The following is a 57,671-nucleotide window of genomic DNA, read 5'->3' on the forward strand; positions in this document are numbered from 1 at the left end:
TTTAGCGACACTGTATTCTTTGGAGACCACACCCATCGACTTCTTCTCATCTAAGACAGATAACACCACTTTCAACCTTTCATCTAACTTATGATTAGTAACTCGTTTAGACATAAAAATGCCCCCCTTCAGAGTAGTAGAGAATTTTTATTATTTCTCTGTCTACTTTGAAGGGAGCATATCACAGTCGTTTGGCTTTTTCGATTTTGATAGTATCATTCTATTTCCTGTTTATCTTCCTCTGCCTGAACAGTTCAAGCAAAAGAATGATAAATGATATAGCTGTTACAGCACTTCCTTCTAGGAGATAAGGCGTGCGATATTGGAGTTCTACCTCATGATTTCCTTTTTCAAGTGGAACACCGATAAAGGCATGTTGTGTCTCGATCATATCGGCTTTTTCTCCGTTTATCTTAAGTGACCAGCCCTCATGATAAGGAATTGGGAGAAATAAAAGCCCTTTTTGATCAGCTTCAATCTTTCCAGAAAATGATCGATCCGAATATGAGATGTCTTCCATGCTGTTATTCAGCTTATTTTGAATCGTCTCTTCATAAAATTGATAGGAGTGGTGATATATTTTTAAATCCTGAATTTCATATTCACCTGGAGAAAGTTTGAATCTGAATTTATCAACGAGTTGATCGTTATTGACCTTAAATACAAATTGTTCTTTAGGATAGGCATATTTGTAATCATTTGGACGTTTATTTAATGTTTTTCCATTTATGTTCAGACTAAAAGATTCACCCGTCAAACTGGTAATCGTCAGCTCGACTAAAAGTTCTCCATCGTCTTTCGGAGGAGGCATTAGTATTTCAAATGCGGCATTATCCGCTGCAATATAACGTCCGTTTTTTACTTCAATATTATAGAAATCTACATTTTGATCCATTCCTTCATGAAGTACTTCAGATCGATAGATGTCCGGATCCGCCTGAGTCATACCGGATATATACTCCAGATCATCTTCAGCGATAATCGCGGTTGACAGAAAGGCCTGATCTTTTTGGGCAGGATTTAATGAATTGAATTCTTCAGTCGTCATGTATTTTTGATGCATATACCCTGCCGGCAGGGCAAATTGATTTTCATATACCGAGTAGCCTTCATACTCCATTATTTTTGTGTATCCGTATGGCACATATACATGTGTATCAGGAATGACATAATAACGATTTCCAAGTGCAGTTTCCGGAAACTGCCTGTTATCAAAGCCATGATAAAGACTTGGTGAATCAAATTGAAGAATATTTAAGTCTTCTTTAAAGAGCTGATGAAGATTTTCCGGGATCAGACTATGGTAAGCACTGAATCCTTTATGTCCATAATACATAGGTGTGTTGTATTCAAGTTCATTTTGAAATGACGTCCGGTAAAATTCATCGTCGGCTTCCTGAATTTTTTTAATTAACTCTTTCTCGATTTCTTTCTCATAACCAGCCGAAGTGAAATAGGTGCTATTCAGATCTTTTTGATCAGCAGCGCTTCCAAGATTCATTGTATAGAAATGAGCATTAACATAACTGATATTAATAACCGTGAGGGTGATTAATAATGTTGAGAAAATTCTTCTATTTATACGATTAATAAAGAGAAACAGGACCCCGGTTAAAGCAAAAATGAATGTAATCATTAGGTCTTCTGATCTGAAGAATGAATTATAAAACAATGGTTTACATATTAGGGATATTCCCCAAACACTGAAGGAAACAATCAGTATCTTTTTGTTTAATATTTTTTCATATCGGAGATGATCCCACCAGATATCAATCACTTTTGAAAGTACAAGAGAGAAAGTGAATAAAAGCAGATACAACCATCTTGGCTGCATAGCAGACAGTCCGTTAAACAGGGAGTAGGAAAACGGAAGAACGTAAAGCAATAACATAAATGCTAAAAAATACAGATGAATTCTTGCACTCTTACATAATTTGAAAAGCGTAACAGAGCCGATCAGCAGTACAAAAACAATGACTGGAACAGAGAGGTGCAGCAAAGTCATCGATTCAGATGGATAAAACATGTTATAAAAAGCTGTAGAGTAGTATTGGAAATTAAATATCAGGGGAACATGATATTCCTGATAAAAACGGTCTGCGCCAAGAAAAGCATAGACTGCAGGCAGAAACGCAAACGCGGCAAGACCGAATGCTAAGACATAATAATAAATGAGTTTACAATGGTTACGAACCAGGTCGGAGATTGAAAAACGCAATTCTTTATTAAGTAAATAAAAAAATACAGCATAAATATTGATAAAAACACTGGTAATGAAAGCGAAGTAGAAGTTTGAAGCAATAACAATAACCATTGCCACAACGAACAAAAGGATCTTCTTTTCCTTCATTAACCGCTCGTAACCTAAAATCAATAAGGGCAGCCACATAAATGCTTCTGCCATATAATCGACTCTTAAAAGGTAAAGACCTACAAAGACTGAACCGCCATAAATGAGTGATCCGATGATACTTGATGTAGAGGATCGCTTTAAATACCGAAGCAGCATATACATAAAGATCAAACCGGACCAAAGACGAAGAATACTGAACAATAACTGATAATCAAGAACATCAATCAGGCTGGTGACAGGAAATAAAAGAAGCAGCCAGAAAAATGGAGACGCACTATAGTAATAATTAAATTGACCCCATAAGTCGCCACCAAGTCCGTATTGCCAGGACCAGAAAAAATTGCCACTTGTAAATTGCTCTGAAAGAAAATATTTAAAAAATAAAAATTGTTTACTTGCATCCGCTCCTCGCGGGGTAAACCAGCTGTCTGACACAAAAAAATAAAGATGTAACAGGCATGCTGATACGAGTAAAACGGCTATAGAAAGTAAAAATTTTTTCAGGCTATCCACCTTCAATCTGAAAACCTCCATCAAATGATTAGCCCCGGTCAGCGGCTAAACTTACAACCGTAACCGGAGCCAATCTTTTATCCATCAATTCGTCTGTTCTTTTGTTAAAATAATCTTTGAAATTAAAAAAGTGAATGGTATAGCGATTCCTGATGCCAAAAGAGGGGAGATGGTTTCGCTAAGTTTCATCACTTCAACCAGTAAAAAAATTGCTGACGTTGTAACAGTGATATTCACGACATAAGTTAAAGGAAACTGAAGGAATTTTTTTAAAGTTGGTTTGGTACGGTAGGTGAAATATGAATTTAAATAAAAAGAGCCAACCATACTGATTACAAACCCGCCAAGGTGGGCGATCAAATAATTTAAATCGGCCACATGAATAAAAAATAAGTATAAAATGTAGTAATTAAAAGTATTAATAAACCCAACGATTACAAATCGCCAAAATTCTTTTGAAAATAAGAAATTCATTGTTTAACTTTTTCCTTTTCAGGTGATAAATGATGAATGTTCGTATCCTGCACAATAAAATGAGGACGTCTTTTTGTCTCATAATAAATTCTGCCAATATACTCTCCCATGACACCCATAAAAATGAGCTGAATACCGCCAAATAGTAATATAGCTGATATAATCGTGAAGTAACCCGGCTCTTCGATTCCGTTTATTAAAATCGATACTAAAGAATAGATGATATAGACTAGGCCGATAAGTGTAATACTTAATCCAAGGTAGATCGATAATCTTAAAGGTTTATTATTGAATGAAATGATGCCGTCTATTCCATAATTAAGCAACTTAGAAAAAGACCATTTACTTTCACCATTTGTTCTTAGAACATTTTCATATTCGACGATTTTTTCGTCAAATCCAATCCATGAAAATAACCCTTTAGAGAATCGGTTATATTCACTTAAGGAGAGTAAAGCATTAACTGCAGGCCTGCTTAATAATCTGAAGTCTCCCACTCCGTCATGAAAAGTAACATCAACTGCATTATTCATCATTTTATAGTAAAGAGATGATAGTAAAGATCGGGGAACAGACTCGCCTGTTCGATTCCGTTTTGCAATTACCTGTCCATAGCCTTCATTGTAACCTCTCAGCAATTCTTTAATTAATTGAGGAGGGTGCTGCAGGTCTGCATCCATAATAATTACTGCATCCCCATCCGAATAAGTCAGTCCTGCAAGCATGGCTGACTCTTTACCGAAATTTCTGCTGAATGATATATATTGTACGCGCTGATCCTGTTCAGAGAGGCTTTTGATTTTTCTTAACGTCAAATCGGAGCTGCCGTCATCAGAAAAAATTAATTGAAAATCCACATCCAGATGAAGCAAAACTGAAACGATTTCATCATAAAAATCTTCAATGTTCTGCTCTTCGTTAAAACAGGGTACGACGATTGATAGTTTCACTGTTTTCACCTATTTCTTTGCATATAATAACCAACTTCAAGCATAAAGGAATCTGTAAAGAATTTCAACACGATGTAAGAAAGATCTATTAAACCGATCAGGCGATGTACTAGTTTATTCATAAAGAAAAACCACCGGTCTTGATTGCCCGGTGGTTTTTGGTAACTATCATTTGTTATTCAGCTACAATTCTGCCTTCTACTTCAGGGATTGGCTGACCGGAAGCAATGGCATCAATCAAAATAGCACTTAGTAGTTCACCACTATTGAATTCAATGAGATCCTCAGAGAACATGGAGTAACCGTCACCGCCAATAGCTGTAAAATCATTTGTTGCAGCTGTGTACTCTTTTGTAATATCAAGAGGTTCCCCACCTACAAGGACTTCCGTAACACGTGATCCGGCAGGCTGAGAAGCATCGTACTTAAATGACATACCTGAGATATGAAGGAATCCACCATTTTGCTCAGGAGCCAATCTGACTGAATGTTCAAGTGCCGCTTTAATCTGTTCACCTGTAACCGTCATTTGAACCAGTGTATTAATAAATGGAAGAACTTCTTCAACATCTCCTCTAGTTACCTCACCGGCATCAATACTTGCACGGATTCCTCCACCGTTTGTAAAGGCTACATCTGTTCCGAGTGTACTTCTCATTGAATCAGCAATCAGGTTGCCGAGGTTTGTTTCCTGCGTACGGACACTTGCGCGTGCTCCATCCAAAGCTACTGGTGTTTCACCAATCACTTCTCCCAACAGCTCATCAACTGCTTCCTGATAAGGAGTCAGTATTGAAGCAACTTCTTCGTTCTCTGCAAGGTCTTCTTTATCACGATAAAGGAAACCATTAACCCCAACAAGCTGGTCATCAGCAAAAACCAGATTTGTGTGTCCAACTGCTTTTCCATATTCAAAAGCCTGTGTTACATATGCATTTTCATACTTCTTAGGTGATTCCAATGTGTCGTGACTATGTCCGCCAAGAATCAGGTCAACACCTTCTACTTCATCAGCAATCACTTCATCTGTTTCTAGTCCGGAATGAGAAAGCAAAATGATGTGGTCTACTTCATCTTCGATCTGATCCACGATTTCCTGTGTCCGTGTTACTTCATCTTGAAATTCAATGCCAACGATGTTTTTAGGGCTGGTTTTTACTGCAGTGTCGGTTGCAGTCATACCAATCAAACCGAAAGTTTTTCCATCACGTTCAATGATTGTGTAATCGTCAAGGAAGTCTTCACCGTCTTTAAGAATATTTCCTGAAATAACAGGGAAGTTCATCATGCCTGCTGCTTCAAGTAAATATTCATTTCCGAAATTAAAATCATGATTTCCCGGTACCATTGCATCGTATTCCATTTGATTCATCATTTCGATGGCAGGGGCACCGTTAAAGTTATTTACAACGGCTGTTCCGTGAAGCGTATCTCCCATATCAAATAGGAATGCATCAGGATTCTCGCTACGTACATCATTTACAAGGGTAGAAACCTTGGCTAATCCAAGTTCTCCGTTTTCAGCATTATAAGCAATGCGCCCGTGTAAATCGTTTGTGTGAATAATTGGAAGGAAGTCGATTTCTTCTTCAAGATTATCAAACATTTCTTCCGCAGTTCTTGTATCTACCTTTTTATTCGGTTTTAAAGTGCGGCCATTATCTTCAATGACCAGATCCAGTGCTGCTGCCGCTGATACATATGGCAGGTTTTCAGCTGAAATTGCACGATAATCACGGAATTTAATAACATGTTTTTTATGATAGTCACTGCTCAGGTTCAACGATCGTACAAGAAGGGTATAAGCGTCTTCTCTTGTAATACGTTCATTTGGATTAAATGTAAAATCTTCAGAGTCGTCAATAATCCCAACTCGTTGTGCAGTTTGTAAATAAGGAAGTACATCTTCAGAAACATTTTCAAATGTAATATCTTCTGAGCTTTGAACATCAATACCTAATTCATTTACCAACTCAACAACAAAATCTGTCTGGGTTAGGAAGCGGTTAGGTGTTTCCTGAGCCCCGGTTGCATTTAAGGGGAACGCTAAAGACGATGACAATAAAACTGCAGCTAACATTTTAGACTGAACTTTCAAGTGAAACCCTCCTGTAGTATGTAGTCACTTACCGTTCAATCATAGCGAGGTTATGAATAGACATTCAATAAACTTTTTGTAAATTTTAAAAAACATTACTTATTACCTATTAATATTGGTATCAGATTACCAAAATAAGAAATTCGAATTATATTTTTCGGAAATAATAAATAATTACATTTTAGATCAATATTTTCCTGTTTTTGCCGATAAATATATTAGCACAATTCGGGAGGGACAACATGAGGAAAATAGCAATCAGTACGATCATGTCATTGTTGATCGTAAGCCTTTTATCGGCACCGGGGCATGCAGCAGAGAAACCAAGAGTGGCTGTTCAGTGGGACAGGGGTTTACTTGTTGAGGGACAGATTGGCAGGGTTTATATGGATAAGAACGCTGTGCTTTTTAGATTAGAGAATAATGAAATGATCAAAACCAACGAGCTTCGTAAAGCTGGGGATTCATTTCGTATCTATTCGTTCAAGTACATAGGAAAAGAATTATTCTTAGGAGTTGGAGGCGGGTATTTTTTTCATGACACGACAGCAACCACTTACAATACTCCTTCAGCAGTTAAGAAAAAGCAGTTAAAAGACAGGGTAGTCCTGAAGGATGCCTTATTTCCAATCGCTAAAAATCAGTATCGACCTTTTACGGATTCATGGGGGGCTCCAAGATCTTATGGTGGCAGCCGACCTCATGAAGGTACAGACATTCTGGCGAAAAAAGGTATCCCTGTTTATTCTGCGACAGATGGGGTTATTGAAAATCGGAGCTGGAACAGACTCGGTGGATGGACTTACTCGATTGGGTATGAAGGGTATTCACTTTACTATGCACATCTAAGTAAATACGAAGGGAATCTGACTGAAGGTACAATTGTAAAGCGCGGCCAGCTGCTCGGATACATTGGAGACAGTGGTTACGGTGATGAAGGTACAACCGGGAAATTTGTGAATCACCTGCATTTCGGAATATACGATGAAAGTAACATAGCAATTAATCCTTATCCACATTTAAAATACTGGGAGACTTACAATGACTAAACAAACTTTTTCAGCTCGTTTACAAATGAAAAAAATGATATTTTCGTTATTAACAATTATTCTGGCCGTTCATGTCATTTCTACACCGGAAAAAGCAGAAGGGTCTTATAAAGTACCCTATGTATCTTTTGAAAATGCTCAGCTTTTGCCTGGACAAGTAGGAATGGTTCATATTAAGAAGCCTATTAATTTATGGAAAAAAGAAAATGGAAAGCTCGTGAAATTGCGTATTCTGAATCCAGGTGAAAAATACCGAGTCTACCAGTTCAGTAAAGAGTTTGGAGGACAGTACGGTTTAGGAGGGAATGCATTTATAACAAAGATGGATGGATTTATTGAATATAAAACGCCCTCTAAGCATAAATTACGCCTAGTAAATCCGCACTTATATGGGACGAAATTGTCTGCAGGGCCAGTAATTGAAGAGACAGAAAAGGTACTGGCTGCCGGAGTTACACAAAAGACGATGAAAGTTAGTGGAAGTAGTGGTCCTCAGAGTCTATACGTCATGTCAATCGCTAAAAATGTTCAGACTGCGGCAGTTGAAACGAGTCTAGCCAATAATCAAATATTTGGTTTTGAACGTTTAAGCAGTCAGGCGGCTAAAGCCGAAGACGGGCAGGGGATCATAATCGGCGGAATCAACGGAGACTATTTTGATGGAAGTGGTGCACCAACTGATCTCATGATCCATGATGGAGAAGTCATTTTAACAAATTCAACAGCTAAAAATGAACGTACAATTTTTGGTATTGATAAAAATTTTTCTCCAATGATCGGAAATCCGGATCTGCACATAAATGTTTCTTTAAATGGGGCTGAATCCTATCCGATAAACTCAATTAACAAACGACGTTCCGCGCAACATTTAGTGATTTATACACCTCATTTTGGCGCGACAACGCGTACAAATGCCCTCGGTACTGAAGTGGTTGTTGAAAGAATAGCAGGGAAATTAAATGGTGGTGAAACGGTAACGGGTCGTGTGAAAGAGGTGCAACAGGGGATCGGTAATGCAAAGCTTTCTGCTAATGAATTTGTCTTATCTGGACATGCCAGCGCAAGCAATTATTTAAAAAGCTTTAAAAAAGGTGATCAAATTACTATCAACTTAAACTACGATGATCTGAACTGGAACTTTGCACAGCAGGCAATTGGCGGCAGATATATGCTTGTAAAGGACGGAATTCCTCAAAAATCATCCGTACTCGGAGTCAATCCGAGATCCGCGGTGGGAATTAAGGCTGACGGAACGGTGATGACAGTTGTAGTTGATGGAAGGAACCCGCAACACAGCAGAGGTATGACGATTGCTGAGTTAGGTGTTTTAATGAAAGACCTCGGTGCAATTCATGCTATGACCTTTGATGGAGGAGGTTCATCAGCGATGGTTGTCAAAGGTAATGATGGAAAACATCAGGTGATTAATAAACCATCTGACGGATGGGAAAGATCAGTTGCTAATGCATTGCTGATAAAAACGTTCAAACAGCCTGGGAAAGTTGCTTCGATAAAACCAAATGTGGATGTGATCAATTTGGAAGCCGGGCAAACTCTTACTCATTTTCCGATATATTTCGAAGTATATGATCAAGCAGGGATTCGTATCAAGAACCCGGCTATAAAGCTGAGCACAACGATTGGCTCCTTTGATGGAAATGGACAGTGGACGGTACCTCAGGAAGTTTCTGATACCGGAATATTGAGAGCTGAGGTAGAGGGAGTGTCCGTTGAAATTGCTGTTATTGTTAAAAAACAAGTAGATTCCATTGATAGTGTTCAGGATCTGACAGTCACCTCAAAGGATCCGGTTAATCTTTTGATTAAAGGAATGGGTAATGGCAAGGTTACTTTAGACAAACCTTCAGTGTTTAAATATGCTGTAACAGGAGGTATCGGCACCGTTAAGGATGGAATTTTCTATCCGTCAGGTCAATCAGGAACAGGAGAAATTACGATCTCATACGGTTTAATCGAAAAAACCATTAGAGTTTACAGTATTTTTGACGGATCTGTTACGATTGAACCTTTTGAAAATCACTTTGCTACTTGGAAAGTGAGTGGCAGGAATTATGAAACTATTTTAATTGCACAGGAGAAAAATTATAAATACACAGGAAACTCATCAATAAAATTAAATTATAATTTTATTGATCAGAAAGGACCTTCCTCAGTAATTGCTGATAAAGGAACTCCATTAGTAATACCGGGGAAACCAGTCAGCTTGAGCATGATGGTATTTGGGGACGCAAAAGGTCATTCCCTCAGTGCGGAATTGATGGATGCTGCCGGAAACATTTATCCAATAATTTATACTGAAAACCTTGACTGGACAGGATGGAAAGAGGTTACCACTAAAATTCCTGAAAGCGTGATTTATCCTGTTTCCCTGGTTGTTCCGGTTATTTATTCACAGCAGGATGATACGAAAAAGAACAGAGGACAAATTTTCGTGGATGACCTTAAGTCAAATTATAAATAATCTGATGTGAATTTTAAAAGGCGGGGGCTCATTCATTGAGACTCGTCTTTTAAGTGTTTAAAAACATGATTTTTGTCATATTTTCCTGAAAAATAAATGATAATAAATAGTTAGTTTGAAGAGACAATAGTGTAATATAAAACTAAGCGCATAACTAGAAAAACCGGACGGGGGAAAGCTTATGAAAAAAACTTTAGCAGTTGCTCTATCATTATTTATTTTTCTCTCTTATTCACCTGCCCAGGGTTCAGCAGCAGATTGTGGAAACATTTCGTCGGACACCATTATCTGGTGGGATGGCGTTGAGCTGAAAGTAGGGCAAATTGGAAGACTAACTGTAATAAGCGATACACCGTTATACGTGCCCAGAGATGGAAGAAAATCTTTTTCTAGAATGTTAAAATCCGGGGAAAAATATAGGATCTATAATTTTGCACCTGGTATGCTTGGGCTGGGTGGAGGATACTTTGTGGACCGCGATGAGCGGGTAACTTATGAAACGCCATCATCTGCCAAGAAAGCTCAAATCGCATGTAAGGTCGAAGCGCAGGCACGTGTTAACCAGTCAGTAAAGATTGGTGAGTCTGTGACAATTGCAGAAGGGAAACTTCCTGACAGACAATCAGTTACACATAACGACTATGGACTTTCCTGGTTTACTTATCACAATAATTATCATCGCTTTTATATGATTTCTTATCAAAACAATAAAGTTGCCGGATTATATACAATAGATAAGGATTTTCGTATTAATGGAGTCAAAGTAGGGGATGCACCGGAAACAGTAAGAGTAGCCCTGGGTTCTCCGCGCGAAGCATCATTTCCTGGAAAACAGGCTGGTTATGAGACTTTTTCCAGTGGCGGGAATATCATCACTGTCTTTTACGATCAGTTAAATAAACAAAAAGTCACCGCATTTCTGGTCACCAATGAAATATTGGAAAACAGCCGTTCGAAATATTATGCTGATCCCTCCCCACAATTAGCGGGTGGATTTGAAAAACAACTATTTGACCTCGTAAACGCCAAGCGTGTAAGAGAAGGTTTTAAGGCTTTGAAACCTCATGACAAGATTGCAGCAACTGCCAGAAAGCATAGTGCTGACATGGCTGTGAATAACTACTTTGCTCACAACAATCTTAAAGGAGAAACACCATTTGATCGAATGAGAAAAGATGGAATCGTATACCGGGTTGCAGGAGAGAATCTGGCAAAAGGCTACCGTAACAGTATTTTTGCACATGAGGCGCTGATGAACTCTTCCGGACATCGTCCAAACGTTTTGAGTGATTCTTACACGCATTTAGGCGTTGGAGTAGCTTTCTCTACTGCATTTGTAGGTGAACCCTATTACACCGAGAATTATATCCTTCCATGGAATTAATAAAGCACTATTTTTAAAGAGAAAATGCCTACCAATACACTATCTTTTTTCTCATTCGTTGAACTCGAAATTTATTTATGCTACCATTTCAAGGATACTTGTGCCAGCGAACCGCGGTAGGAATGGATGGAGGGTGACACAATGAGTAAAAAGGATCAAGCACTTTTAATAGATCAATTGAAAAGTCAATCTGCAAAAATCATTGGAAACTATAAAAGACAGGCATGGGCTGTAAAAGCCTTGGATAAAAGCAGCAATCCATCTGTTGAAGAAGAGAGTGGAGGGAAATACCTGGCTAAGGCAGTGCTGAAAGCAAATAACGGCACTTATTACCCCGCTTTTCTAACATTAAGCAGCAAGGAACGCGGGACGGTTACAGGTGTTTATTTTATGGTTGAGGATCAGGAATCCTTTCAGCTAATTCCATTCGAAATTGCTAAAGAGATTATGAAAATAGATGAATCAGAGCTTCTTCCTTTCCAATATAGAACACTTGAAAAGGTGCCTAAGGACGAAAAACAGAAAAACTGGCCTGATTTTACGTAAAATGACAAAAGACCTTCGAATTGAAGGTCTTTTGTCATTTTAGTGTAATATTAAGTCTCTTTTTTAATCATATTGAAATATTGTTACAGCGATTTATGTATTAGAATAGGAAACAGGTCAGAAAAAAACTGAAAATTGTATCAGTCATATTTCGGGGAGGAAAGCATGATTTCTACATTAAAAAAGATTTTAGTCGCGTTATTGGTAATCGTCACTTTTAGTTCAACGGCAGTTTTTCAACCTCAAGCTTCGGCATCTTCAGTTGCAGGTTCATTAACAGAGTATTCTAAGAAATTTTTGGGAACACCTTATAAATGGGGTGGAACAACGCCAAGTGGGTTTGATTGTTCAGGATTTCTTACATACGTATTCAGAGAATACAATATTACGCTGCCAAGAACGAGTGCTGACCAATTTGCTTCAGGAACAGCCGTGAGCCGTTCAAATCTGCAGCAGGGCGATCTGGTCTTTTTTACTACATATAAAGCTGGTGCCTCTCATTCTGGTATCTATTTAGGTTCAAACAAGTTTATACACGCTTCTGATAAGGGAGTAATTATCTCGGACCTTGATCAGACATATTACAGAGACCGTTATGTAGGTGCACGCAGATATATTTCACAGCCTCAGGTTGCAGCGACAACATCTACAGCAAAGATTGTTGACATCGTTAAGCCTATCAATCTATGGAAACGTAATGCCGATAACTCATTAACACTGGCGAGAATCTTATACCCTGGTGAAACGTATCGCGTATACGGCTACGATGGCCTATACGGCGGGCAGTTCAGTGTTGGCGGTGGTTATTATATCACTAACATGCCTGCTCATATCTCACTACGCTAATATATGATATAGTTATTTCATACCCTGAAAGAGAAAAGCTAAACAGCTTTTCTCTTTTTTTTTTGCTAAAATCAGATTAAAAAACATGGCTATTTTCCTCTTTGGTTTTTTGAAATGTGTGTAAACTCATTTCGGTTTAAATGCAGAAAGTGAACAGAAGAACAATAAAAAGACAATGTTGTTAAAATAACAACATTGTCTTTCTGCAGGTTAATTTAGTTTTCTGCCGCTTTCACTACCCATCTGCTCAAATCAGGTTGGTTTTTCTGCACAAGATCTTTTGGGAAGATAAACGTCCATGGCTTGCTTGTATTATTCTTTACGATAAAATTGTTTAATTTAAAAGATCCTTTTGCAACCAAATCGTTTTGTGCATCATACACTGCAAGAGGCAATGATGAAATGGTAAGATCTTTAGCATGTCCGTTCCGTAATAGAATGGTTACCTGAAGATTTTGATTGGAATCGAATTGCTGAGATATTCCCATCAGATTAAATTCACCTGGCTTTAATTCAGGCAATCCTTTTACGAGAATTTCCAGCTTTTCCGTCTGGTCACGACTAACAGAGTCGGCCCATGTTTTTTCCAGATCGAGTTTGTGTTCCTGTGAGGGCCCTTGTTTAATTTCGAATGCGATTCTCCAGTTAACCTGACTGTTATCCGGAGTGAATGCTTTCACTACGTCTTCTTTCTGGAAGAAAAAACGCCATGGTCTCGCTGTATTCGATTCAAGCGTGCCCGCACGCTCAAGGCTGAAGTTCTTTCGGGCAAAGACTTCATTCGTTTCATCCAACAGAATGAGATCTACTTCTTCGATTTTTATACCTCTTTGTACAGAACTTCGTAAAAAAGCCTCGACTACAAATCCTTCATCGTGCGGAAGAATTTTGAAACCATGGATTGATAGCTGATTGATTTTAAGTGGTTCTAATTGCTTTAGATTGAATTTATATACATATTTCTCCTGCGGTGTTACATTCCATTCAGGATGAAACGATAATTTGGTTTCATAAGTCTTTTCGGAATCAGATGCAACTTCATCAACAGATGTCGAGGATTCTTCTGTAATCTCTTCATCCTGATTCTTTTTTCGGCTAAAAATACTCATTCCTCATTTCCCCCGCTTTCCTTATTTTCTTTAACTTCCTTGATAAATGTAATTAATAGAAGAACTGAGTCTCTTTTTATTCTGAACATCAGATTTTCAAATAGCTCCAGTGCTTCATTTTGGAATTGTCTGTACGGATCTTCCTGGCTATAGCTTCTCAAGAGGATCCCGTCTTTAATTGCATTTATCTTTTCAAGATTACGAATCCAGTGCGCGTCCATTGTCTTAAGAAGGAATTCGCTATATAGGGTCATATGTTCTTCGAGTCTCTCATGGTCCTCAGATGAAACCCATTGAATAAAATCTTCTTTAAGTAAAACTAGAGTCTTCTTAATATCAGTATCTTCATTAAATACAGGTAGTTCCATACTAAATGAAGTATCTGAAATAAAGCTCTTAAGCTGATTCATCCTGTGAGAATTAAATTCATCCTCTTTTTCAGGTAGCAACGTCTTCACAGTATCTGAATAATAATCATTCAATAGCTCAAAACGCTGGTGCACATCGGATTCCAGAAGATAGTCTCTTAAACCGTAAATGACCTTACTTTGCTGATCTATAACGGAATCGAGTTTTAAAAGATGAGCACGGCCTGCCTGCTGGAGGGATTCGATTGTTTTTTGTACTGTATCAATAAACTTGATTGGATCCGGTGATGTAATCTGTCCGTCACGTTCTTCTTTAATTTTCTTTTTGTATTTCAGTAGCTGCTCTTCATCAAACAGTGTAAATAAATCATCTTCAAGAGAAATGATGAATTGTGATGAACCGGGATCTCCCTGCCTGCCTGCTCTTCCTCTTAACTGCATATCGATTCGGTTACTTTCGTGACGTTCAGTTCCAATAATGTATAAACCGCCTAATTCTTTTATGCCTTCTCCAAGAAGAATATCTGTCCCACGTCCTGCCATATTTGTTGCAATCGTAATCTGATGTTTCTGTCCAGCAAGAGAAATTAATCGGGCTTCATCTTCCGCGGTTTTAGCATTCAAAACCCGGTGTTTAATGTTCTCACGCGACAGCAGGGAAGATAATTCTTCTGACTGTTGAATCGTAACCGTACCGATTAAAATGGGTTGACCTGAAACAGAAATTTCAGAAACACGTCTAATAATGGCATTCATTTTTTCTTTTTTAGTTCTGTAGAACAGGTCATCATGATCCTCTCTGATGAGTGGACGGTTTGTAGGAATCACCTCTGTTTGTAAATTGTATGTTTCTAAAAATTCTTCTTTTGACGGTGTGGCACTCCCTGTCATGCCGCACAGTGTATTGTACATTCTGAAATAGTTTTGAATGGTAATTGTAGCCTGCAGCGTATTCTCCTCGGTGATTGGAACATTCTCTTTTGCTTCAATTGCCTGGTGAAGTCCATCACTGAATGTTCGGCCTTCCATGACTCTTCCCGTATATTTATCAATGATGTGAACCTTTTGGTCTCTGATCATGTAATCACGGTCGCGAATCATCATTTCTTTAGCGCGCAATGACTGCATAATGTGATGTAGCAGCTCCTGGTGCTCTTCGTCAAAAGAATTCTCCACGTCAAATAATTCCTCGATCATATCAATCCCGTCGTCTGTGAGATTTAACTGTTTTGTATCAGATTTATATATGTAGTGAGTATCCCTTTTTAAATCTTCAGCAATTTTGCTGGTGATACGGAATAGATCGGCACCGAGTGATACTTTGTCAGCAATGATGAGAGGTGTTCTTGCTTCATCAATGAGAACAGAATCTATTTCATCAACAATTGCAGTATTGAGCTCTTTCTGAACTTTTTCTTCAGGGTTTCTCGATAAGTTATCTCTCAAATAATCGAATCCAAACTCTGTTCCTGTTCCATAGACAATATCGCACTGATAGGCTGTACGCTTTTCCTCAGCTGAACTGGTCGAAATATTTAAACCTACTGAGACATCAAGCAGGTCATAGATTTTTTTCATTAGTTCGTAATCACGTTGTGCAAGGTATTCGTTGGCAGTAATTAAATGAACACCTTTCTGTTCAAGTGACATAAGATAGGCTGCGGTAGTGGAAGCGAGGGTTTTACCTTCCCCTGTATTCATCTCAGCGATTTTACCCTGCGAAAGAACAGCACCACCGATTAACTGCACATCATAATGACGTAAACCGATTGTTCTTTCAGCAGCTTCACGGACAAGCGCGAAGGCCTCTGGTAAAAGTTTTTCCAGTGACTCCTTTTGAACCCTTGAACGAAGCTCTGCTGTTTTCAAAGGGAATTCTTTGTCACTGAGAAGTGAACATGATTCAGTATACTTATTTATTTCCTTGATTAACCTCTGATATTTCTTTCCGATGACTGGTTGAAGGTTATCAGTTTTCTTAAAACTAAAGATATTCATGTTAACGACAAGCCCTTCTCTGATGAAATGTAATCTTTTATCAGTATATCATAATTGACAAATTGTTTACGATTCGCTTAAAAGAGGAAAGTATATTTTAAAATGTAGTAACCTAATGGATGGTCATGCGTCTAATCTAGTAAGATTGTTCATGTAATTTTTAATTGATAATGCAATAGAATCTGTTATGATAATGAGGATATGCAAGATAATTTCCTAAAAAAAGGTGATCTTTATGATAATGAATGCAATGATTGCAGGTATAGTGGCTTTAGTGACGGTTCTAATACTGACACCACTGGTCATGAAACTTGCAGTAAAAATTGGGGCTGTTGATCAGCCAAACGCCAGAAAAGTTCATGAGAAGGTCATGCCGCGACTTGGTGGTCTCGCTATTTTTGGTGGTGTGATTGCCGGGTTTTATGCAGGGGGCCTTCATAATGAAAAAGTAACGGCCATCTCTGTCGGGGCTATTTTAATCGTTATCGTGGGAATTCTTGATGATAAATACCAGCTTTCCGCCAAAACAAAACTTCTGGGTCAGCTTGTTGTAGCTGGACTGATTATTTATAGCGGTCTGACAATAGACTTTATTACAATCCCATATGTTGGAGAGTTTGAACTGGGCTTTTGGCAGTATCCGATCACTTTATTCTGGATCGTCGCCATTACAAATGCTATCAACCTGATTGATGGTCTCGACGGTCTATCAGCCGGGATTTCCGGCATTGGAATCGCTACAATCGCTGTTATGGCAGGGATGTCAGGGAAAGTCCTGATTTTTACGCTGTCTATTATTCTGCTCGGCAGTATTTTAGGCTTTCTATTCTATAACTTTCATCCGGCAAAAATCTTTATGGGAGATACGGGAGCGCTTTTTCTTGGTTACGCAATAGCAGTACTGTCTCTCCTCGGATTATATAAAAGTGTGACCCTGTTCAGCTTTCTGATTCCTATCATTATTTTAGGTGTTCCTATTTTCGACACGACTTTTGCGATTATTAGGAGAATTGCCAATAAGCAGCCTATTTCGGCACCTGATAAATCTCACCTTCATCACCGTCTTTTATTCATGGGGTTATCACACCGAAACACGGTTCTTGCCATCTATGGAATGGGGATCATCTTTAGCCTGACAGCCATTGTCTTAACTGAATCAACCCTCTGGGGATCGTTTTTCATTGTCCTCGGACTGCTGATCGTGTTTGAAATTGTGGCAGAGATTATCGGCCTCGTAAATGAACGATATCGCCCATTTCTATTCCTATATAAAAAACTCGTACGCAATCGGTAATACAAACAACACTAAAATGTAAAAAAACTTTATAAGTGTTGATTTTGTAAGTGTGATAAAATATGATCTGATAATATGAAGTAATTATGTATAAAATGTTGGAGGTCTTCATAAATGAATGTCCCTATGTTGGATTTAAGTGAACAGTATCAAACGCTAAAACCTAAGATGATGGAAGTATTAGATGACGTAATGAGTTCATCACGCTTCATTCTTGGGGATTATGTGAAAAACCTCGAAGCTGATGTAGCAAAGTACAGCAACGTCGCTCATGGTATCGGTTGCGGTAACGGAAGTGACGCAATTCATATCGCTCTTCAAGCCGGCGGAATCGGCGAAGGAGACGAAGTCATTACAACAGCCTTTACATTCTTTGCAACCGGTGGAGCGGTGGCGCGTGCAGGAGCGACTCCAGTATATGTCGATATTGATCCGGTAACATTTAATATTGATCCTTCTAAAATTGAAGAAGCAATTACAGAGAAGACGAAAGCAATCATCCCAGTTCATTTGTATGGTCAAATGGCTGATATGAATGCAATTAAAGAGATTGCTGATAAGCATAATTTAATGGTTGTTGAAGATGCAGCACAGGCCATTGGTGCAAAACACAATGGTAAATCAGTAGGTGAACTTGGAACGGCTGCGACTTACAGCTTTTTCCCTACAAAGAACCTTGGTGCTTATGGTGACGGTGGAATGATCGTGACGAATCATGACGACATCGCTGAAAAATCAAAAGTAATCCGTGTGCACGGAAGCAAGCCTAAGTATTATCATCATGTCCTTGGTTATAACAGCCGCCTTGATGAACTTCAGGCTGCAGTATTAAGTGTTAAGTTCCCACTGCTTGATCAGTTTAGTGAAGCACGTAGAGAGAGAGCAGCTTTTTACACTGAAAAGTTAAATGAAGTTGTTGGGGATCATGTCACAACTCCTGTCGAAAAAGACGGTAATTATCATGTGTTCCATCAATATACTCTTCGCGTTGAAAAACGTGATGAGCTTCAAGCATTCTTAAAAGAAAATGGCGTTGCTACAATGGTTTACTATCCGATGCCACTTCATATCCAGCCAGTTTTTAAAGAGCTTGGATATAAAGAAGGGGACCTGCCATTAACAGAAAAAGCAGCGAAAGAAGCGATCTCACTGCCAATGTTCCCAGAATTAAAAGAAGAGCAGCAGCTATATGTAGTAGAAAAAATTGCGGAGTTTTATTCGAAATAAACAACAGAAAACGTCGCCGCTATGGGGGCGTTTTCTTTTCTGCATAAAAATGGAGTGTGAACAGTGGAAAATTCAACAAAGGAAAAATACGTTTTATATCAATACCTGAGATTTTTCTGGCAGAAGAAGCTTTATTTTATTTTTGTACCGGTGCTTGTGGCTGCGGTGGCTGCAGTGACTGCTTATGCCTTAATGAGTGCGGAAGAAAAATATGAAGCGAAGGCTTTAGTCTATGTAGGAGATTTAAGAGAAGATTCTTTAACCTCACCGGCAAATATTCAAAAGTTGATAAATAATGAAGAAGTACAAGTCCGAGTTCCAAGGAATGGACAAGTCGAGCTGAGTGCATTAGGTGACAATAAAACACATGTCGAGAATCAGGTTGGAAAAGCATTAAATGTTTATCTTCCTGCTTTAGAAGAGGAAGCCCAGGAGATTATTAACGTTACTCAAGCTCAAGTTAATGTTATGGATGAAAGCGAAAAGGTTTACGAAAATTCAATTAAGTTGTATCAGGAAAGAATTTCAAGTAATGATTTATTGGAGTCGGAAGTAAGTGATCTAAGGCTTTTAATAGCGGATGCGCAATCACGACTTTCAAATGCACAAGAGGTTTCACACAGAATGAGCAGTGACCTGGTTTTATTTGATGAACCTGAGTTATTAAACCAAACAGTTGAAGAAACCGATTCGTTTGTCCTCGAAGGTGCAGCCATCGGCTTTATCATCGGGATTATCCTGACAATTCTGTTACTAATGCTTATGTTATACATTAATAATGCCAGAAGGAGTCTGAACAATGATTAATTTTGCAGTAGTCGGTATTGGACATATTTCAGCAAAGCATATCCAGGCCATTCAAAATGCGGATGGTGCAAATTTATATGCAATTTGTGATACAAATGAAGACCGATTAAAATCGGTTGAAATTGATAACATCGTAAAACATACAGACCTTGAAAAGCTCCTAACTGAACACCCTGAGATTGATGTCGTGAATATTTGTGTACCTTCAGGGCTTCATAAGACGCTTGCAGAAATTGCGGCGAAACATAAGAAACACATTGTACTTGAAAAGCCAATGGCACTAACAGCCGCTGAATCCAGAGAAGTCATGGAAGCAGCTGATCAAAACGGTGTAAAACTTGCTGTAGTCCATCCAAACCGTTTCCGTCCGGCTATTCGTACATTGCGTGAGAAATTTGATAAAGGTTCATTTGGTAAGGTTAGTCATGCGAATGCAACGGTACGCTGGAACCGAAATCAGGAATATTATGATCAGGCTCCATGGAGAGGAACAAAAAAGTATGACGGTGGCGTGCTGATGAATCAGGCCATCCATAATCTTGATCTTCTTTTATGGTTCATGGGTCCAGTTGAAAGTGTTAAAGGAATGGCAGCAACAAGATTAAGAAAGATTGAGACAGAGGATGTAGCAGGGGCACTCGTTACATTCGAAAGTGGTGCTGTTGCTATTATTGAAGCAGCGACAACAATCTATCCCTCAAACCTTGAAGAATCATTGTCAATTTTTGGGGAAACAGGTACTGCTAAAATCAGTGGAAGAAATGCGCTTCACATTGATACGTGGGATTTTGCTGATAGCGACGAGAATGAAAAACAACGTTTATCAGACGAAATTAATGAGAATCCTATGGGCAAGCCTGGACATGACTGGATTATACAGGACATGGTTGAAGCCATTAATGAAAACAGAGAACCAATTGTTAACGGGCAGGATGGACTTGCACCTGTAGAATTAATTGAAGCTATTTTGCAGTCAGCAGAAACTGGAAAAGAAATCTTTCTATCAAAGGAGAAACAATCATGAGTCATTTTGACACGTTATTAAATAAAATTGCATCAAAAGAAGCCGTAATCGGTGTTGTAGGACTAGGATATGTAGGCCTTCCACTGGCAGTTGAAAAAGCAAAAGCAGGATATAAAGTAATTGGTTTTGACGTTCAGCAGTCAAGAGTTGATCAGGTAAACGACGGAGTGAATTACATTGGAGACGTTTTAGATGAGGACCTGAAGGAAATCATTGATAACGGACAATTTCAGGCTACAGCAGACTATGCACGAATTGCGGAAGTAGACGCAGTTGCAATTTGTGTTCCGACACCACTTGATATTTATCAGCAGCCTGATACTTCATATGTGGAAAGCTCATCTTCTGAAATTGCCAAGCATGCCACAGCAGGAACATTAGTTGTTCTGGAATCAACGACTTATCCAGGAACGACTGAAGAGATTATTAAACCTGCTCTTGAAGACAAAGGATTTACTGCAGGAGAATCAATCTTTATCGCGTATTCTCCAGAGCGAATTGATCCAGGTAATAAGCAGTTTAAAACAAAAAATACACCTAAAGTAATTGGTGGTGTCACTGAAAATTGTACAAAAGTGGCCGCTTCACTTTACCGTAATGTTCTTGAAGGGGATGTACATGAAGTGTCTTCACCTGCAGTAGCAGAAATGGAGAAAATCTTTGAAAATACGTTCCGTAATATTAACATAGCGCTATCAAATGAAATGGCGATCCTTTGTGAAAAAATGGGTATTGACGTATGGGAAGTAATCGACGCAGCAAAAACAAAACCATACGGCTTTATGGCATTCTATCCAGGTCCTGGTCTTGGAGGTCACTGTATTCCGATCGATCCATTTTATCTTACTTGGAAAGCACGAGAATACAATTACCACACGCGTCTCATTGAAGTAGCTGGTGAAATCAACAACAGCATGCCTGAATACGTGATTACGCGTTCTATGCAGGCGCTTAACGAGCATGGCAAACCGCTGAAAGGCTCTAAAGTGATTCTGCTTGGGGCAGCTTACAAAAAAGATATTGATGACGTGCGTGAATCTCCAGTACTTGAGCTCGTTGAACTTCTTGACAAACACGGAGCTGATTATCAGGTAGTGGATCCACATGTGCGTTCATTTAAAGCGGCAGGAAAAGTGATTGAAACTGTCGAAATGAGTAAGGAACTTTTAAATCAGGCGGATCTTGTCATGATTACAACGGATCACTCAGAATTCGACTATCCTATGATCGCTCAGGAAAGCACTGTAATCTTTGACACAAGAAATGCCCTTAAAGACGTAGCTGAGATTAAAGCTCAGTATATCAAACTGTAATTCTGTCAGTAGTTTTAAGTAAAAGAGCGGCTCAGCAGAATATTGTCGGTTTTTGCTGAGCCGTTTATCTTATTCGGGGGTGTTACACATGAATTTTATCGCTGAAAGTGCTTTTGTTGATTCGACCTCTTCTGTTGGACATTTTTCTGTTATAGAGGATCATGTAAAAATCGGACCCAACGTACAGATTGGGAATAGAGTGACGATTCACGAGGGAACTGAAATTGGAGAAGGAACGGTTGTTTTTGACGGAGCGGTAATTGGGAAAGCTCCTAAAGCTGGGAAAACAAGTACAGTAAAAGCTCAGAGTGATCTGAAGCCTTTAACAATCGGAAAAGACTGCACGATTGGTGCAAATGCTGTCTTGTACAGTGGCAGTTCAATCGGAGATTCTACATTAATTGCTGACCTTGCGAGCGTCCGTGAAAATGTAACGATCGGAGATCTGGTTATTGTAGGAAGAGGCGTTACTGTTGAAAACTTTGTAACCATTGGTACAAAAACGAAGATTCAGTCAAATTCTTATATTACAGCTTATTCAACTCTTGAAGAGCAGGTGTTTATTGCACCATGTGTAACAACAACGAATGATAACTACATGGGAAGAACCGAAGAGCGCTTTGATAAAATTAAGGGTGCAATTGTTAAAAAGGGTGCCCGTGTCGGAGGAGCTTCAATCATCCTTCCTGGAATCACCATTGAAGAAGAAACATTTGTTGCTGCAGGCGCGCTTGTAACAAAGGATACGGAACCGAAAACCGTTATCAAAGGCCTTCCTGCCAAAGTGCTTCGACCGGTTGAGGAGCGGGAGTTGTTAAAATAGTGATCAATCAATTAAAGCGTATAGGAGCGGATTCGCTCCTATACGCATTTATGAATGTAGGCACTAAACTGATTGCGTTTATTATGCTGCCGATCTATACGATGTATTTAACACCTGCAGAGTATGGAGCGCTGGACTTAATTGACCGCATGACGTCTATGCTGACGTTCCTTATTATTTTTGGAACGGATTCAGCACTTGCTTATTATTATTTTGAAACCAAGGATGCTAAAAAGAGACTCGAGCACGTCCGAAATGTCTTATATTTCAGGCTGAGTGTTGTCGTTGTCTTATTTTTGCTTGTCGTTTTATTTGACCAGGCAATCGCCGGTTTTCTGTTTGAAGACATGGTGTATCTGCCTATGCTTTATCTGGCAATGACTGTGCTGTTACTTGATAGTCTCGTCGTTGTGATCCTGATGGTCATGCGATTTGATTTTAAGACTAAAAGAGTTGTGATATTTACCGTTGCGAAAATGTTTTTAATCGCACTGATTTCCTACTTGTTTTTAGTTTATGTAGCACAGGATCCAGAGGTTGTATTATATGGAAGAATCATTAGTGTGGCAATTGTACTGGTCATGCTTTTATTTATGAGCTATCAGTATCTGGTGCCAAAAATCAACTGGTCATCGATGAAAGAGATGCTTAAGTATGCCACGCCTCTTGTTCCGGCTTCTATCGCCTTTTGGGTAATCGCGAGTTCAAGCTCGTTGTTTATTCAATACTTTGGAACGCAGAGTGAAGTAGGGATTTATGGTGCGGCTACAAAGCTTGCAACCATTATTACGTTAGTGACAAGTGGTGTTCAGCTGGCATGGCGTCCTTATTCTATGTCGATTAAAGATAAACCGGATAGTCCCGTACTTTTTTCAAAAGTTTATTATATTTTACTATTGATTGGGACATTTGGTTTGCTGGTCATTGCGACAATCATGCCATGGCTGATCGGTATACTCGGTGAGGAATATGAGTCAGCTTATCAATATGTAGCCCTCGTATCAGCTGCGACTTTCCTGAATTTCTTTTATCTGATTATTTCAGTCGGATTGTTTTTCAAAAAGAAAACAGGTGTTATTTCAGCAACCTTTGGCATTGTAGCCTTGGTTAATCTGGCTTTAAATTTCGCACTGATTCCTCCATTCGGTATATGGGGAGCAGTTATTTCATATTTAGCGAGTTACATGGCGGCGATTACATTTATTTTTTCAAAGAGTCAGAAGTATTACCATGTTCCGGTATCTTATATAAAAATGGTCATCATATTTTTGACAACCATTGCAGGTATTGTCTGGATTTTATTGATCCAGACAGGAGATATGCCGGCTGTTAATATGCTGCTTGCATGGGCAGCTTGGATTGTTGTGTTATTGTTAACAAGAATGGATAAAGCGATATTAAGATCATGATGGAGGAAAACTTGACCATGAATATTCTTACAATTTTAGGTGCAAGACCACAGTTTATTAAAGCAGCACCTGTTTCACGTGCATTACGTCAACATCACAATGAAAAAATTGTGCATACTGGCCAGCACTATGATGCTAACATGTCTGATATTTTCTTCGAAGAGCTTGAAATTCCGAAGCCTGATTATCATCTCGGTATTGGCTCAGCCAGTCACGGAAAACAGACAGGGGATATGATGACAAAAATTGAGGAGATCGTTCTTGAAGATAGACCGGATGCGATCCTCGTTTATGGAGATACTAATTCAACGCTTGCAGGAGCTTTAGTCGGAGCCAAACTTCACATTCCTGTACTGCATATCGAAGCAGGCTTAAGAAGCTTTAATAAAAAGATGCCTGAGGAAATTAACCGCATCATGACGGATCATGTTTCTGCTTTGTTATTTGCTCCTACAGAAACAGCCATTAACAACCTCAAAGACGAAAACATAACGAAAGGTGTTAGCAACGTTGGCGATGTCATGTATGATGCAGTCCTTTATAATCGTGAGCTGGCAGAAAAGAAATCTTCCATTCTTCAGGATTTATCACTCGAGGGAGAGGATTTTCTGTTAATTACTGTCCATCGTGCTGAAAATACAGATGACCGTGAAAAAATGGCTGCGATCCTTTCTGCATTTAACCAGGTTGATACGCTGAAGGTATGGCCGATGCACCCAAGAACAAAGCATAAGATTGAAGAGTATGGTTTCAATTTGTCTGATGTTAAGAACCTGAAAATAATTGAGCCTGTTGGCTATCTTGACATGATTCAGCTGGAAGTCGGTGCTGAAAAAATCGTTACTGATTCAGGAGGCGTACAAAAAGAAGCTTATTTCTTCGAAACACCGTGTGTGACAATGCGTGAACAGACTGAATGGGTTGAAACGCTTGAAGGTGAAGCAAATATTCTGGTCGGCACTGACGAAGAGAAAATTGTTCAGGCGATAAACAAAACGGTTTCTCCACAGTATAAAGAGCTGTTTGGAAATGGCCAGGCTGCTGAAAAGATCGTAGAGGAACTAGAAAAGCTCTAAGGCGGTAATCATATGATACACATTCTGGCGTGGCTAATCGTACTTGGTTTAGCCACCTATCTTTTTAAAAAAGCTTCTGGAACCCTGTCCATTTTCAAGCCGAATATGGTTAATATTGTTTTTTATTATTCCATGCTCGTCTCATCTTTTATCGGACCGCTTTTTATTGTTTTGGAAATAGATGACTACTATATGATTAATCGAATGCTGAATGATGAATACCGTTATATTGGGTTCTATCTGATTCTATTTGTCATGCTTTTCCTCCCACTAGTGATGTTTATTGTCACTAAGCTGTCAGGAATTCAAGCAGAGGCTGCACTTAATCAGTACCTGAAATCCAGCATTACGGTACCAAAAGACGATCGTCTTGACTTCTTCATCATCGGAAGCCTTTCGTTTATATCTCTTGTAGCGATTTTATATACATTATGGAAATCACCATACATTCCGATTCTAAATCTGTTGATGAATAATACGGACCTGTCAGCTGGTCAGCTTAGAATAGAGGCCTCAAGGAACTTTCAGGGAAATGTATTAATACGAAATATATTCGCGATTGCCATTCCGCCTCTCTTAACACTTATTACGTTTGGTTATGCAAGTGCTACAAAAGGCTTGAAATGGCGTCTTTTATTCGTTGTTATGTTTAGTGCAACAGTATTTATGAATATTTATGATCTGGCAAAATCCCCGATCTTCTTTTTCGGGATCATGTTCTTGCTTATGCTTCTATACACAGGCAGATTTAAGTTAAATGTAAAAAAAGTCTCAGTCTTGCTTGTTATGGGTACGGGTCTACTTGTGACGATGTATGTGGTGATCCAGGGAGTTACAAACATCAATTCCTTTTTATCTTATAATTCAGGTCCGGTTGGGCGCTTAATCCTCGCCCAGATTTCACCGTTTTTCCTGCATCTTGATCTGTTTGGAGACCGTGTTCCATTTTTGTATGGACAGAGTCTTCCAGGGACATTAACTGGTCTTTTCGATCAGCCGCATGTCCGTTCGGCAAGGGTGGTTATGGAGGAGATTTTTCCTGAAAGGATTGCTGACGGGACAGGTGGTGTATTAAACACGTTATATGCAGCGGAAGCGTACGCGAATTTTGGATATTTAGGAGTGGTAGTGAGTACAATATACATTGCTGCACTTATCCAATGTGTATACCTGCTGTTTTTAAAAATGAAAAAGACACCTGTCTTTATGGCTTTGTTCGTCTACTTTTCAATTAATTTTCCACGAACGGTTGTAGGAGGCTTTGCAGACTTTTTGTTTAACCCGATCTGGATGATGATTGTGACCATCTCAATGACAATTATCATTATTTCGAAAAATAGCCACTTACTTCCTAAGTTACGTATTAAAAAGAAGTTTGGAGGAACCTTGTCATGAATAAGGTTTTAATCTACTATCCATTTACATTATCTAAAAATGCCAATAGCGGTTCGAAGTTGAGACCGATTAAAATGCTTCAGGCTTTTCAGGAGTGGGGTCTTAAGAACAATAGTGAAATTCTATTGATTTCAGGAACCTCAAAAGAAAGAGAGCGGCTGATCAAATCCATCAGTGAAGAGGAATGGAAGGACATTTCTTTTTGTTATATGGAAAATCAGACCATACCTTTCTGGTTGACGGATCCGAACCATATACCACAATCTCCCTTTGTTGACTTGAAGTTGATGAGGCAATTAAAAAAGCATTCAATTCCAACAGGCGTTTTTTATAGAGATGTATACTGGAAATTCGATGATCTTTATCCGTTAAAGGGATATAAAAGATGGATCATGAGAAAAATTTATCGTTTAGAAGAATTGTTTTACTCTAAGTACATGAAAGTTTTATTTGTACCGAGTGATGCAATGGCCTCATTCGTGGATGTTAAATCATCTAAAGTTGCTCTTCCGCCTGGAGGCAGTCATAACAATCTTCCGGAACGCAGGAAAGAAGAATCAAGGTTGCCAAGAGGTTTATATGTCGGAGGAATTAATAACCCTGATTATGGACTTCCTTCACTCGTAAAAGCCGCTGAAATGGTAAATAAGGATGAAGTGAAGTTTCAACTTACCATTGTCTGCAGAAAAGAAGAGTTTGAACATATCAGTGAGGAACTCAAGAGGAAAATTGAATCCTTATCCATCACTGTGAAACATATATCCGGACAGGAATTAAATGAATTATATTCAGAATCTGACTTTGCTTTTATTCCGAGAAAAAGAACCATGTATCATGATTTTTCCGTCCCTGTAAAGCTGGTGGAGTATTTATCAAATCATTTGCCTGTATTAGCTACAAACTGTTCAGCTCAGGAGGTTATGGTTCAACAGTTTGGTCCTTTTGGAATCGTTTCGGGAGATCAGCCTGAAGAAATCCATGAGGGAATTATTAAAATGATTGAGCAGCATGGTGAAATAAAAGAAACAATAAAAGATCAGTTTCTCAAGCATCATAGCTGGCTCGAACGGGTAAATAAAGTTGAAACTGTATTGCTGGAGGATGTAAAGAGATGAAGATTCTGTTACTAGCACCTGGACGTTCCATTCATACTCATAAATGGGCAATGTACTATAAAGAGCGTGGATACGACGTGAAAGTTGCTTCTTTTGAACAACATTATTCAGAAGAAAATGCAAAAGAAATCGACACAATTTCTTTGAAACAGTCATTTCCCGGGAAATTGTCCTATTTTGGCTGTGTACCGCAAATAAAAAAGATCCTAAAAGAATTTAAACCGGATATCTTTCATGCTCATTATGTATCCAGTTATGGCCTGGTCGGGGCATTATGCCATTATGCGCCCTTTTATGTCTCTGTATGGGGACGTGATATATTTACCTTCCCTCAACAGGGGAAAGTGAATAAAGCAATGGCTACTTATACATTGAAAAAAGCTGATGTAATTTGTTCTACCAGTCATGTCATGGCCAAAGAAACAAACAAATATACGAATAAAAAAGTATTTGTAACGCCATTTGGCGTAGACATGTCACATTTCAGACCGATTGAAGATGTCTCCAAACCAGAGGGTTTCACAGTGGGAACCGTAAAAGCATTATCTGATAAATATGGTATAGCAGATCTTATTAAGGCATTCTCAATTGTTTCAAAGAAGCACCCTTCCCAATCAATGAATCTTTTGATCGTCGGGGACGGTGAACAGAGAAATGAATATGAAGAACTTGCTAAGGAATTAAGTGTGGATGCGCAAACTACATTCACGGGAAGAGTACACCATACTGAAGTACCTCAGTATATAAATAAGATGGACGTTTTTGGCGTACCCTCAACAGAAGACAGTGAGAGCTTTGGCGTTGCTGCAGTTGAATCAATGGCTTGCGGCGTGCCGGTAGTTGTTTCAGATGTAGGAGGCTTGCCTGAGGTCGTTAAAGATGGAGAAACAGGTTATGTTGTGCAAAAGCAATCTCCTGAGCAACTCGCTGAAAAGATCGAATTTTTAATGCTGAATCAGGATCAGGCCAGAATAATGGGCCAAAAGGGAATAGAACATGTTAAAAACACTTATGACTGGACCCTTAATGCTAAAGGCATGACAGAATTGTATCGACAAACTTTGAATAAGGGGATGAAATCATGATCAAGAAAGCTGTAATACCGGCGGCTGGACTCGGCACCCGTTTTTTGCCGGCAACAAAAGCACAGCCAAAAGAAATGCTTCCTATTGTTGATAAACCAACTATTCAATATATTATCGAAGAAGCAGTTAAATCAGGAATCGAAGATATTATTATCGTGACTGGACGTAATAAGCGGGCAATTGAGGATCACTTTGATAAATCTGTTGAACTCGAATTGTTACTTGAAAAAACGAATAAGCACGAAACACTGGAACTTGTCGAAGAAATTTCAAATATGGTAGATATCCATTATGTTCGACAGAAGGAACCGCTTGGTCTTGGACATGCCGTATTATGCGCTAAAAAATTTGTGGGGAACGAACCGTTTGCAGTATTATTAGGCGATGATATTGTCGATAGTGAAAAGCCAGCACTGCAACAGATGATTGAACAATATGAAACCGTACAGTCGAGTATCCTGGGTACAAAAGAAGTGCCACGGGACCAGACTGATAAATATGGTATTGTGGATTTTTCAGAGAAGGTAAACGATCTTTATAAAGTAAAATCACTGGTAGAAAAGCCGGCTATAGATGAAGCACCCTCAACACAGGCCATTGTAGGAAGATACATTCTGACTCCGCGCATCTTCGAACTTCTCGAAGATGTAAAACCAGATGCTAAAGGTGAAATTCAGCTAACGGAAGCCATTGATCAGCTTCTTGAATATGAAGAGATATACTCTTATATGCTCCAGGGAGAAAGATATGATGTTGGAGACAAGTTCGGTTTTTTGAAGGCTTCAATTGATTTTGCACTTAAAAGAGATGATTTAAAGGCTCAACTGTTTGAATATATTCAAACAGTTAAAAAAGGATGAGAGAATTGAAAATCATATATTTATGCCAACACTTTCCTCCTGAAACCGGAGCGCCTCAAATCAGGGTTTATGAGGTAAGTAAAGAATTGATTAAACAGGGTCACCAGGTTGAAGTATTAACGGCTTTTCCTCATCACCCACATGGGATTATCCCGGATGAGTACAAGGGAAAATTTTATGAGAAAGAGATGTGGGATGGAATACCCGTGCACCGAAGCTGGATTTATCCATCTCCAAAAGGATCCTTTTGGAAAAGGTTGATTTCATACTTTTCTTTTACTTTCAGTGCTTTTTATTCAATTATGAAGAGCAAGCCGGCTGATGTGATCATATGTAATTCGCCACCACTTTTCTTAGGTATAACTGGTTACCTTGGTGCTAAAATGAAAAGAGCGAAGTTTGTCTTTAATGTTGCAGATATCTGGCCGGAATCAGCCGTTAAGCTTGGATTGGTAAAGAACAAAACCTTTATCTCAATGGCTGAAAAACTCGAAATGTTTTTATATAAAAAGTCATGGAAAATTGCTGCAGCTACTGATGGTATAGCAGAGTATATGATTCAAAAGGGGAAAAAGCCTGATGACGTGTTTGTTCTTCCTAATGGCGTGAATACGGACTTTTTTTCACCTGTTGAAGCTGACCTTGAAGTAATGAATCAATATAACCTCCATGGAAAAAAAGTTTTTACTTATGCAGGGAACCTTGGTTACGCACAGGGTCTTGACTGTATTTTAAAAGCAGCATCACGATTAAAGCATCGTGATGACATTGTCTTTCTAATGGTAGGCGATGGACCAGAACGGGAAAAATTGATGAATTTGAAAGAAGAATTGAATTTAACGAATGTTCAATTTACCGGGCATGTAAAGCTCGATCAGATGCCTCAATTCTTCTCTGTAAGTGATTATAGTATTGTACCTTTACGGAATCTTGAAATTTTTAAAGGTGCCCGCCCTTCTAAAATTTTCCCTGCACTCTCAATGGAGAAACCGGTTTTATATTGTGGAGAAGGGGAAAGTGCCGACATCATTGAAAACGCAGAAGTCGGCCGGGTTGCAATTCCTGAAAATGATGAGGATATTGCAAAGAAAATTGAGGAAATGGCTTCAATTGATCAAATCACGTACGCTGAAATGGGGAAACGTGGTCGTGAATTAGTGAAAGCACACTATTCATGGAAAAGGATCGTCGACGATATGATGATTGCGTTCAGTAACGATAAAAAAAGCTAAGGTCAGTTTCAAACGACCTTAGCTTTTTTATATGCTTTCAAGTTTTACTTGGAAATAGTTGTGCCTCTATAGTAGTGTTTAAGAATCTGCTCAGCTGTCCATCCTTTTTCAGCATAAGCCTTGGCTCCGTACTGACTCATCCCGATTCGGTGCCCCCAGCCTTTACCGGTTAGTTCTACAGATGTAACTCCTGTTTCACCTTGTAAAGTTACAACCCCGCTATTTGTCTGAACTTTAGGTGAATTGGATGTAAGCTTGGATACACTTGAGGGTAATCTCACGTCGTATTTCGTCAAACCTTCTACCGTTACCGTACCTGTTGGTGTCATAACATTAAATCCTGAATTGGAGCGGTTAACTTTCATGTCAAACCAGCTGGAATACAGATAATAGAACGGTGCATCAAGCGGGAATAATTGTCGTACCTGGTTCTCATTATCACCAAGCGTTTTGCTACCGGCTGATGTAACAACGGTAACTGAACCTACTTCGTTATTAGCGCCTTTTCTATTTAAGATCACATCTTCCAACACGACAGAAGAATTATAGCCGAATGATTTTAGGATAGTTGCAGAATCAAATGTTTCAGTCCAGTTGGATCTGGTGGCATTCTCATCAGGACTATCAACTGAAACTAAATATGGAAAACTTGCCTGATTAGAGCGCCATACATCTCCAACGTTAGCTGTTTTACCACCACTTGTTGAGTGGAAGTAGGCTTCGATTGGTTGTCCGTTATAACGGATCAGCAAGCCGTTTGTCTGTTCTATAGCAGCATTTGTTCGGGCATTTTCATGTGTGAACCCCTGATAGACCTGTGAAGATGTAGAGCTCGAGAGAATTGATCCAGTTCTTTTAAACGCATAGGTTCTAGCAGCGATTGCCTGTGCTTTAAGCGCTTCAGTATGCCAGGAAGCAGGCATCTCACTCGGTACAACGCCTTTTAAATAATTTTCCATGGATAACTTATTAATAAACTCTACATTTTGTCCATTTGGACGTACCGTAAATGAACCTCTGTACTGCCTATTATTTTTTGAGACAGTAATTAACGGATTTGACGTAGTTGTAAATTGCTGAACAGCTGATTTTAAAACCCATCCTGATTTTCCGTTAACCGTTACATTTAACCATTCTTCACCCTGTGCATTTGTAAATGACTGTGTGAAGGTACCATTTTCACCACTTGGAATAGATTGAACAACTTCATACGCTGATGTAGCACCTTTTCGCATGTCAGTTGCTCTGATAAAAGATGCCAGTGATAAGTTACCAGGGAGTTCCTGTACTTCAAATCCCTTTACAGAATTAAATTGAGTTCTGCCGTAAATCATACTCAGACCACTTGCAGTACGGTTAAAAACCAGAGTCTGACCAGGTGTTATCGTGGTAACTTGTCCGTTATCCTGATTAATCACCTGATATCCACCATTTAACACTAAATTAGAGGTTTGACCTGTAGCAGTTTGAATTAATACCTGAACCGGACTTGAATAAGTAACTGGAGGAACAGCAGCACTTGTAGTGAAAGATGACGATATCCATACAGAAAAAATGAGTACACTGATTGTGAACCACTTTAACGCTTTCATTATCTCACCTCAACCAGTCCGCCAATGACCCAGCCCTCATTTCCTGATGGCGCTTTTACACGATGCCATGTTTCGCCGGCTGCATTTGTAAAGGATGAAAGGTACGCCATTGTCGTTCCACGTGGAATTGTTTCTATTACTCTGTAAGCTGTCGTCGCTCCTGAACGAAGGTTAACTTCTCCAAAGGCAAATACTTCTTTTGGAGCGGTTCCCGACGGTTTCGTGGTAGAAATGTCAGCGGAGTTGACCCAGGCAAGCGTGCTGGAAGTCAGTTCGACTCTATACCAAAGTCCGGTTGAACCACTATGCTGTCCAACAATTTTAAAAGAAGTACCCGCATTTTTATAAGCAACTACTTTGTATGCAGTACTTGCTCCAGTGCGGAAGGCTGTATTGTTCTTTGTTACATAAACCGTTGCCGGAGTCGTAGCAGGGGGAGGGGTTGAACCACCTTGACCGATCTGCTGTTTTAATGTGTTTATTTCCTGCTGTTGCTGACTTACCTGTTGTTTTAATGCATTTACTTCACTTTTAAGTGGATTAATCTGAGAGTTAACCCACTCTACACTTGCAAGAATAATATTTTCGTTGGCTTTTGTTACAGGTACAAATAGTAATCCCCCAGTTAAAGCGATTGCAGAAACAATAATGGCTGCTTTCTTTTTGAAAATTTTCAATTTCATTCCCTCCTGGTTTTAAAAAAGGAGCCCTAAAAAATAGAGCTCCTAAGTCTTAGAATTGACTAAAATATTCTGATAGTCCGTTTTTAATTCCAACTGCAGCTTTTTGTCTGAAAGCAGGATCTCTTAATAGGGCTTCTTCTGTCGGATTAGACAGGAAGGCCAATTCAAGAAGAACACTTGGAAGCTGATTCATACGGTTAACATAAAAGACTTCTTCTCGAACACCTCGATCGTAAGTGCCAATATTATAAACCATATGTTTATGAACAGATCTTGCTAAAGACAAGCTTCGTGGTCCGTTAAAGTTCACAGAAGCATTGTAAAATGTTGTGGATCCACGCGATGTACTTGAGAATGAATCTGCATGAATACTTACAAAAACATCGTAATCTGAATTATTTGAGATCGCTGTACGCTCAGACAATTCAAGGAAGACGTCAGTGCTTCTTGTCATAAGAACCGTTGCACCTTCATTTTGAAGAAGAGTCTGTAAGCGTTTTGCAGTGTCAAGGACTACGGTTTTCTCATAAAGACCGGTTGCACCGATCGCACCTGAATCTGCACCACCATGGCCGGCATCAATAATTATTCTCTTTCCTGACAGACCAAACTGCATAATTTTTAATGTTACCCGGTCTGAATAATTACGTAATGTAAATGTATAGCCTGGTTTAAATGTAACTACAACCGTATTTGTTCCATTAGCATTTCTTGAATTTTGGATACTGTCGATTCCCGGAATGCTCTGAGTAGGCAATTGGGCATCTGTAAAGTCACCAGTAATCCGTAATTGATTCGTTCCGGAAGTAGAGTAGGTTACATTAAAATTCGATGGTTTTACCCAATTAATGATTCCATTTCCATAAGCCGGAGCTGCGAGAATTTTGACGGATTGTGTAGAAGTTGAAGACGTTGGAATCCATCCTCTAACTCCTGCTGATGTTTCTACATTTAACCAGCTGCCGAGTGTCCCAAGTACTTGCAAACGATCGCTGACAGGAGGCCTTGCAGCTACAGCATAAGTTGTACTTGCGCCTTTATAAACAACTGCCTGTCCGATTGTATAACGGTATTCATAAGACTTTCTAATTTCGACTTCCTGAATCCATCCCGTTACACCTGTTGCAGTACGTACCTGGTACCATTGACTTCCATTTGTTGAATGAGACCCCGTTATGGTAACTTTTGTTCCAAATGCAGGATAGTTAACAATTCTATATTGCGTGGATGCACCAGAGCGTATCACTGCATTTTTTGTTTGAACCGTTCTTTCTTCCCCAATGCCAGAAGAAGACTCTTTGTTGGCAACAGAATGATGGAACCAGACTTCCTGACCGTTTCTAGTGGACATATACCAGAGGTCTGCCTGATTTCCATTCGTTTTAATAACATTCAGTTTTTCTCCTTCATTGGCTTTTTGGAGAATAGAATGTGATAAGGAAGGGCCGCTTCTGAGATTAGCATTATCAACGTTAATGACCATAACCTCTCCGGAAGCTTTTTCTGCAATTAGAAATGTTTCTTTGATCCACCCTGATACACCAGATGCTTCAATACGGTACCAGTTATCACCTAATGAATTATTAAATCTGTCAGTAATCTTTAAAGCTGTATTGAACTTGAGTTGAGAGACAACAGCGTATGCATCTGTGGCACCAGTTCTAACAGTTGCATTATCAGAAGAAGTATAGACAGTTGCGCCTTTAGCAAATTTATAGCTTTCGACTGGAAGGCTGCCTACAAATGCCTGGCTGTTAATCCATCCTCTTGAAGAGCCAAGATCTACGTTATACCAAAGCTGTCCATTGCCATTTGTATGCTCCCCTACTAACAATAGATTACTTCCGGCAGAAGCATATTGAATCAGTTTATAAGCATCAGATGCTCCTGTTCTAATAGCTGCCTGTGACAATGAAACCGTTTTGTTTTGCGGATATTGCGTTTGAGCAGGTGGCTTGTATTCAGTTAAATCGGTAGACAATACCCAGCCCTGTAGTGTTTGAAGATCAACTCTGTACCACTTTTCTCCTGAAGCATTTGTAAACTCGAGAATAGCATTAACATGGGTACCTTTTGATAGTCTTGTTAGTTCCTTATAACTTGAGGTTGCTCCACTTCTAACGATTACTGAGTCTTTGGCTACAGTAAATTTTTTGTTTATTTCTACTGGTGCTGCAGGTTGAGCAGGCGGAGGGCTGCTTTCGATTTTTTCAAGAAATGTTGAAATAACCCACCCAGTTACATTGTCATATGTAACTCTATACCACGTTTCGTTTGCAGCATTTTTAAAAACATCAATGACGCTGACAACCTTATCTTTTGAAACTTTATCCAGAACCTTGTATGCTGTAGTCGCACCTGAACGTACATTCACATTATCTTCAGTCACTCTTGCCTGTTGTCCAATTAAATCATTACTTTTAAACTTGGAAGCAAGAGCCCATCCTTTTAATCCGGCAGTAGACACGTTATACCATTTTTCACCCAGAGAATTGGTGAATTCACCAACGACCTGATAAGACTGTCCTTTTTTGAGGTCTAATAATATCCGGTATTGGACGGTTGCACCACTATGTAAAGATGTATCCTCACTTAGTTCTATGCTCGCTGGGTAGTCATTGGCTGAAGTAATCGTTGGCAATAGAAAAAACATGGTGAGCAATAAAGATGCAACTGCTATTTTTTTCACATAATCCCCCCAATTGAATAGTTAGCATCATTTTCTTAATGAAAATAATACTAAATTAGGATTTTAGATTAATCCTAAGGAATATTTTAATGCACAAAATAGGGGGAAACAAGGGTTTTTTTGAAGTATAAGTGACAAACTAGGTTATTTTGACTATTACAACCTATAAGAAACCAGTAATATCAAGGGCGTTAAAAATATTTAAATTTTTCTTTTATTTGTAAAATAGTCGTATAAACCTAAATTAAAAAATGTGATTGAGGAAGTGATGATGGTTGTTAATCGAATATAGTTTTAATTATAAGCAGAATCATTTACTTCCAAAAAATGCGTATTATCTTTTTATACTTACAAGGAATTAAAACGTAAAAAAAACAGAACATTCCTTGACGGAAATGTCCTGCTTTTTAAATTAATAATCGCTATCCGCATCTTCAGTTTCAGAGTCGGAGTTCTCCTGATCTTCAGAAGCATACGAAGACCTTGCTGTTCCAAGTGTTTCTTCGAAAGAGTTTTCTATTTCTTCAAGAGAGTATTCATCTGCCTGATAGAAAAACGTTCCTTCAACATACAATTCGTTCACATCGAGAGTTAACTGTTCAATTCTGGTATTCTTTAAATCAGAGTACAATTGGAAAAATTCCATGAATTTCCTCGGGCGGATATTTGTTTGAACGTTATTTCCAAGATCCTCGATTACATCGCCCACTCGTGTGATACTTGATACACTCACTGCCTTATCAACAATGGCTTTAACAACCTCCTGTTGACGTTCTGTCCGCCCTATGTCACCTTGGGGGTCATCCTTTCTCATACGAACATAAGCAAGGGCTTCACGTCCGTCCAGCTCTGCGCTTCCTTCACTAAATGTTTTCCACTGTTGTGGATCTGCTAATTGTGCACGAAATGTAAAGGGGATATCGACCTCCACACCATCAAATGTATCAACAACATCTACAAAGCCGTCAAAGTTTGTTTCTACATAATAATCTACCGGAACGTTTGTTAATTCATTCACCGCATCAACCGTTCCTTGTATATCTCCAAAGCTGTAAGAATGGGCTATTTTGTCTTCATAACCGAGTTCATCAATATAAACGAGTGTATCCCGGGGGATACTTAACATTTTTATTTCTTCCTTTTTAGGATTTACAGCCATGTACAGCAGTACGTCAGAGCGTCCATTAGTGTCATCCTGATTTTCAACCCCAACCAGTAACACAGTAAACGGCTCTTCTGACACTTTTATTTCTTTATCAGGATCGTTTGAACCACGTGTTGGTTCGATTTCTTTATATATTTTCTCTGAAGCTTCCTGAGCTTGCGTATATACATTATAGAAATATACTGAGCCTATGGCAAAAATCGACAAAGCTAAAATCAAAGAGCTGTATAAAAAAATCCGCAATCTTTTACGTCTTTTGTTTTTTTTCTGTCTCGTGATGACATACTTCGGGGGTTTATTCATATAAATCCTCTTTTCATAACAAATTGTCCATTTTACTATCATACTGTACTTTAAAGCAGTAATAAACCCAAAAACAATCAACAATTTTGTTACTATTCTGTTTCATTCACATTGAGGTTATGATCCAGATAAACAGATTCTCCAATTGAAATGTCACTTTGACCATTCGTCATCTCCGTCATCCATTCGACAAATTCCTCCACGTCACCCTCTTCAACATAGGCATCGACGGCTACTGCTTCGAGGTAACGGATCTCTTTTAATGGATACTTTGATGAACGGACTTCATTTTCCACTTTTCCGAGCCAGGTGTAATCAATATTGGTTGTGACAACACGGTTTAACGATCTTTCCACGACTCCTGCAGCTGACAAGCCTTCTGTAACAGCTTTACCGTAAGCGCGAATTAAACCGCCTCCTCCGAGTTTGATTCCCCCAAAATAACGGGTGACAACAACCGTTGTATCTTTTAATTCCCGCTTTTTCAGAACTTCAAGCATCGGAACACCCGCTGTACCGGATGGTTCGCCATCATCATTCGCTTTTTGGATCTGGTCGTGCTCACCGATCATATAAGCAGAGCAGTTATGGTTAGCCGTTGGATGGAGTTTTTTTATCTTTTGTATAAACGCCTGTGCGTCTTCCTCTGATTCAGTTCTTTCCAGATACGTAATAAAGCGTGACTTTTGAATGGTGATCTCACTTTCGCTGTATCCGCTAACGGTTAAATACTTTTTTAGCATTTGTGTCATAACTCCTTAATTCGTGACCTTTTATTACGCCATTATAACAAGAAATAGAGGTGTTCGTCATTTTTTGCAATGATGAAACAAAGGTGAAATGTCATATGCGTCAATTGTAATGCAACTTTAATATCGCGACAAAATGATGATGTTATAATGAATAAGGTCTCACTCATGAGGTGAGGCTTATATAAATATATTGAAATAACAAAAAGAACACCTATTTTCGACATGTGGTGGTGCGAAAGTTTATTCTTCACAATACTTTCAATTTTACAGGTTTAACAGTATAATTTTTTGTAAAGATATGATAATGAGGAAGGAGTCTGGCATGTGTCCGCAAACAGTATAGATACCCAAATGCTTGATACGATTCTGGGTAAAATGATCGAGACTGTGGACCGTAGTAAGTCAGAAATTTTTGAGATAGGTGAACAAACCAGGAGCGATTACGATCTGCTGGTCAACGAACTTGCATTGATCCGTGAAAAAATAACCAACGTTATTTATATTGGAGACGATCTGGAGCGGCGATCCCGCTTTGCCAGAAAACGTCTGGCAGAGGTAAGTCACCACTTTAAAGATTTTTCTGAAGAACAGGTCCGACAGGCGTACGAAACGGCGCACGACCTCCAGATGAAACTCTCTGTTAACCGACAAGAAGAAAAACAGCTGAGAGAACGAAGAGATGATCTTGAGCGCCGATTACTGGGCATGGTCGAAACCATTGAACGTGCAGAGAATCTTGTCACCCAGATTACCGTTGTTTTAACCTATTTGAACAGTGATTTAAAACAGGTGGGGGCAGCTTTACAGGATGCCAAACAGAAACAGGAATTCGGGATGCAGATTATTGAAGCACAGGAAGAAGAACGTAAACGACTTTCCCGGGAAATACATGACGGGCCTGCCCAGATGATGGCGAACGTACTGATGCGTTCAGACCTCATTGAACGGGTGTATAAAGAAAAAGGCGCTGATCAAGCGATTGCCGAGATTAAAAGTCTCAAAAAAAATGTTCGGGCTGCTTTATCCGAGGTGCGAAGAATCATCTATGACCTGCGTCCAATGGCATTGGATGACCTTGGTCTGATTCCTACCCTCAGAAAGTACCTGAGTTCTATCGAAGAATATAGCAATGGTACTAAATTGACCTTCACACAGGTTGGGGAGGATTCCAGACTGGATGCTAAGTATGAGGTTTCCCTCTTCCGGTTAATCCAGGAATCCGTTCAAAATGCGATTAAGCATGCTGAAGCAAAAGAAGTAGCGGTCAAAGTTGAAATCCGCCGCGACTCGATTACAGCTGTTATTAAAGATGATGGCAAAGGCTTTGATCCAACCGAAAAGAAACAGGGCTCCTTTGGTCTTGTCGGTATGAAGGAACGGGTAGAACTTATTGCAGGAAAACTGACAGTTAATTCAAACGCAGGAAAAGGCACCACCATTATCATCCAGGTGCCATTACAGTAAAGATTGAGGGGGAACCAACCATGACTAAAATTCTAATTGTTGATGATCACCAGCTATTCCGCGAAGGCGTAAAACGCATTCTTGATTTCGAAGAAACATTTGAAATTGTTGGTGAAGGTGAAGACGGTTCACAGGTCATCGAGCTTTATGAAGAATACAACCCTGATGTTGTATTAATGGATATTAACATGCCGGAAGTAAACGGTGTAGAAGCAACAGCGAAGTTAACAGACCGTTACTCAGACGCAAAAGTCATCATCCTGTCCATTCATGATGATGAAAACTATGTATCCCATGCACTTAAATCAGGTGCTTTAGGTTATATGCTGAAGGAAATGGATTCAGAAGCACTGATTGATGCCATTAAAACCGTTGCAGAAGGTGGGTCTTATCTTCACCCGAAAGTAACCGTAAACCTTGTCAATGAATTCCGCCGCCTTGCCGAAGCTGAATTCACAGGTAACTTCCAGCAGGTAGAAGTACGCCGTCCACTTCACCTTCTTACTAAGCGTGAGTGCGAAGTGCTGCAGATGCTTGCAGATGGTAAAAGTAACCGCGGAATTGGAGAAGGGCTTTATATCTCTGAGAAGACAGTTAAGAACCACGTAAGTAATATTCTTCAGAAAATGAATGTAAACGACCGTACTCAGGCTGTTGTAACAGCAATCAAGAACGGCTGGGTAGAGGTACGATAATTTAAAAACCGCCTGAGGGCGGTTTTTTATTTTGGGGTTGGATGGAGGAATGGAGAGTTGTCGTAAGAGGTGACATTTATGTCGATCGCACACTTTTTTCTGTTACTAGCCGCTCTGTTATTGTCGATCCTGATTCCAGTAAAGGCGGAATGGTTGTAACGGCCTGTATTTCTGTCAATCGCGAGCCGTTTTCTGTTGATAGCGGCAGCAAATACGACGTAATGCTGGTCCGGTTTGTCGTAAGGACTCTTGTGTGCTCGCGTGTCAATCAAATGGTCATTCAAATAACAAAAAACCGCCATTTCAGCGGTTTTTTTAAATGTAAAGTAGATTTATAATTGCCGTTATATTATTTCCTACGCCTTGCAAAATCAACGAATTTAAATTTATCGAGGCGGTGTCGTGATTCTGTATATTGGAAGATGGTTGTGTCCTCAAGGTGCACGAAGTTTCTTACGAGCACGATATGACTGTAGCCGTTCAAATCAAGCAGTGCCCGATCTTCGTCTGTTGCCGGTTCAACTGTGATTTCCTTTTTTGCGTAAGAAATACTTAACCCCAATTTACCTTCTAGATAGGAGTAAATAGAATCTGCGCAGATTTCTTCTGTTAAAGAAGGGACATGGGACTGAAGGATCCAGTCTTTATCGAGGATCACGCGTTCTCCCTGAACGGTTCGTGTTCGTGTGACTTCCCATACAAGTGACTGACTTGGAGACTCGAGCTGCTGTGAAAGCCACTCTGATGTCTCGTTCAGTGCCAGATGATGAACCGTTGTCTGGATATCGCGCCCAAGTGATTCCTGAATTTCTTTAAAGCTGACAAGTCCGGTAACCGGGAACGTCATTTTACTAATATCGAGTACGAGAGAGCCTTTACCCTGCATTTTTTGTATGAATCCGTTTTGAGATAATAGTGTAAGCGCTTTCCTTATTGTCTCGCGGGAAGTGTCAAAACGCTCACACAGTTCATGTTCTGATGGTAGAAGTGAGTTAGGTTTGAATACTCCGTTTTCTATCTCATTTGAGAGTTCTTGAAAAATGTTCATATATTTATTTGTTGTTGCCATTTATATCACCCTTATTTATTGTATCATATGATAGTGGGCTTTATTAGGTAAATGTAAGGGAATTTCCTTTAATTTTCATAGCAGAGAGGACGGTTTATTTTATGAAAACATCATGGAAAACACTGCTGGGTTCCGGTCTGCTTGTATTGGCTCTGGCAGGATGCAGTGAAGATAGTGAAGAACAAAATGCTAATTCCGTGGCAGATGGACAGACGGGCCAGGGGGCAGGTCAGGAAACGCACTCCGGTGAGGGAGGCATCGAATCTGAAACAGGCATTACACTTGATTCTGAAGGCAATGTCCGGGAAGCAGAAGATGTACCTGCCGAGGTTGAAGAAGAAGTGAACGCCGTGTTTGATCAATATATAGAAACCTTTAACAATGAGGATCTGGAAGGATACCTTGACCTTCTTTTATATAGCGATGATTATTATAACGAAGAAGAAGAGCGAACAGCTGTGGGAGATGTATTTCAGCAATTCGATGTAAACCGCACTGTTGTTGAGAAAACGATCAGCGGATATGAAGACGGCGTTGCAGAAATGTTTGCAAACCTCGAGCTGACTACGATTGACCCGTCGTCAGGCACAGAGGTTACGCGAGGCGGACGTCAGGTGACGATTTTGCGCGAAACAGACGAAGGCTGGAAAATCGCGTCGATTCAATTTATTGCTTCTCCGGAATGAATGGGGAATGAACATATTTCCTGGGAAATGATGACTTGTTTTGCAGAAGTTTAAGTGCTCAAGGTTAAATAATATAAATTTACAATAAAGGCAGTGCAACTCGTTTTGAGTTGCACTGCCTTTTAAGTTAATGAATTACTTTTTAAAATGAAAAACAATCGATTCATAAGCACGCAGCGGATATTGCTTGGCGTCACCTTTAACGTCATCATAGTTATGAATCAATACGTCAGGCTTGCCAAAACTGATAAGTCGCTCTGCCACCTCTTCAGGTAATGTAAAATCGACTGAGTGAGCATAGAAATTATTTACGATTAACAGCATTTCATTTTCCGTATTGCGCGTGTAGGCAAAGATAGAAGGATCATCAGCCAGCAGCAGCTCGTAGTTTCCGTCTGTTAAAATATCAATCTCTTTTCTCAGACGAATCAGTTTTTGATAGTGATAGAAGACGGACTCAGGATTATTAACCGCTGCTTCTGCATTAATATCAGTATAGTTTTTCGCAACAGGGATCCACGGTGTTCCGTTTGTAAAGCCGGCATTTTCAGTCGCATCCCACTGAACAGGTGTACGTGAGTTATCGCGTGATTTATGGCGCAGAATTTCGAGAATCTCTGATTCATTGCGACCCTCTTCTTTAAGAATGTTATAAATATTTAGCGACTCTACGTCCCGATATTCATCGATTGTGGTGAATTTAGGATTAGTCATACCGAACTCTTCACCCTGATAAATATACGGTGTACCCTGCATCATGTGGATCACGGTTGCAAGCATTTTGGCTGATTCGTTGTGATACTCTCCGTCATTTCCGTAGCGGGAAACAACACGTGGCTGATCATGGTTACACCAGAATAGCGCGTTCCAGCCTCCACCTTCATTCATTCCCACCTGCCAGGTTGACAGAATATCCTTCAGTTGCAGGAAGTCAGCGTCTGCGACGGTCCACTTTTCACCGTTTGGATAATCCACTTTTAAGTGGTGAAAGTTAAACGTCATGCTGAGTTCCTGACGCTCAGGATTTGAATATTTGATACAGTGATCGATGGAGGTTGAGGACATTTCACCAACCGTCAGAAGGTCATGTTTTGAAAACACTTCCCGGTTCATTTCGTGCATGTATTCATGAACTTTTGGACCATCTGTATAGAAGCGCCTGCCGTCACCATCACCTGTTTCATCAGGAAAGTCCTGATTTTTTGAAATGAGGTTGATGACATCCAGCCTGAATCCGTCTACGCCTTTTTCTGCCCAGAAGTTCATCATGTCGTAAATTTTACGGCGAACTCGATCATTCTCCCAGTTGAGATCTGCCTGCGTGACATCAAACAGGTGAAGGTAGTATTGACCGGATGCTTCATCAAATTGCCACGCGTTTCCTCCGAATTTAGAGATCCAATTAGTCGGCTCGCTGCCATCAGGTTTTCCATCTTTCCAAATATAAAAATCACGGTACTCGCTGTCTTTTGATTTGCGCGATTCCACGAACCACTCATGTTCCGTTGATGTATGATTGACGACAATGTCCATAATGATTTTGATTCCCCGGCTATGGGCTTCGCTCAGCATACGATCGAAATCCTCCATCGATCCGTATTCATCGTGGATGGAGAAATAGTCACTGATATCATAGCCATTATCACGCTGCGGAGATTTGTATGGGGGAGTCAGCCACAGAACATCGACTCCGAGTTCTTTTAAGTAATCAAGTTTTTCGGTGATGCCGTTTAAGTCGCCGACGCCATTACCGGTTGTGTCGTTGAAGCTTTTCGGGTAGATTTGATAAACGACTGCTTTTTTCCACCATGGTTGTGTCATGTTGAGTCACTCCTTAGTTTGTTTATTAAAACCGTGCCGGGAAATGGTTCGCTTTCCGCGGTCGCGCGATGAGCCTGCTGTGCTGCGCGCAGTCAGTCTCGTCTGTCGTTTCCCTGCCGCAATAGTTTTGCCATTCTCCGGACACCGAAAGTTTTACTGTCAAATCAATAATCAATAATCAATCACCTAAAAATAAAGCGCCCGCATCAGATGCGAACGCTTATGGACTTTTTACTCCAGTTCACCTTTTTTGATGAACATTGTATAGAGGAGAGTCAGTACGAATGGTACGACGATGACGATTGCCATACCGATTCCAAAGATCGCCCAGAACTCTGCCTGAATGGAGATGATTCCAGGGACACCACCGACACCGATTGAGTTAGCAAGAACAAAGTTAGCGCCAAGCAGTGTACCTGCAATGGCTGAACCAATCAGTGCGCAGATGAATGGAAACTTGTATCGTAAGTTAACACCGAACAACGCAGGCTCTGTAACGCCAAGCCATGCTGAGATACCGGATGAGCTGGCCAGTCCGCGAAGTTTTTCGTCCTTACGCTTCATTAAGAAGGTAGCTGCGAAAATGGCAAATGCTGCAGATCCCTGTGCGATATTTGACAGTGCAAGGATTGGCCACAGGAATGTCCCGCCCTGATCTGAAATCAGCTGAAGATCGACTGGAAGGAATGTGTGGTGCATACCTGTGATAACAAGTACTGCATAGAATCCTCCGTAAATGAATCCTCCAAGCCATCCAAGGTTTTCAAACATCCAGATAACAGCTCCTGTTACCGCCGTACCTGCTGCGAATGTTAATGGTCCAATGACAATGAATGCTGCAAAACCGGTAATCAGAATCGATACAGGTGCCACAACAAGTAATTTAATGGAGTCATGAACGCGCTTATCAAGAAATTTCTCAATGAGTGCGTATAAATAGGCTGCCACTAAAACAGGCAAAACTTGTCCCTGATAACCGATGGATTCAACAGTTAATCCGAATAAATTCCATGTTGGCACGTTGCCTTCTTCAAGTGCTGCCGGATAATCGTAAGCACTTAAGAGCGCGGGGTGCACAAGGACAAGACCAAGTACGATCCCCATCAATGGATTTCCGCCAAAGCGTTTAACGGCTGACCATCCTATTAGTGCGGGCAGGAAGGTAAATGCCGCGCTGGCTATGACGTTGATGACTTCTGCAATATCGGCCCATTGTGGATATGTCACAATTAATGGATCGGGACCGAAAAGGTTCTCTGCTGTTAATACGTTGTTTAATCCGAGTAATAAACCGGCTGTTACGATAGCAGGAAGAATCGGAATAAAAATATCAGCAAGCAGTTTCACTAGACGTTGCAGCGGGTTCATTTTCTTTGCGGCTGCGTTTTTAACATCATCCTTGGATACTTCCTGAATGCCTGTTTCTTCAGCCAACACTTTATAAACTTTATCAACAAGACCCTGACCAATCACGACCTGAAACTGTCCACTGTTTGAGAAAGATCCTTTAACAAGATCAATGGACTCGAGTTTTTTCTTGTCGACCTTGCTTTCATCATGAAGAACAAAGCGGAGTCTGGTGACACAGTGTGTAGCTGTATCGATGTTTTCCTGTCCGCCGATTGCTTCAACAATCTGACGTACCTGTTCACGATTTACATCGCTCATATTTTAACCTCCCGTAAACGTTTTCAAATTCATGGCGAATTCCCTGTATCCTATATTCCCTGTATAAGAGAAATTACTCCGGGAAACAGCGCTTTCATATTGCTCCTTCATCCTATTACGTGTATATACAAGTTGTCAATGATTCGGCTTATGCCGACAATCGTCATATTATTTCGACATCCGGATATATTGGATATTTTTTGAAATAATTTGTTATTTATGTTTGCTTTAATGATGCTAAAGAATTAAAATGAAATCACGATATAGTACTTTTGTTTTATTTGAAAGAAAGGATTCTTCATGTGTCACAAAATCTGCGTATTTTGTGAACGTTTTTTAACATGATATAGGATTATTTAGCCCGGAAAATCGTCCAGTAAAAGAGTGTTCGGATGAGAACATGTTGCTTTTTGCCAATGGATTCTGAATTTTGGGAGTGAATCGAAATGAATTGGCTGTCATTTAGCGTAATTCGGAAGTTAAGACAGAGTATTTTTCCGTTTTCACCATCCGAACAGTCTGTTGATCACCTTCTTTACAGGATAAAGGCCGGGTTTTTAGCCATGCAATGTGGTAAAAAGCTTGGGAGCACAAAACAGCAGCAGGACGAGCTGTTTTATGATGCGCTTGTGCAATCACCCGACAGCCTGCTGCAATCAAAGGATCCATTGTACTCCGCAGTTGCACAAATGATTGAGTGGGAAAGCGCAGAGGTGGATCTTCCGGAAAAAATCTCAAATTATCACGTGCCGGACGATTTAAAAAAAGCCATGCTTGATGTTTATTTTGAAACGAAGCATGAGCTGTTCCCTTCCGGAAAACCCGGGGTAAGTGTCACGAGTGTACCGGATTCCTGGGAGATATACCGTGATGTTATTTATGCAGCAACCCAGGAGAAGCTGCTTCTGATTCGTAAGGAAGAGATTGAGTTCTATAAAACTGGAGAAGTGCTTTTAGAGTATATGATCCGCAAAAGATCAGATATTGCAGATGTGAGAAATATGGCGCGGCAGTGCTTTGAGGACAGGGGTTATTCCAAATCTGTCATGATGAGCTGTCTTCTCGCTCTTTCAGAAGCACTGACAAATGTATTCAAGCATGCAAAACATGGCAGTATGAAGCTTGTTGAGGATGATCATCTGTCTCTTCATTTTATAATTGAAGATCAAGGTCCTGGTATTGCTTTGGAAAATCTGCCTAAAGCGACACTTCTGAATGGATTTTCAACTGGGAAGTCACTTGGTCAGGGTTTTAACGTGATGTTGAAGGTAGCTTCTAAATTACGTCTTTATACAGATAATCAGGGAACGTCCTTAATTATTTCATTTGATCAGCCGATGGATAAAGAAAAGGATTCGGACCGGCAGAATGATCAATACTCTGCCTTGCCCCATTATTAGGTTCAGGAGGGATAGAGGATGAATAAATATACACCATTGAGAAAACAATTCCTCTATTGGACGTTCGGTGCTGTAGTGATTGTAGCAGTTATATCATTCAGTATTCAGCTCGTTATGATCAACCAGCAAGTGGAAAAAAACACAGAACTATATGCTGATTTTGTTTCCCAGGAGTTCTTATCAAGACTTGAACAGTCTGAAAAAGTGGCTGGTTCCATGAATCAGCAGCTGGATCGGACCTTGGACGTTACAGCCCAGCTTATTTATACGGAAATTGATCGGATCGGATTTAATAGTCTGACTGAAGATTCTGCAAATGAATTATTAAATGATTTCAATCTGGAGCAGATTGAGGTCATAGACAATGTGAGCGGAGACTCTCTCGTCTTCAATTCAGATCAGTCCACGCCTGCAATGTTATCTTCAATTGGCGGTGAGTCCGCTGATAAAGTTAATTACAGCAATGGAGCGTTACACATCTATCTAACACCTGTGATGGAAGACCGCCTTCTAATAGAAGAAATTACGGGAACTGATTCCGTCATTGATGAGATGAAAGATAGCATTCCGGTGTTGAAGGAGGCAGCTGTTTTTTCAAGAGGAACGGATGGAGACTGGTTACTGATCTCAGGTTCAGTCACAACGTTAAAGCATAGTGGCCTGAATCGACTTGGTTCAACATCAGCAGAAACAGGAGATATGTATCATCGCGTTTTTCTCTCAAAAGATGAATCGACAGCTGTTTACTTTTCACTGGATCGATCCTCTATTTATTTGCCTGTATATAGAAATGCACTCATTTTTCTTGCTTTACGTTTATTAACGATTACCCTGTTTGTGTTTTTGATCATCAGGTTTTTTAACAAAATATCCTCGATGATCCAGGAGCTGATTAATCAGGTTTCGAAATTGGAAGGTGGGGATTTGACTGCGAGAAGTTCCCTTAGGGACAAAGGAGAACTTGGCAGACTGTCTCTCAGTCTGAATCGCATGTCGAGCCGCTGGAATAAGATGATGTCGGCAGCCGGCAACTATACACTTCAGACTCAGCGGATGTCTGTCCTGCTGGAGAAGGAAACCGTTTACTCTGCAGACCGCCTGTCAGAGATCACGGTGGAAACCGCGCTGATCAATCGTCATGAAAAAGAGGAGGCTTTATTACTTTTACAGGACGCAGAAAATTTTATCAAAATGTACGCCCCTTCTCAAAATCAGTCGAATTATCTGCAGAAGGTTAAATCGATTAAACAGCTTGTGGAATCAAAATCAACGGCTGCTGCAGAGGCAGCAATAACAGTCAATAACACCCTGAAATCACTGCATCATCAGGCAGAGGAGCTCGCAGATACGTCACAGGAAATGCTCGAACTCATTGATACTTTCAGGGTGGAATGACAATAGACGCTATTTAATTTGATACAGGCAGGTGACAATCATGCAAAGTGTTGTAGCCAAGGGGAAAAGTATACAGGAAGCAGTTCAGATTGGCATAGATCTGATGGAAGTCACTAAAAAAGAAGTCAATATAGAAATTCTCCAGGCCCCATCAAAAGGATTTATGAAGATTGGATCAAAAGAAGCGATAGTAAGACTGACCAAACTCGAAACGGCTGTTACAGCTGAAAAAGCCACACAGGTTCAACAGGATCAGGTGCAAATGATCCCGCCTGAAAAAGAGTTGCACACTGCATCAGACGACTGGTTCAGTAAAGCAGAATCATTTGTTGAGGAACTGGATATCGATAAGATTGAAATCCAACAGCCTGAGATGAAAAAAACACCGGATCATTCAAGTGAGGAACTGCTCCTTAAAAATGGTTCAGTCTGGGTGAAGGACGGAAAATTGATGATGCAGCCAGGAACTGAGAAGCTTCCTGTCGTATCCATGACAAAAGGCATTCGTCTTTTCAGGAATCACGAACTAGTTGAAGAACCTGTAATCATTCTTTCACCTAAGGATGATTACAGGCTTGAAGCCTTTGACGAGGAGAAAGAAACAGAATGGTCTCTTGAAGTGACACAGGATAAGCTGAAAGCTTTTTTACATGTGAATCCCGGGTACACGATTAAAAGAACCATTGATGATTTAGAGCCGCTTCCGCAGCTGACGCTGACCTGCACAGAAGAAAAGACGATAAAACAGACTTTAACAGAGCCCATGATTAAAGAAGCAATGCAGGAAAGGTCTATCCTTCAAAATATTGATCGGATTGAATTGTTAAGAGCGCTGCGAAATGAAGAACCTTCTGATTACACGATCGCAAGAGGTGTAGCACCGGTTGAAGGAAAAGATGGATGGCTGGAGTTAAAGGTGGATACGGATGTAAAAGAGGGATTAAAAGAAGGTGAACACGGTAAAGTGAATTTCAGGGAAACGAAAGTGTTTCCGATGATTGACACAGGTGAAATTATCGCGTTAGTTCATCCCCCTGAAGAAGGGTCAGCCGGCTATTCTGTATATAGTGAATCTCTCCCGCCCAAGCCTGTTTTTCCGATTGTGTTAAGGCTTGGAAAAGGAGTGAAATTAATCGGCGACCATGTCGTAGCGAAGGAATTCGGAAGGCCTCATATTGAATCCAAGGGTCAGCTGATTAAGATCTCGATCATGCCTAAGCTGCTACATAATGGGGATGTAAATCTCTCATCCGGTAATATCTCCTTCTTAGGGGATATTGAAATTACGGGTGAAATAGATACAGGTATGAAGGTCGAAGCCCAGGGGAACCTTGTGATTGGAAAGAATATTCAGGGATCGGTTTGCACGGCGACGGGATCCATTACGGTGACCGGAAACATCACAGCCTCTGATGTGTCTGCAGGAAAGAATAATATGATTACTTCAAAGCTGGCGATGCTTACAGGAGCCTTAAAACAGGACATTGACAGGATTATCGCGGTCATCATTCAACTGATTAATTCACCGAGTTTTAAGACCACCGACTTTCCCAAAGGCGGTCTACAGCCGCTTGTCAGAATCTTGCTGGAAAAGAAATTTAATGATTTTATACCGCGGGCTAAGCTTTATGTACAGCTTGTCAGGGAAGGCAGAGCCAAGCTGGATGACGAACGCTGGAAAGAAACGGCTGAACAAATCTCTAATTTATTTCTTACACTGTCAACCAAAGCTGTTTCCATAGAAGTATTTACACATTTATCTCATCATCTCGGAGCGTTACATGAAGAGTCAGAGATGTTTGATGAATCAAGATCGACGATTGAGTGTACGAACGTACTGAACAGCCGGATTCATGCCGGTGGAGATCTTTATATCAGCGGTCAAAGCTGTATTCACTCCCGTATCCATTCCGGTGGATTTATGACGATTAACGGTTCGTTAAGAGGCGGTGAGGCCTACGCTGAAAAAGGAATGTATATTGGTGAAACAGGTGCTGAAAGCGGAACACCAACCAATCTTGCAGTCCCGTCGGGTGCGGTCATTAAAATTGCAAACGCACTTGAAGGGACCATTCTCCGTATCGGAAATCGGAAAATTGTTTTGACACAGGATTATTCCGGTTTGAAAGCCAGGCTGAATGCCAAAGGAATGATTGAGCTTCGCTGATCAGGAGAGGAGGAAAACAATGCTGCATTATACGATTGATCAAACAGGTCCGTCAGCTACGGTTTATTTTGATGGGGACCTTGATATTGATACAACGGAGCTCATAGAAATTGAGCTGACTGATCTTTTACAGAAATTTGACAGAATTGCGATTGAATTTCAGGACGTCCGTTTTGTGGATTCATCTGGAATGGGACTGCTTTTAACCTTAGTACAGTCCCTTAAAGCTGAAGGGAAGGGTGTTTACATTAAACGGGTAAGAGAAGATGTAATGGAAGTTTTCGAATTGTTGCAGATCCCGGAAATTCTCGGAAGGAATACATTTATCCGATGAGCGGCGCGGCGGAAAGTAAAGATGTCCGTCGCAATGATCGCACGATGAAAAAAGGACCAACGGCTTCAATGGAAAAGATCAGTGAGACGATTGTGGAATCCCTGACCCACCACGTAGCAGTGATCAATCAATCCGGCCGGATTATCAAGGTCAACAGAGCATGGAAAAAGTACGCAAAGGAAAATGGTGGTGATCCTGAAAAGCTCTCAGCCGGTGCGGATTATTTTGCAGTTTGTGACAGGCAAACGGTGGCATCTATCCGGGAAGTCCTGGATGGAACGAAAGAAAATGTCCAGATCGAATACCCCTGTCATACGATTAGGGACAAAAAATGGTTCGCCATGAATGTGACGGCTTTAACAGAATCGGAAGACCATGTTATTTCTGGTGCGATCATTACTCATTTTGATGTAACAGAAAGAAAAGTGATGGAGCTGCGTCAGCTTAAAGAATTGGAGATGGCCAAAACGATTCAGAGAAGAGTGCTGCTTGATCCGATTGTGAAAGATCAGATTATCGTTAAAGGCTTTTATCTTGCGTCAGATCAGCTGTCAGGAGATTTGTATGCATGGTATGAAATTGATGAGCACCGTACAGGTATTATTCTGCTTGATATCATGGGGCACGGTCTGTCGTCAGGCATGATCAGCATGGCGATCCGCTCGATGCTTGAGAGGATTATTACAGAATTTCAGGAACCTGAAAAAGTGTATCTTGAGCTGAATAAACAGTTTCAATTATTCTTTAAGTCCGGACAGGGATACCGTAATTTTTTCTGTACAGGCATTTATCTTTTGATTGATACGAGACAAAAATCGCTGTCTTATTTTAATGCCGGTCAGCCAGGCGGAGTCCTTCTGGATGGTCAGCAGTTCACGTTGCTAAAAAGTTCTCTCGTTCCAATTGGTTTATTAACAGAACCGAATGTCCAGAGTACAACAATCCAGTGGGCAGGGGAAACGAATATTCTGCTTTATACAGACGGATTAACAGACTCATTATCCATGAGGCTGTCAGAAGGCGAAAAATTTCTTATTTCTGAAATGAATAAGGCGGATAATATTTTCTCGCATTTTGCTGAGTTGATTTCAGAGCTTGAGAGAAAAGATGACGTTGCTATTGTCAGCATATGTTTAACGTGATCGGATTTTATTAATCAATCTGGTGGCGGTTTGGTCACTTGGGGCAGCTATTTGGACACATTTGGTTTGAGCTTGGTCACTTTCGTGTTGCACTTGGACATCTTCATACCAAGCTTGGTCACTTTCGTGAAAATTTGCGGGTTGATTTTGATATTGAGGGGCTTGGATAATATAAAATAAGCAAAGGAGCTGAGATTTTCTAAATCAGCTTCTTTTTTCGTTTGAAAAACTTTTTTGGAGGACGAAGCACGAAGATTGTTAAAGCTGTCCCGAATGGTAAAACCTGCAGCAGTTTGAGTGAATGATCAGTACATAGCAATTATTTAAACTAGTTAAACTTGTACGTAAAAAAAGATAAAACAATTCTTATATCTTCCAATATAGAGTTGATTTTTTGAATATTTAGAAATATAATTAAGGTGAAAATAGTCTTTTATGATTAGTGGAAGAGGGGTCATATAAGGGTATAAAGTCATAATAAGAGAAGGCGGTGACGGAAATGGATTCGGTACTCTCAAATGGAAGAACAATTGAAGAGGCCATTGAGTCAGGATTAAAGGAATTAAATGTATCAAAAGAAGCGGTTGAGATCACCATCATTCAACAGCCTCAAAAAAGTTTTTTTTCTTCTAAGAAAGCGATCGTTAAAATCGATGTTAAAGCAGAAGACACCAGGAATGATACTTCACATACTCCCCCGCAGGATGGATTAGCCTGGATTCAAAACGGACAGCTTCACTTTAATGCTTCAAGTCAAAACTCCCCCTATTTAACCATACCGCACGATGAAGTCATCATTCAGGATGATATGGAACTGCAGGAAAAAACAGTCCTGTTGAAAGAAGGTCACAGCTATCGTATTAAACTTCAATCTGAATTTATTCCGCAAAAATGGTCAATCGAGACAGATGAATTGAATATGACAGTTTACCTCTCCTTATCTCCAAAAGTAGTGATTGAAAGATCTATGGCCGATGCCACACCTTCCAGCCACTTAAATGTGAAAATGATTGAACGTACATTCAATCATGCAGATATCACAGTGGAAGAACTGATGGAAGGGCTTCGACAAAAAGAAATTAAGGTTGATATTGATGTAAATCTTGTAAATGAAATACTGGCAAATCCTACTGCTGGAAGGCACAAAATTGCAGGGGGGTTGTATCCTGTGGCCGGGATTGATGGTGCCATAGATTTTCAAATTCAAACAGAAATAAAAGAAATATTCACTTCTGATGAAAAAGGAAAAATGAACTTCCGCGAACGTAATACACTTCCTGCGGTAGAGTCTGGAGATATTCTCGGGGAAGTAAAGGAACCGATACCGGGACAAGCTGGATACGATATTTTCAAGCAGCCGCTTGAACCAAGATCAGTCAATCCTGTCACATGTATGCTGAAGCCGGGTGTCAGAATGGATGGGTCCCTGATTGTTGCTGAAATCGCTGGCAGACCGTCTATAAAAAAGAAGAAGAATATGTATGAGATTGGTGTTGAAAACACCTACTTTGTGGACGGTGATGTTGGACTTGAATCAGGGAACATTGTCTATAAAGGAAATGTTGAGGTAAAAGGAAGCGTTCAGACCGGAATGAAGGTAGAGGCAAGCGGTGATATTACTGTAAATAAAAGCATAAATCAGGCGACCTGTCTGGCGGGGGATTCAGTTGTGATCAAGGGTCATATTATTACATCCCGGGTTACCACGGGGCATGAAAACCGCTTTAAAAAGGCCGGAGAGCTCCTTAAGGTGATCAAAGATGAATTAAACAGATTAGAGCTGACACTTCAACAGGTGAAGGGATCTGCGAAATATCTTGAAATCCAGCAGCTGAACAGGGGCGTTTCTCCGATTCTAGAGCTTCTGATTGATGCAAACTTCCAGGGTTTAAAAGGTTCGGTCCAATCCCTTCATCAGGTTTCAAACCATGACCGCGAGGAATTTCCGGAACCGTTTCAAAAAGTGATGGGGAATCTTTATCAATATTTTCTTCAGACAAGTGAGTCTGCGGTTGACTTCAGTGATCTTGAGGAGCTGAAGTCAGATCTCAATAAACTGATGCAGCATTTTCATGAAAGTAAACCGAGTGATATTGAATGCCTCAGCGTGATTAACAGTGATTTGGTTTCTGCCGGAGATATTACGATAAAAGGTGACAGCTGTGTGAATGCCCAGCTGGAAGCAGAAGGCACAATTGTGATTAACGGCAGCTTCAGGGGTGGAAAAGCATATGCAAAACGCGGCATTGTGTTCAATGAAGCAGGTGCTGTCAGTGGTACTCCAACACACCTTTGTGTTTCTGCCGGGGGCTTTATCAGAGGTCATCACGCATTTGAAGGAACCGTTCTTGAAATAGGTAAAAATAAAAAGATACTTGAAAAAAGCTATCAGTCTTTTGAAGTTACTCAAAATGAACACGGTTACATTTCGATGAAAGAACACGGTGAATATCAGGCACTAAGTTAGCAGATTAGAGCATAAGAGGCTGGACCAACGCGGATGAGCGGTTGATTCAGCCTCTTATTGTAAAAAATGTTTAAATATTTATTTGCTGACCGATATAGTAAGTAGTTCAATTTACTTATTAAAGATCATTGGAGTGATACTTTATGTACCAGGACATGGTTGATCTTATAAAGATGCCTGTTTGTATTTACAGCCATAATGGAAAAAAGCTTGCCTGCAATGATAGGTGGAGTGAGCTTCTTTCTTATCTTAAAGATTGGGATATGATGCTCAGCCATGATCATCAGGAGCTTCATTCTTCTATATTATCCGCCATAAAAGTTAACCGGCACCATGAATTAAAAATTCCTGTTTCCTTAACGGAAAACAGGGATGGAGAGATGTCATTTATGCTGTTGAATGACCAATCTGTTCTGTCGTTTCTGACTGTGAAGAGTCCGTCATTGACCGTTGATGAATCGGTTGAAGATGTGCTTGAAAGAATGAATGACGCTTTTTTTTCCGTAGATCACGAATGGAGAATGACCTATATTAATCGTGAAGCGGAAAAGTTTTTACATTGCCATCGTACCGATCTGATCGGGAAAAATCTTTGGAAGGAGTTTCCCCGTTTAAGAGGCAGTGAATTTGAGGAGAATTATTTAAGGGCATTTCATGATCAGGTTACCATTCAGTTCGAGTCGTATTTTGAGCCGCGGGATCACTGGTACCAGGTACATGTTTACCCTAATAAACATGGTGGAATTTCCATTTATTTCAGGAATATTAATGAACTGAAGAAAATGGAGCAGTCTTTATGGCAGTCTGCCCACACCGATTATTTGTCTGCTCTACCAAACAGACGTTACGCCTATGAGTGTATGAAAAAATACATATCCAAGGATCAGCCATTCTCTATATTTTTTATTGATCTGAATCAGTTTAAAATTATTAATGATTTGTATGGCCATGATATCGGGGATCAATTAATCGTTAAAGTCGGTCTCCGTTTGCAGAAATGTATGGATATAGATACAGAGGTTACACGTCTTGGCGGTGATGAATATTTGATCGTTGTACCGCAAGATCTGAATGATTCTGAGATTGATGCTGTCGGGAATCAGATTATCGGGGCATTTAATCAGGCGTTTGTTTTCGAGAATTGTCCTGATATTCATGTTGACCCAAGTGTAGGGGTCAGCTCTTTTCCGAAGGACGGCAGCCTGACGGATACGCTGATTGATAAAGCGGATATCGCCATGTATGAAGCGAAAAAGAAACAGAAGCTTCGGGCAGTACGCTATGATCCTGATATGCATCAGAGTATTTCCAGGGATTTAATTATTCAGCAGGAATTGAAAAAAATTGTGGAGCGTGGCGAGCTGGCTTTCGTTTTTCAGCCTCAGGTGGATTCTCTGAATAATTGGATTACCGGCGTGGAAGTACTGGCAAGATGGGAGCATCCTGTACTCGGTACGGTTTCACCGGCGGAATTTATCCCGGTCGCAGAATCATCAGGCATGATGGATAAATTGACCAGGCATCAGCTTGATACCTGTCTTCATCAGTTTGCACAATGGAAGAAAACCTACCACTTTGACGGAACGATTGCATTTAACATTTCGTCTTTGCTCATTCGAAACCGTTCATTTATGCGCTTTTTGGAAGAGGTTATACAAAAGCATGAGATTTCCTATCATCAGGTCGAAATTGAAATCACCGAAAATATTCAGCTGTTTTCCCACCGTGAAAGTATACAGGCGCTTGAGCGATTAAGAGAGCTCGGAGTACGGGTGGCGATTGACGATTTCGGAACGGGATATTCCACGCTGTCTTATTTAAATAAGTTCCCGCTCGATAAAATAAAGATCGATAAGCATTTTACGGATCAGATTCATGTGGATCAAAAAGGTGAAGCGATTTTGGTATCTATTATTAAGCTTGCAGACAGTCTTCGACTGGATGTTTTGGCTGAAGGGGTTGAAACCGCGGAACAGCGTGATTTTCTGCAGGAAAATGGCTGTCGCCATATGCAGGGCTATTATTATTTCAAACCGATGTCTTTAAAAGAATGTGAGAAATTTTATCGTGAGAAGATTTTAAAACATCGGGTCTGATTATTGATCCATAAGGTAATGGAGAAGCCAGGCCATTCTGTTTCATAAAATTAATGCATGCTTCATCTTCTTAAGATAGAATAGTATATGACAAGTGTCATATACGAAACTTCATATGAGATGAAGAATTGAGAGATAGATAAGGATGGTTGGATGAAGACAGCGATTGTGACTGACAGTACGGCATACATACCGAAAGAACTGCGTGAGAGGCTCTCCATCCACATGGTTCCATTGTGTGTCATTATTAACGGTGAGACTTATGAGGAAGAAGTAGACCTGACGACAGATGAATTTTATGAAGCAGTGCGAGGAGACGGGGATCTGCCGACGACCTCACAGCCTCCTGTCGGAAGATTCGCGGCGCTTTTTGAAGAGCTTGCTAAGGATTACAATGAAGTCATTTCCATTCATCTGTCCAGCGGCATCAGCGGTACGTTCAGCGGTGCTGTGCAGGCAGGTGAAATGGTGGATGACATTACCGTTTATCCATTTGACTCAGAAATCTCCTGTATGGTGCAGGGAATGTTTGTTATTGAGGCGGCTGAAATGGCGCAGAATGGAGCGGGTGCACAGGAAATTCTTGCGAGGCTCAATGATCTGAAAGAAACAACCCGTGCCTACTTTATGGTTGATAATCTCAGCCATCTGCAGCGCGGAGGACGTTTATCCAACGCGCAGGCCATTATTGGAAGCCTACTTCAAGTAAAACCGTTGCTGCATTTTGTTGATACAAAGATTGAACCATTTGAAAAAATCCGTACGCGTAAAAAGGCGATGAAGCGGATTGTCGATCTTCTAAAAGAAGATGCTCAAAAGCACGAAGCACTGCAGGCAGTCATTATTCATGCGAATCGCGAACAGGAAGCGATTGAGTGGAAAGATGAGATCAGCGCAGAGCTTCCGAACGTATCATTCCGCATCAGCCACTTTGGTCCGGTGATCGGTACCCATTTAGGGGAAGGATCGATGGGGCTTGGGTGGATGAAAAAGTAATATTTGAACCGTTGATTTCCGCTGCAGGCGGACGCTTTCCGCGGGGCCGGAGGTGAGCCCAGGTCTCACCTTTCCGGCTTCCTCCCGCTGGAGTCGCCGCCTTCCGCTGCAATCAACTATGTATTCCCCCCTCTTTCTATTAAGTACAAATAATCGAACCAGGAGGTCTCCATGTCCACTCTCCAGGCCCACCTCACGGGCAGACAGTTGTTAGAAAGCGAAGTCAGAGCACTTTTCCCCACTGAAGATTTAACCTC

Annotated in this window: 46 protein-coding genes (1 of these 46 running past the window's edge); 32 read left to right on the forward strand and 14 right to left on the reverse strand. The window is 40.2% G+C overall.

Translation table 11 applies throughout. The annotated features are described in order from the left end of the window. Positions 1-220: 220 nt before the first annotated feature. From E2491_RS11190 to E2491_RS11205, 4 genes are all read right to left on the reverse strand, one after another. Positions 221-2,866, reverse strand: a complete 2,646-nt coding sequence (locus E2491_RS11190) for a YfhO family protein (RefSeq protein WP_244093948.1) — start codon at positions 2,864-2,866, stop codon at positions 221-223. Between the two features lie 84 nt (positions 2,867-2,950). Further along, positions 2,951-3,340 (reverse strand): GtrA family protein, encoded by a 390-nt coding sequence (locus tag E2491_RS11195; RefSeq protein ID WP_134375737.1) that lies wholly within the window; start codon positions 3,338-3,340, stop codon positions 2,951-2,953. Next, the gene (locus E2491_RS11200) at positions 3,337-4,299 is read right to left on the reverse strand and encodes a glycosyltransferase family 2 protein (protein ID WP_305778191.1); all 963 of its coding nucleotides are present in this window, start codon (positions 4,297-4,299) and stop codon (positions 3,337-3,339) included. Before E2491_RS11200 ends, E2491_RS11195 begins: the two co-directional genes overlap by 4 nt. 166 nt (positions 4,300-4,465) lie before the next feature. Further along, positions 4,466-6,388: a 5'-nucleotidase C-terminal domain-containing protein gene (locus tag E2491_RS11205; RefSeq protein ID WP_134375739.1), complete on the reverse strand. Its 1,923-nt coding sequence runs from the start codon at positions 6,386-6,388 to the stop codon at positions 4,466-4,468. Between the two features lie 242 nt (positions 6,389-6,630). Between E2491_RS11205 and E2491_RS11210 the strand changes: the two genes are divergently transcribed. The 5 genes from E2491_RS11210 (at position 6,631) to E2491_RS11230 (ending at position 12,695) form a co-directional block, all read left to right on the forward strand. After that, positions 6,631-7,437, forward strand: coding sequence for a M23 family metallopeptidase (locus E2491_RS11210; RefSeq protein WP_134375740.1), 807 nt, complete (start codon positions 6,631-6,633; stop codon positions 7,435-7,437). Beyond that, positions 7,430-9,919, forward strand: coding sequence for a phosphodiester glycosidase family protein (locus E2491_RS11215; protein WP_134375741.1), 2,490 nt, complete (start codon positions 7,430-7,432; stop codon positions 9,917-9,919). The genes E2491_RS11210 and E2491_RS11215 overlap by 8 nt, the downstream gene beginning before the upstream one ends. Positions 9,920-10,100: 181 nt before the next feature. Beyond that, positions 10,101-11,303, forward strand: coding sequence for a CAP domain-containing protein (locus E2491_RS11220; protein ID WP_134375742.1), 1,203 nt, complete (start codon positions 10,101-10,103; stop codon positions 11,301-11,303). 141 nt (positions 11,304-11,444) lie between these two features. Beyond that, positions 11,445-11,849: a hypothetical protein gene (locus E2491_RS11225; protein WP_134375743.1), complete on the forward strand. Its 405-nt coding sequence runs from the start codon at positions 11,445-11,447 to the stop codon at positions 11,847-11,849. Positions 11,850-12,014: 165 nt separating this feature from the next. Beyond that, entirely contained in the window at positions 12,015-12,695 is a 681-nt protein-coding gene (locus tag E2491_RS11230; protein ID WP_134375744.1) for a C40 family peptidase, read from the forward strand. A gap of 215 nt (positions 12,696-12,910) precedes the next feature. On the opposite strand, the gene E2491_RS11235 is transcribed toward E2491_RS11230, so the two are convergent. Together E2491_RS11235 and secA are read right to left on the reverse strand one after the other, a co-directional pair. Continuing rightward, the gene (locus tag E2491_RS11235) at positions 12,911-13,804 is read right to left on the reverse strand and encodes an accessory Sec system S-layer assembly protein (protein WP_134375745.1); all 894 of its coding nucleotides are present in this window, start codon (positions 13,802-13,804) and stop codon (positions 12,911-12,913) included. Continuing rightward, on the reverse strand, positions 13,801-16,170 hold the full coding sequence (gene secA, locus E2491_RS11240) for a preprotein translocase subunit SecA (protein ID WP_134375746.1): 2,370 nt from the start codon (positions 16,168-16,170) through the stop codon (positions 13,801-13,803). The genes E2491_RS11235 and secA overlap by 4 nt, the downstream gene beginning before the upstream one ends. Before the next feature lie 235 nt (positions 16,171-16,405). Here secA and E2491_RS11245 point away from each other — a divergent pair, with 235 nt between their 5' ends. The 13 genes from E2491_RS11245 (at position 16,406) to E2491_RS11305 (ending at position 30,830) form a co-directional block, all read left to right on the forward strand. After that, the gene (locus tag E2491_RS11245) at positions 16,406-17,464 is read left to right on the forward strand and encodes a glycosyltransferase family 4 protein (protein WP_134375747.1); all 1,059 of its coding nucleotides are present in this window, start codon (positions 16,406-16,408) and stop codon (positions 17,462-17,464) included. A gap of 114 nt (positions 17,465-17,578) precedes the next feature. After that, a complete protein-coding gene (locus E2491_RS11250; protein WP_134375748.1) occupies positions 17,579-18,691 on the forward strand; it encodes a DegT/DnrJ/EryC1/StrS family aminotransferase in 1,113 nt (370 codons plus the stop codon). Positions 18,692-18,754: 63 nt separating this feature from the next. Continuing rightward, positions 18,755-19,498 (forward strand): hypothetical protein, encoded by a 744-nt coding sequence (locus tag E2491_RS11255; RefSeq protein WP_134375749.1) that lies wholly within the window; start codon positions 18,755-18,757, stop codon positions 19,496-19,498. Continuing rightward, the gene (locus E2491_RS11260) at positions 19,491-20,522 is read left to right on the forward strand and encodes a Gfo/Idh/MocA family protein (RefSeq protein ID WP_134375750.1); all 1,032 of its coding nucleotides are present in this window, start codon (positions 19,491-19,493) and stop codon (positions 20,520-20,522) included. Before E2491_RS11255 ends, E2491_RS11260 begins: the two co-directional genes overlap by 8 nt. Next, a complete protein-coding gene (locus E2491_RS11265) occupies positions 20,519-21,835 on the forward strand; it encodes a nucleotide sugar dehydrogenase (protein ID WP_134375751.1) in 1,317 nt (438 codons plus the stop codon). The genes E2491_RS11260 and E2491_RS11265 overlap by 4 nt, the downstream gene beginning before the upstream one ends. A gap of 88 nt (positions 21,836-21,923) precedes the next feature. Beyond that, positions 21,924-22,658, forward strand: coding sequence for an acyltransferase (locus E2491_RS11270; protein ID WP_134375752.1), 735 nt, complete (start codon positions 21,924-21,926; stop codon positions 22,656-22,658). Further along, on the forward strand, positions 22,658-24,067 hold the full coding sequence (locus E2491_RS11275; protein WP_134375753.1) for a lipopolysaccharide biosynthesis protein: 1,410 nt from the start codon (positions 22,658-22,660) through the stop codon (positions 24,065-24,067). Before E2491_RS11270 ends, E2491_RS11275 begins: the two co-directional genes overlap by 1 nt. 17 nt (positions 24,068-24,084) lie before the next feature. After that, positions 24,085-25,143, forward strand: a complete 1,059-nt coding sequence (gene wecB, locus E2491_RS11280) for a non-hydrolyzing UDP-N-acetylglucosamine 2-epimerase (protein WP_134375754.1) — start codon at positions 24,085-24,087, stop codon at positions 25,141-25,143. 12 nt (positions 25,144-25,155) lie between these two features. Beyond that, positions 25,156-26,538: an O-antigen polymerase gene (locus E2491_RS11285; protein WP_134375755.1), complete on the forward strand. Its 1,383-nt coding sequence runs from the start codon at positions 25,156-25,158 to the stop codon at positions 26,536-26,538. Next, positions 26,535-27,653 carry a glycosyltransferase gene (locus E2491_RS11290; protein ID WP_134375756.1) on the forward strand — a complete coding sequence of 373 codons (1,119 nt, stop codon included), beginning with the start codon at positions 26,535-26,537 and terminating at the stop codon, positions 27,651-27,653. The genes E2491_RS11285 and E2491_RS11290 overlap by 4 nt, the downstream gene beginning before the upstream one ends. Continuing rightward, the gene (locus tag E2491_RS11295) at positions 27,650-28,738 is read left to right on the forward strand and encodes a glycosyltransferase (RefSeq protein ID WP_134375757.1); all 1,089 of its coding nucleotides are present in this window, start codon (positions 27,650-27,652) and stop codon (positions 28,736-28,738) included. Before E2491_RS11290 ends, E2491_RS11295 begins: the two co-directional genes overlap by 4 nt. Continuing rightward, positions 28,735-29,598 (forward strand): UTP--glucose-1-phosphate uridylyltransferase GalU, encoded by an 864-nt coding sequence (galU, locus tag E2491_RS11300; protein ID WP_134375758.1) that lies wholly within the window; start codon positions 28,735-28,737, stop codon positions 29,596-29,598. Before E2491_RS11295 ends, galU begins: the two co-directional genes overlap by 4 nt. A 5-nt stretch (positions 29,599-29,603) precedes the next feature. Next, positions 29,604-30,830, forward strand: a complete 1,227-nt coding sequence (locus E2491_RS11305; protein ID WP_134375759.1) for a glycosyltransferase family 4 protein — start codon at positions 29,604-29,606, stop codon at positions 30,828-30,830. 44 nt (positions 30,831-30,874) lie between these two features. Here the strand turns inward: E2491_RS11305 and E2491_RS11310 are convergent, their stop codons facing one another. The 5 genes from E2491_RS11310 to E2491_RS11330 form a co-directional block, all read right to left on the reverse strand. Continuing rightward, complete coding sequence (locus E2491_RS11310) at positions 30,875-32,422, reverse strand: SpoIID/LytB domain-containing protein (RefSeq protein WP_134375760.1); 1,548 nt, start codon at positions 32,420-32,422, stop codon at positions 30,875-30,877. Continuing rightward, on the reverse strand, positions 32,422-33,099 hold the full coding sequence (locus E2491_RS11315) for an SH3 domain-containing protein (RefSeq protein ID WP_166805859.1): 678 nt from the start codon (positions 33,097-33,099) through the stop codon (positions 32,422-32,424). Before E2491_RS11315 ends, E2491_RS11310 begins: the two co-directional genes overlap by 1 nt. A 55-nt stretch (positions 33,100-33,154) precedes the next feature. Further along, positions 33,155-35,794 (reverse strand): SH3 domain-containing protein, encoded by a 2,640-nt coding sequence (locus E2491_RS11320; RefSeq protein ID WP_134375762.1) that lies wholly within the window; start codon positions 35,792-35,794, stop codon positions 33,155-33,157. 412 nt (positions 35,795-36,206) lie between these two features. Beyond that, positions 36,207-37,262: an LCP family protein gene (locus E2491_RS11325; RefSeq protein ID WP_134375763.1), complete on the reverse strand. Its 1,056-nt coding sequence runs from the start codon at positions 37,260-37,262 to the stop codon at positions 36,207-36,209. A gap of 92 nt (positions 37,263-37,354) precedes the next feature. Continuing rightward, positions 37,355-38,005, reverse strand: a complete 651-nt coding sequence (locus tag E2491_RS11330) for a YigZ family protein (protein WP_134375764.1) — start codon at positions 38,003-38,005, stop codon at positions 37,355-37,357. A 333-nt stretch (positions 38,006-38,338) separates the two neighbouring features. Between E2491_RS11330 and E2491_RS11335 the strand changes: the two genes are divergently transcribed. From E2491_RS11335 to E2491_RS11345, 3 genes are read left to right on the forward strand one after another with little or no spacing between them, the layout of a single operon-like run. Continuing rightward, a complete protein-coding gene (locus tag E2491_RS11335; protein WP_166805860.1) occupies positions 38,339-39,478 on the forward strand; it encodes a sensor histidine kinase in 1,140 nt (379 codons plus the stop codon). Between the two features lie 20 nt (positions 39,479-39,498). Continuing rightward, the gene (locus E2491_RS11340) at positions 39,499-40,173 is read left to right on the forward strand and encodes a response regulator (RefSeq protein ID WP_134375765.1); all 675 of its coding nucleotides are present in this window, start codon (positions 39,499-39,501) and stop codon (positions 40,171-40,173) included. Positions 40,174-40,214: 41 nt separating this feature from the next. Beyond that, entirely contained in the window at positions 40,215-40,511 is a 297-nt protein-coding gene (locus tag E2491_RS11345; RefSeq protein ID WP_134375766.1) for a hypothetical protein, read from the forward strand. Positions 40,512-40,522: 11 nt separating this feature from the next. Here E2491_RS11345 and treR read toward each other — a convergent pair whose 3' ends face one another. After that, entirely contained in the window at positions 40,523-41,242 is a 720-nt protein-coding gene (gene treR, locus E2491_RS11350; protein ID WP_134375767.1) for a trehalose operon repressor, read from the reverse strand. A gap of 101 nt (positions 41,243-41,343) precedes the next feature. On the opposite strand from treR, the gene E2491_RS11355 reads away from it, so the two are divergent. Further along, on the forward strand, positions 41,344-41,928 hold the full coding sequence (locus E2491_RS11355) for a nuclear transport factor 2 family protein (protein ID WP_134375768.1): 585 nt from the start codon (positions 41,344-41,346) through the stop codon (positions 41,926-41,928). A gap of 135 nt (positions 41,929-42,063) precedes the next feature. Here E2491_RS11355 and treC read toward each other — a convergent pair whose 3' ends face one another. Together treC and treP are read right to left on the reverse strand one after the other, a co-directional pair. Further along, the gene (treC, locus tag E2491_RS11360; RefSeq protein WP_134375769.1) at positions 42,064-43,749 is read right to left on the reverse strand and encodes an alpha,alpha-phosphotrehalase; all 1,686 of its coding nucleotides are present in this window, start codon (positions 43,747-43,749) and stop codon (positions 42,064-42,066) included. Between the two features lie 231 nt (positions 43,750-43,980). Continuing rightward, positions 43,981-45,417 carry a PTS system trehalose-specific EIIBC component gene (treP, locus tag E2491_RS11365; protein ID WP_134375770.1) on the reverse strand — a complete coding sequence of 479 codons (1,437 nt, stop codon included), beginning with the start codon at positions 45,415-45,417 and terminating at the stop codon, positions 43,981-43,983. Between the two features lie 446 nt (positions 45,418-45,863). Here treP and E2491_RS11370 point away from each other — a divergent pair, with 446 nt between their 5' ends. The 10 genes from E2491_RS11370 to E2491_RS11410 form a co-directional block, all read left to right on the forward strand. Next, positions 45,864-46,817 (forward strand): ATP-binding protein, encoded by a 954-nt coding sequence (locus E2491_RS11370; protein WP_134375771.1) that lies wholly within the window; start codon positions 45,864-45,866, stop codon positions 46,815-46,817. Between the two features lie 18 nt (positions 46,818-46,835). Beyond that, positions 46,836-48,212, forward strand: coding sequence for a HAMP domain-containing protein (locus E2491_RS11375; protein WP_134375772.1), 1,377 nt, complete (start codon positions 46,836-46,838; stop codon positions 48,210-48,212). Between the two features lie 40 nt (positions 48,213-48,252). Beyond that, positions 48,253-50,379: a FapA family protein gene (locus E2491_RS11380; protein ID WP_134375773.1), complete on the forward strand. Its 2,127-nt coding sequence runs from the start codon at positions 48,253-48,255 to the stop codon at positions 50,377-50,379. A gap of 19 nt (positions 50,380-50,398) precedes the next feature. Continuing rightward, positions 50,399-50,713, forward strand: a complete 315-nt coding sequence (locus E2491_RS11385; RefSeq protein ID WP_134375774.1) for an STAS domain-containing protein — start codon at positions 50,399-50,401, stop codon at positions 50,711-50,713. Further along, positions 50,710-51,855 (forward strand): SpoIIE family protein phosphatase, encoded by a 1,146-nt coding sequence (locus E2491_RS11390; protein WP_134375775.1) that lies wholly within the window; start codon positions 50,710-50,712, stop codon positions 51,853-51,855. The genes E2491_RS11385 and E2491_RS11390 overlap by 4 nt, the downstream gene beginning before the upstream one ends. Positions 51,856-51,893: 38 nt before the next feature. Beyond that, positions 51,894-52,025 carry a hypothetical protein gene (locus tag E2491_RS17740; protein ID WP_256369354.1) on the forward strand — a complete coding sequence of 44 codons (132 nt, stop codon included), beginning with the start codon at positions 51,894-51,896 and terminating at the stop codon, positions 52,023-52,025. A gap of 329 nt (positions 52,026-52,354) precedes the next feature. Continuing rightward, positions 52,355-54,322, forward strand: coding sequence for a FapA family protein (locus E2491_RS11395; protein ID WP_134375776.1), 1,968 nt, complete (start codon positions 52,355-52,357; stop codon positions 54,320-54,322). A 143-nt stretch (positions 54,323-54,465) separates the two neighbouring features. Next, complete coding sequence (locus E2491_RS11400; RefSeq protein WP_134375777.1) at positions 54,466-56,418, forward strand: putative bifunctional diguanylate cyclase/phosphodiesterase; 1,953 nt, start codon at positions 54,466-54,468, stop codon at positions 56,416-56,418. A gap of 153 nt (positions 56,419-56,571) precedes the next feature. After that, the gene (locus E2491_RS11405; protein WP_134375778.1) at positions 56,572-57,414 is read left to right on the forward strand and encodes a DegV family protein; all 843 of its coding nucleotides are present in this window, start codon (positions 56,572-56,574) and stop codon (positions 57,412-57,414) included. A gap of 171 nt (positions 57,415-57,585) precedes the next feature. Beyond that, positions 57,586-57,671, forward strand: the 5' portion of a protein-coding gene (locus E2491_RS11410; RefSeq protein ID WP_134375779.1) for an ATP-dependent helicase ComFA. Its footprint extends 1,225 nt past the window's final position; only the first 86 of its 1,311 coding nucleotides appear in the window; its start codon is at positions 57,586-57,588; its stop codon lies off the right edge, out of view.

Source organism: Jeotgalibacillus sp. R-1-5s-1 (genome assembly GCF_004405105.1).
Classification (GTDB): domain Bacteria; phylum Bacillota; class Bacilli; order Bacillales; family Jeotgalibacillaceae; genus Jeotgalibacillus.

What these genes read in the sequence shown, in the direction of transcription:
- E2491_RS11290 (WP_134375756.1), top strand. Translation starts at nt 26,535, where the DNA reads ATGAATAAGGTTTTAATCTACTATCCATTTACATTATCTAAAAATGCC.
- E2491_RS11330 (WP_134375764.1), bottom strand. Translation starts at nt 38,005, where the DNA reads ATGCTAAAAAAGTATTTAACCGTTAGCGGATACAGCGAAAGTGAGATC.
- E2491_RS11340 (WP_134375765.1), top strand. Translation starts at nt 39,499, where the DNA reads ATGACTAAAATTCTAATTGTTGATGATCACCAGCTATTCCGCGAAGGC.
- E2491_RS11370 (WP_134375771.1), top strand. Translation starts at nt 45,864, where the DNA reads ATGAATTGGCTGTCATTTAGCGTAATTCGGAAGTTAAGACAGAGTATT.
- E2491_RS11215 (WP_134375741.1), top strand. Translation starts at nt 7,430, where the DNA reads ATGACTAAACAAACTTTTTCAGCTCGTTTACAAATGAAAAAAATGATA.
- E2491_RS11380 (WP_134375773.1), top strand. Translation starts at nt 48,253, where the DNA reads ATGCAAAGTGTTGTAGCCAAGGGGAAAAGTATACAGGAAGCAGTTCAG.
- E2491_RS11210 (WP_134375740.1), top strand. Translation starts at nt 6,631, where the DNA reads ATGAGGAAAATAGCAATCAGTACGATCATGTCATTGTTGATCGTAAGC.
- E2491_RS11375 (WP_134375772.1), top strand. Translation starts at nt 46,836, where the DNA reads ATGAATAAATATACACCATTGAGAAAACAATTCCTCTATTGGACGTTC.
- E2491_RS11260 (WP_134375750.1), top strand. Translation starts at nt 19,491, where the DNA reads ATGATTAATTTTGCAGTAGTCGGTATTGGACATATTTCAGCAAAGCAT.
- E2491_RS11395 (WP_134375776.1), top strand. Translation starts at nt 52,355, where the DNA reads ATGGATTCGGTACTCTCAAATGGAAGAACAATTGAAGAGGCCATTGAG.
- treC (WP_134375769.1), bottom strand. Translation starts at nt 43,749, where the DNA reads ATGACACAACCATGGTGGAAAAAAGCAGTCGTTTATCAAATCTACCCG.
- E2491_RS11235 (WP_134375745.1), bottom strand. Translation starts at nt 13,804, where the DNA reads ATGAGTATTTTTAGCCGAAAAAAGAATCAGGATGAAGAGATTACAGAA.
- E2491_RS11265 (WP_134375751.1), top strand. Translation starts at nt 20,519, where the DNA reads ATGAGTCATTTTGACACGTTATTAAATAAAATTGCATCAAAAGAAGCC.
- E2491_RS11295 (WP_134375757.1), top strand. Translation starts at nt 27,650, where the DNA reads ATGAAGATTCTGTTACTAGCACCTGGACGTTCCATTCATACTCATAAA.
- treP (WP_134375770.1), bottom strand. Translation starts at nt 45,417, where the DNA reads ATGAGCGATGTAAATCGTGAACAGGTACGTCAGATTGTTGAAGCAATC.
- E2491_RS11325 (WP_134375763.1), bottom strand. Translation starts at nt 37,262, where the DNA reads ATGAATAAACCCCCGAAGTATGTCATCACGAGACAGAAAAAAAACAAA.
- E2491_RS11345 (WP_134375766.1), top strand. Translation starts at nt 40,215, where the DNA reads ATGGAGGAATGGAGAGTTGTCGTAAGAGGTGACATTTATGTCGATCGC.
- E2491_RS11230 (WP_134375744.1), top strand. Translation starts at nt 12,015, where the DNA reads ATGATTTCTACATTAAAAAAGATTTTAGTCGCGTTATTGGTAATCGTC.
- E2491_RS11390 (WP_134375775.1), top strand. Translation starts at nt 50,710, where the DNA reads ATGAGCGGCGCGGCGGAAAGTAAAGATGTCCGTCGCAATGATCGCACG.
- E2491_RS11405 (WP_134375778.1), top strand. Translation starts at nt 56,572, where the DNA reads ATGAAGACAGCGATTGTGACTGACAGTACGGCATACATACCGAAAGAA.
- galU (WP_134375758.1), top strand. Translation starts at nt 28,735, where the DNA reads ATGATCAAGAAAGCTGTAATACCGGCGGCTGGACTCGGCACCCGTTTT.
- E2491_RS11355 (WP_134375768.1), top strand. Translation starts at nt 41,344, where the DNA reads ATGAAAACATCATGGAAAACACTGCTGGGTTCCGGTCTGCTTGTATTG.
- treR (WP_134375767.1), bottom strand. Translation starts at nt 41,242, where the DNA reads ATGGCAACAACAAATAAATATATGAACATTTTTCAAGAACTCTCAAAT.
- E2491_RS11285 (WP_134375755.1), top strand. Translation starts at nt 25,156, where the DNA reads ATGATACACATTCTGGCGTGGCTAATCGTACTTGGTTTAGCCACCTAT.
- E2491_RS11245 (WP_134375747.1), top strand. Translation starts at nt 16,406, where the DNA reads ATGATAATGAATGCAATGATTGCAGGTATAGTGGCTTTAGTGACGGTT.
- wecB (WP_134375754.1), top strand. Translation starts at nt 24,085, where the DNA reads ATGAATATTCTTACAATTTTAGGTGCAAGACCACAGTTTATTAAAGCA.
- E2491_RS11250 (WP_134375748.1), top strand. Translation starts at nt 17,579, where the DNA reads ATGAATGTCCCTATGTTGGATTTAAGTGAACAGTATCAAACGCTAAAA.
- E2491_RS11310 (WP_134375760.1), bottom strand. Translation starts at nt 32,422, where the DNA reads ATGAAAGCGTTAAAGTGGTTCACAATCAGTGTACTCATTTTTTCTGTA.
- E2491_RS11195 (WP_134375737.1), bottom strand. Translation starts at nt 3,340, where the DNA reads ATGAATTTCTTATTTTCAAAAGAATTTTGGCGATTTGTAATCGTTGGG.
- E2491_RS11225 (WP_134375743.1), top strand. Translation starts at nt 11,445, where the DNA reads ATGAGTAAAAAGGATCAAGCACTTTTAATAGATCAATTGAAAAGTCAA.
- E2491_RS11400 (WP_134375777.1), top strand. Translation starts at nt 54,466, where the DNA reads ATGTACCAGGACATGGTTGATCTTATAAAGATGCCTGTTTGTATTTAC.
- E2491_RS11270 (WP_134375752.1), top strand. Translation starts at nt 21,924, where the DNA reads ATGAATTTTATCGCTGAAAGTGCTTTTGTTGATTCGACCTCTTCTGTT.
- secA (WP_134375746.1), bottom strand. Translation starts at nt 16,170, where the DNA reads ATGAATATCTTTAGTTTTAAGAAAACTGATAACCTTCAACCAGTCATC.
- E2491_RS11385 (WP_134375774.1), top strand. Translation starts at nt 50,399, where the DNA reads ATGCTGCATTATACGATTGATCAAACAGGTCCGTCAGCTACGGTTTAT.
- E2491_RS11220 (WP_134375742.1), top strand. Translation starts at nt 10,101, where the DNA reads ATGAAAAAAACTTTAGCAGTTGCTCTATCATTATTTATTTTTCTCTCT.